Genomic DNA, 55066 nt, shown 5'->3' on the forward strand with positions numbered 1-55066 from the left:
GCCGGCGTCGATCTCGAGGCTCGCGCCGCGCAGGGCGGGCGTCGAGCCGAACGAGAACTCCAGGTCGCGGGCTTCGAGGATGGTCATGGCCGCACCGCCTTGCGCAGGGCGTCGAGCCGGGCGCCGGTCGTCTCGATCCAGCGCAGGTCGGCCTCGAGGTGGAAGAGCCCGTGGTCGGCGAGCAGGCCGTCGACCAGGCTGCTGCTGCGCTTGATCTCGGTGAGCTCGCGCATCCGCTGCAGGTGGGCGGCGCGCTGGGTGTCCAGATATTCCTCGGCCGGCCGGTCGAGCATGAGCGCGAGCACGACCTTGGCGAAGAGGACCGTCTGCAGATGGGGCTCGGGCTCCACCGGCTCGATCAGCCACTGCCCGACCTCGGTCGCGCCGCGCTCGGTGATCAGGTAGCGCTTGCGGTCGGGGCCGTCGCCCGGGCCGACCTCGCTGACGACCACCTTGCCGTCGCGGGCCAGTCGTCCCAGCGTCGAGTAGACCTGGCCGAACGGCAGCGGTTTGCCGCGGCCGAAGAAGGCGTCGTAGTCGCGTTTGAGGTCGTAGCCGTGGCTGGGCTCGCGTTCGAGCAGCCCGAGCAGGGTCAGGGGAACGCTCATGAGGCGACAATACACCCGGTGTATACCTCGGGTATATAGCCGTCGGGGGTCAGGAGCGGCGCGCCTCCTCGAGCAACTGCCGAAGTTGCTCGGCGTCGGACTCGTCGAGCGACGCGGCGAACTGCAGCAGCACGGCCCGCCGGTCGGGCAGCCCGGACAGCGCCGCCTGCATGCGCGACGCGGCCGCGGTGGCGGCGTCCTGCACCGGCCAGTAGGCGTGGCCGCGGCCCACCTTGCGCCGCTCGACGGCCTTCTTCTCGTGCAGCCGGATCAGGATCGTCTGCACCGTGTTGTAGGCCAGTTCGGCACCGAGGGCGGCGTGCACCTCGGTGGTGGTGAGCGGCTCGCCACGGTCCCACAGCAGGGCCATGACCTCGGCCTCGAGCGTGCCCGGGGCGCGTCGCCCGTCCCTCGTCGTCATCAGCAGACCTCCGGGGGAAGGTTAACCCGGACGGCCGCGGAACCTGAGCGTCAGCCCGTTGAGGAAGCCGGCGTCGACCTCCACCCCCGGCACCAGGCTGAGCGGCACGCCGGCCGCGAGCAGCCGGGCGCGCGTCGCGTCGAGGTCGGCCACCTCCATCGTCACCGAGAACAGGCCCGGCCGCTCGTGCGGTTGCCCGGCCGGAACCAGGCGTACGGCCGCACCCGGGCCTTGACTCACCGAAGACGAAACCGAAGACGAAACCGAAGACGAAGACGAAACCGAAGAAGAGAAGGTCCGCCCGATGACCCGCGACCAGAGAGCGACCGACTTGCCGAGGTCGTGGACGCGGACGCCGAACTCGACGATCCCCGACGGCTCCCGGCGGCCGCCGAGCGCGACGTCGAACAGGGCCTTGGTGCCGTCGGGCAGCCGGTCGACCGGCGACAGGTCGTCCTTCACGTCGGGGTGACCGGGATGTTCCTCGACCCATTCGGTGTAGACGTTGTCGAGCGGCCCGGCCTCGGCGAACTGGAAGACCAGGCGGCCGTCGATCCGGAACTCGCCGTCGATGCCGAGCCCGGCCGCGGCCAGTTCGCGGCGGCGGGCCTCGTTGTCGGCCAGCGGCGGGAACGACAGGTGGTGACCGCCCTCGCCCTTGCCGGGGGAGTGCGTGCCGGTGCCGACGAACTCCAGGATCTCGATCGACGGGTTGTCGCCCAGGCAGAACGTGAGCCGGGCGTCGTGCAGGTGGGGCTCGGGGCTGCCGTGGTCGCTCCAGTTCGGCGGCCGATAGCGGCTGATCGGGCTGAACGGGAATCCGGTCGCGCGCGACCAGTGCTCGCGGGCGGATTCGAGGTCGGCCACCAGGATGCCGATGTGCGTGATGGTCATTTCGGGAACGCCCGATCGAGTACGTCGCGGACATAGGAGCGGCGGTCCGGATCGGAGCGGGTCATCGGCGGGCTCACCTGGTCGGTGTCGATCGCCCCGAGCAGGGTGAGGGCGGTCTTGATCGAGCCGAGCTGCGTCGAGTTCAGGCCGGTGCCCGCAGACGTCGGCCGATACAGGTCGGTCAGAGTGGTGATGGTGGGCTGGACCGCGGCGGCGTCGTCGAAGGCCCGGACGAACAACTCGGGCGCGACGTTGGCCAGCCCGGCCACGGCACCGTTGGCGCCGATCGCCAGCGCGGAGGAAAGGCCCCTGTCCGAGCCGGTGAGGAAGAGCCGATCGGACGGCCCGACCTCCTTGATCAGCGCGCCCAGTCGGTCGAGGTCGGGGGAGCTGTCCTTGACCCCGATCACCACCTCGCGCGCGATCAGGTCGGCCAGCACCTCGACCGGCAGCTCGTAGCCGGTGTTGACCGGGATGTTGTAGGCCAGCACGGGCACGCCGGCCCGCGCCGCCACGTACTCGAAATGGCGGACGATCTCGGCCGGGGACGCCGCCGCGTAGAACGGCCCGGTCACCACGGCCGCCGCCACGCCCGGCCCGATCAGCTCGGCCGCCTGGGCGACCACCCGGGCCGCGGTCGTCCCGACCAGCCCGACCAGCAGGGGTCCGGGCCCGCCGGCCAGCGCGTCGACAACCGTCCGGCGGGCCCGGTCGTCCAGATAGGCCGCCTCACCGGTCGAGCCGAGCGCGAACGTCCCGGCGCACCCGGCCCCGATCAGCCGGTCGCGCAGGCGGCGCAGCGAGGCCACGTCGACCTCACCCGCCTCGGTCAGCGGCGTCGCGATGGGCGGCACGACGCCACCCCGGAGATCGATCATGACGGTTGCGCCTTCAGATAGCTCTCGTCCAGCTCGAGCCCGAGGCCCGGCCGGTCGGGGATGGTCAGGAAGCCGCCCACCGGTTCCGGTGCTCCGGCGAAGAGGCGGTGCGTGACCTCCTCGAACATCAGCAATCGTTCCACGAACAGCGCGTTCGGGGCGGCGCTGACCAGGTGCAGGTGCAGGTGTTCCATGGCGTGCGGGGCCAGTTTGAGGTTCCAGGCCTGGGTCAGCGCGGCCACCTTGAGCATCTCGGTGTAGCCGCCGGCCCGTGCCCCGTCGAGCTGCACGACGTCGGCCGCCTCGGCCCGGATCAGGTCGCGGGCGCCGTAGCGGGTGTACTCGTGCTCGCCGGTCGCGAGGGGGATGCCGGTCGAGCGGCGGAACCGGGCCAGGCCGGGGATGTCGTCGGCGATCACCGGCTCCTCGAGAAAGAGAATGTCGAGGTCGCGGATCATCCCGGCGAACTGGATGGCCCGCGCGGCGTCCCAGCAGTTGTTCGCGTCCAGCATGATCTGAACACCGGGACCGGCCATTTCCCGTACGGCGGTCACGCGCCGGACGTCACGACGAAGGTTGGTGCCGCCCTCGACGCCCACCTTGATCTTGACGGCCGTGTAACCCGAACTCAGCATGCCGGTCACCTCGTCGAGCAGCTGCTGGTCCGAGTAGGACGTCCAGCCGCCACTCGCGTACACGGGAACCCGGGTCTGACTGCCCCCGAGCAGGCGGAACAGCGGCAGTCCGGTGATCTTGCCCTTGAGGTCCCACAGCGCGACGTCGACCGCCGACAGCGCCCCGAAGAGCAGCCCCTTGCGGCCGACCCCGCGCAGATAGCCGACCAGGTCGGTCCAGATGTCCTCGGTCGCGAGGGGGTCCCGGCCGATCAGGGCCGGCCCGATCGTGGTGTCGAGCAGCGTGCGGGTGGCCGCGCCGCCGACCTCGTTGTAGGTGAAGCCGATGCCCTCGAGCCCCTCGCTGGTGCGGACGCGCACCACGGTGAACCCGACCGCGCCGACGGCCCGGGTGGCGTCGGCGATGCCCGCGGGCACCGGCTCCGACACCAGGTAGGTCTCGATGGCCGTGATGGTGTGGGTCATGACGTGGCTCCGGCGCGCAGGGACTGCTGCTTGAAGCCGTGGACGACGGCGGTGACCGCGCGCTCGACCGGCAGCCGTTCGATGCTGGACGCGCCGACGAAGCCTTGCGCGTCGGTGTGTTCGTACAGGAAAAGGGTCTGCTCGGGCTCGGCGAAAGGACCGCCGTGGGCCAGCACGATCACGTCGGGTTGGCTCTTCCGGCCGATCTCGAGCATCTCCTGGACGAAGGCCGCGCCCTCCTCCAGGCCGGGTCCGCTGCCCGCCCCGACCAGGCCGCCCGCGGTCCAGCCGGCGTGCGGGACGAGGATGTCGACCCCGGCGTCGCAGAGCAGGCGAGCGTGGTCGGCGCTCAGCGCGTACCCCATGGTCAGCATCTCGCGCTCGCGGGCCAGGGCGACGACCTGGGCCTCGCGCTCCAGGCCGAGCCCGACCGCGCTGCGGCCCTTGACCCAGTGGGGGCGGTCGCCGTTGGTCGGCATGTTGATGATGCCGTTGAAGCCGGTCCGCTCCCACAGGTCGATCAGCCGGGACACCCGCAGGTAGCGCGGGTCGGCCATGTCCATGCCGCCGACGATCGGCGTGTGCCGCACGACGTTGTCGAGCTCGGGCAGCATCGCCACGGTGTGCGTGTTGGAGTCGCCCAGGTCGGTGGTGGGCAGGCCCATCAGCCGGGAGCGGCCGGTGCTGTAGGCGACGATCAGGTCGGTGCCGGCCGCCTCGGCGCACTTGGCGATGATGCCGGCGCTGCAGCCGGCGGCGAGGACCGGCTTGCCCGCGGCGATCTGGGCCCGCAGGTCGGCCAGGATCGAGATCCGGGTTTTCTCAGTACGTTCCATCGGGGTTCCTCAAGGCGAGTAGGCGCTGCGCCGCATGGCGGGCGAACGCGGGATCGTTGATGTCGGCCTCCGCCACCTCGACGGCGATGTCGTCGCGCAGCTTGGCGCGGAGCCGGTCGGTGAAGGCGGCGTCGGCCCCGGGGTCGTTCAGCGGGCCGCCGGGGCCGCTCAGGGCCGAGAAACCCAGCGCCGGTACGAGCACGGCGACCGGGCCCCGGGCCGCGTTGAGCCGGTCGGCCAGCACCTCGGCGATGGCCTGGTTCTCGGCCACGTCGGTGCGCAGCAGGGTGGCGTCGGGGGTGTGGGCATAGGTGCGGCGGCCGCGGAACCGGGCCGGCAGCGTCTCCGGGGCGGCGAAGTTCACCACGTCGAGGCCGCCCGGCACGACCAGCTGGGGCAGGCCGAGCCGCCCGGCCGTGGTCAGCCGGCCCGGACCGGCGGCGCAGACCCCGCCGGCCACGTCGTCGGCGATCTCGGTCGGCGACCAGTCGAGCACGGCGCCGAAGGTGGTCGTCTCGAGCTGGGCCTCCATGGTCGGGCCGCCGACCCCGTTGGCGTGGAAGCTGACCGCGGTCCAGCCCGCCTCGCCCAGTGCCTCGCGGGCGATCGCGGCCCCGGCCGAGGTGATGCCGTAGACGGTCATCGCCACCAGCCGGTCGTTCTGCGCAGCAACGGAACGGGCGCCGGCCAGCCCGTGCACCGCGAGGGCGGCGTTGTCGAGCACCTTGGTCAGCAGCGGGTTGAGCCCGGCGATGTCGGTGATGCTGAAGACGCTGAACATGTCGCTGTAGCGGGTGAACTGGCCGGCGTCGCGCCCGGCCGTGGTGACCAGCAGCCGCGGGAACCCGACGGGCAGCCGGCGGAACGCGTGCGAGGCGATCCAGCTGCCCTGCCCGCCGCCGAGCGCCACCGCGGCCGCGAAACCACCCGAGGAGATTTCCCCGTACGCCCGTTCCGCTGCGTCGGTCATCGCCGCGCCCTTGTCGGTCACCGGGGTGCTGAGCGCGGTGTCGACCAGCACCGGATCGCTACCGGCGGCAGCGATCCGGTCGGCCAGGTACCGCGCCTCGGCGCCCTTGGTGTCCAGGGTGGCCAGGACGGCGATGCGCGGGACGGTCACAGCGCCCGGCTCGGGACGGGGTCGCCGTGCTCGTCGCGGTGCAGGTGGCCCTTGCGCTGGCCGGCGGTCAGCTCGGGTTCGAACGCGACCCCGGTGATGGCCTCGCCCGGCTTGGGCATGCCGTGCTCGTAGCCGCGGGCGGTGGCGATCAGGTCACCCGGGACGAGCTCGTGCCGGTCGCCGTCGGTGAACGCCTCGGTGTGCCCGTGGATGATGAACCAGTACTCGTCGAAGTCGTGGTAGTGCATCTCGAGCGGGGTCTCGGGCCAGGCCCAGAACACGCCGATGTGCGGGGTGCCGTCCCACTGCCCGGTGACGCGCAGGATCTGCACCTGGTCGCCGTGGGCGGTGGCACCGGTCGAGTCCAGATGCACGCCCGACTCGGGGACGTGCAGCCAGCCGGTGCGCTCGAGCTTCTGCAACCCGTTGACGCTGCGGGCGATGACGCCGCCGCCGAGCACGAGCACGAACTGGCGCCTGCCCTCGGCGCCGGGCACGTGCACGTCGATCGGGGCGGCGTCTCCGCGCGGGTCCAGATAGAGGAACTCGAAGTCGTCGAAGGCCACCCAGTCGGGCGCGTTCTTGATGGTGTCGCGGTTGAACACGGGCATGAGGGGTGTGCTCCTTCTACTTGATTTCGATGCCGAGGTCGGCCCGCTGCCAGTGCGTGACGAGCGGGTCGAGCCGGGTCCAGAACTCCTCGGGCAGCTCGGTGTCGCCGGCCGCGGCGTTGGCGATCGCCTCGTTCGCGTTGGCGGCACCGGGGATCGAGGCCGAGACCTGATCCGCCCGGACCAGCCACTGCAGACCGGCGGCGAGGATGCTCACCCCGTACTCGGCGCACAGCTGCTGGATCTCGGTGACCCGGGCCAGGACGGCCGGGCTGAACTTGCGGTCGGCGTACTCGCGGCCGGGCTCGACGCCGACGGCCAGCAGCCCGCGCTCGAGCGGCTCGGCGATGAGCAGGCCGACGTTGTGCTCGCGGGCGGCCGGCAGGATCTTGTCGGCCAGGGTGAGGTTGAGCATGCTCCACGAGGCCGAGCAGACGGCGGTGTCGAACCCGCCGGTGGCGATGTAGCGGGCGTTGAGGTCGGGGTCGTAGCAGGCCGTGCCGACGGCGCCGATCACGCCCTCGTCGCGGAGCTGGGCCAGGCCGCCGTACGCCCCCTTGTCGCTCATGATGAAGTCGGGGTCCTCGTGCACGGCGTCGTGGATGGACACCACGTCGAGGTGGTCCAGGCCGAGCCGCTCGAGGCTGCCCTCGACGTGGCGCAGCACCGCGTCGCGGGAGAAGTCGAACTCGCCGATGCCGGGCCGCCCGGCCTTGGTCATCACGGTCACCGAGGCCCGGTCGACCCCGGACGCCCGTAGCGCCTCGCCGACGATCGGCTCGGTGCGATAGAAGGGCGCCGTGTCGATCAGCGTGACCCCGGCCCGCAGCCCGGCGACGAGCGCCTCCAGGCCCAGTTGATGGTCGATCTCGTACGCCCCGGCGGTGAGCGCGGCGGATTCGGACGGTGGCCGGCCGAGGAACGCCGTGCCCATCCCGATGACGGACACCTCGCGTCCGGTCCGCCCGAGTGGCTTGGTACGCATGGCTTTTCGCCTTTCAGCTCTTGACGGCGCCTTGCAGGATCCCGCCGACGATCTGGCGGCCCAGCGCGGCGAAGACGACGATGACCGGGACGGTGCACAGCAGCGTGCCCGCCAGGATCACCGACTGGTCGTGGACGTAGCCCTGGCCGAGCTGGGAGATGGCGACCTGGGTCGTCGGGTTGTCCCCGTTGAGCACCACGATCGGCCAGAAGAACTCGTTCCAGCTGGTCATGAACGTGAGCATGGCGAGCACGGCCATGCCGGGCCGGGCGATCGGGAAGACGATCGACCAGAAGATGCGCCGGGTCGACGCGCCGTCGACCCGGCCCGCCTCCAGCAGCTCGCCCGGCATCGCGGTCACCAGGTACTGCCGCATGAAGAACACGCAGAAGGCCGAGGCCAGGTAGGGCAGGATCACCGCGATCGGATTGCCGACCAGATCGAGCCGGGCCATCACGATGAACAGCGGGATCACGCCGAGCTGCAGCGGGACCATCATGGTGGCGACGATCCCGGCCATCCACAGCCGTTGCCCGCGGATGTGCAGGTGGCTCAGCGCGAAGCCGGCCAGGGTCGAGGTGACAACCGCCCCGAGCGCGACCGCCAGGCTGACGACCAGGCTGATCACCAGCGCCCGGCCGATGGCGGCCTGCTCGGTGGCGGCCTGGATGTTGCCGAACAGCCGGGCCCCGGGGAACAGCGGCGGGGTGGTCGAGTTGAGCTCGGCGTTGGTCCGTGAGGCCGCCACGAAGATCCAGTAGAGCGGGAACAGCGACAGCACGACGGTGATGGTCAGCAGCGTGTAGACCATCGGGCCGCCGTGCCGGCCGGTGGTGCGGCGTGGCCTGCCGGTCGGCTTGGCCGGGGTGCCGGCGACCGTGGACGGCCGTTGCAGGTGGGTGACGGTCATGCCGCACCTCGCACGGTGCGGGACGCCCGGGCCAGGCCGAAGCCGATGGCCAGGGCCAGCACGATCAGGGCGAGGATGCTGAACGCGATGGCCGACGCGTAGCCGAGGTGCGAGAAGCTGAAGCCCTGCTGGTACAGGTACAGCGTCAGGGTCTGGTACTGCCGGGAGACGCCACCCTGGACGCCGGTGTTGCCGCCCTCGTAGAGCAGGGGCTCGACGAACAGCTGCATCGCGCCGATGGTCGAGACCACCGCGGTGAACAGGATGGTGGGCCGGATGCCGGGGACGGTGATGGTCAGGAACTGCCGCCACCGGGAGGCGCCGTCGATCTCGGCCGCCTCGTACAGGTCGTTGCTGATCGACTGCATCGAGGCCAGGTAGATCAGCGAGTTGTAGCCGACCCAGCGCCAGGTGACGATCGAGGCGATGGCGATCTGCGAGCTCCAGTGGCCGGCCTGCCAGTCCACCGGTGGCAGCCCGATGTGGCCGAGCAGGTTGTTCACGAAGCCGTACTGCTTGCTGTAGAGCTGGGCGAAGATCAGCGTGGACGCGGCGACCGACGTCGCGTACGGAAGGAAGATCGCTACTCGCCAGAACGTGCTGAGCTTGAGCGTGTAGTTGAGCAGGTTGGCCACGCCGAGCGCGATGAACAGCTGCGGCACGATGGCCAGGAAACCCAGGGTCAGGGTGTTGCGCAGGGCGTTCCAGAAGTAGTCGTCCTGCAGGATCTTGCTGTAGTTCTCGCCGCCGACGAAGGTCAGCTGATCCGGGGTGTAGAGGTTGGTGCTGGTCAGCGAGACGTAGCCGGAGTAGATCAGCGGGAACAGGCCGAAGATCACGAAGAGCAGGACGAACGGCCAGAGATAGCTGGTGCCCCGGAGCCGGATGAACATGATGTGCACCTCCTTTCGCGGGGGCGGGGCCGTCTCCGGCCCCGCCCGTCGGATCAGCCGACCGCGGACTTGATGCTCTTGACCGCGCTGTCGTACGCGGTCGTGGGATCGGTGCCCTTCTGTGCCACCTCGTTGGCCGCGTTCATCAGCGCGGTCTCCACGTCGTTGTCGTGCGCCCCGATCACCTGGGTGGGCAGGCTCTTGGCCACGTCGCCGAGGATCTTGCCGGTGGGGGCGTCCGAGAAGTACGGGTCCTTGTAGGACGCGACGGCGTCGATGGCGGCCAGGTTGGTCGGGAAGTTGCCGGCCTTCTCGAACACCGCCTGCTGCGACTCGGCCGAGGTCAGGAACTTGATCAGCTCCCACGCGGCGGCCTTGTTCTTGCTGCTCTCCGGAATGGCCAGGTACGCCCCGCCGACGTTGCCGCTCGACGGAGCGGTGGTGACCGCCCACTGGCCGGATCCCTTGTCGCCGGCCTGGCCCTTGATGTAGGTCAGCATCCAGGCCGGGCAGGCCAGGGTGGCGTACGCGTCGGTGGTGAACGACTGGTTCCACGCGGCGGTGAACTGGGTCAGGGCCGCGGTCTCCTTGCCCTGCGCCGCCTCGGTGGCCTGCTTGTAGGCGGTGGCCACATCCGGGCTGCCGGCGTAGATCAGGTTGCCGCCCGCGTCGGTGTACTTCTGACCGGTGCCGCCCATGGCCGCCCGGAACACGCCGGCCGCGCTGTCCGTCCAGGTCGACTTGCCGCCCGCCTGGGCCACGTACTTCCTGCCCTCGGCGACGTAGGCGTCCCAGCTCGGCCAGAGCTGGGCGACCGCCTCGGGTTCGGTGGGCAGACCGGCCGCCTTGAACAGCGCCGGTTTGTAGCACATGCCCATCGGGCCGATGTCGGTGCCGACCGCGACCTGCTTGCCGTCGGTCGTCCTGGCCAGCTCGAGCTTCCAGGGCAGGAAGTCCTGGTAGTACGTGGCCGAGTCGTCGAACTGGTTGAAGTCGGCGAACTTGCCGGCCAGGTTGGTCTTCACCTGGGCCAGCCGGCCGACCTCGACCGCCTGGATGTCGGCCAGGCCGCTGTTGCCGGCCAGCCGCGTCTGCAGGGCGTTCCAGTAGTCGGTCTCGTTCTGCGGCGAGTTCTCGACGATCGTGACGTCCGGGTGCTGCTTCATGTATTCGTCGTAGAGCCCGGCCTCCTTGAAACCGAAGCTGCCGAACAGGCCGACGTCGAGGGTGACCTTGCCACCGCTCGCGCTGTCGTCCGGCGAGCCGGAGGAACAGGCGGCCGACGAGATCGTCACGAGCCCGGCCAGGGCGGCGGCGACGATCCTCCTTCTGGTGATACGCATCGTGAGGGGTCCTTCCGTGAGGGGTTGTTCCGAGGGGACGGCGACATCGCCGCAGAGGTGCACCTGGACGCCCAGGTGGGTGAAGGTGGCGGCCTTGGCCAGCAGTACCGAGGCATGGAGGGGCCGCCTCTCCTATGTGTTTCGAGAGGCTGGGCGTACGGAAATGGGGTCAGCGGGACTGGCGGGCGAGCGCGATGGCGCCGTGCACCTCACCGTGGCCGGGGTGGGCGCTGGGCATGATCCGGGTCGAGATGGCGATGACCGGAGGAGCGAAGGTGGTCATCTGCTCCCGGACGCCCTGCGCGATCATCTCGTCGGCGCCGCCGAGACCGGTGTCGACGACGACCGCGCCGGGATTGATGACCGTGCAGACGTCCGCGAGGGGACGGCCGATGAGCCGGCCGACGTCGCGCAGGATGCGGGCCGGGCCGATCTCGCCTCCGGCCGCGAGTTCGAGGAGCTCGTCGAAGCTGATCGGACGGTTGTAGGCGGAGCTGACCGAGTCGAGCAGGGCCGGTCCGAGGCGGGTGGAGAGGCAGCCCCGCCCGCCGCAGGCGCAGAGCCGGCCGTTCTCCTCGACCTGCACGTGGGCCAGCTCGCCGGCGTACCCGGTCGCGCCCCGCACCAGCCGGCCGCCGAAGAACAGTCCGCACCCGATGCCGTGCGCGGACAGCTTGAGATAGAGGAAGTCGGGGAACTCGGCGCCCGCCCCGACCGACCGCTCGCCGAGCGCGGCCAGGTTGACGTCGTTCTCGATGAGCACCGGCACCCCGGCCAGCTCGACCAGCGCGCTCGTCGGGTCGGACTCGAAGTAGGTGGGGAAGCGCATCTGCTGCGGTTCGCTGCCGACCCGGTGCCCGGTCGAGCCGACCCCGGCCTGGAACGGCGTCGGCACGCCGACCACGACACAGTTCAGCCGGCCCGCCGCCGCGCGGGCGCCGGCCTGCTGCCGCAGCCACGCGATGCCGGGGGCGATCGCGTCGGGCCCGGCGTCACCCGGGTCGAGCGGCAGGCTGTCCACGGCCAGGATCTCGCCGCCGTACGTGGCGAGCCGGGCCGTGACGTGGCCGGGCCCGGCCACCAGCACGCCGATCAGGTTGGCCGCCCCGGGAACACGGACCACGCGGGGCCGCCGGCCGACACCCCGGCGCCCCTCGGCGTCGGCCGTCTCGGTCAGCACCCCGCGCTTGACGAGGCGGGTGATCGCGCTCATCACCGTCGGCACCGGAAGCTCGAGCACCTCGGCGATCGCCGCCCGGCCGATCCCGTCGGTGTGGGTCACCAGATGGACGATGCGTTCGTCGGTCTCCATCACCCACACCTCCGTTCCCATTAATCTGACTTCATATTTTTGATTGATGTCTGACTTGTATCTCAGCGATGTCGACGCGGTGACTGTAGGCACTCTTGCAGCGCGAATACAAGGGTCTGACGGGGGCGAATAGCGAATGGCGCGAACTCGAAAAAGAATGAGATCAATAAAATGATTTCATATTTTCAGGCCCGACCAGGCGTGCGTCGCCGGTGGCCGTCGATCGGCGGTGAACAGGCCCTTGATCAGGGGCTTGTCGAGGCCCGGGATTTCTGGGACGGTCGAGCGACCGCCTGCCCGCCCGCAATCGGGAGCTGTCATGCCTGCCTATGACCTGCCACAAATGAAAGCCGTCGTCGGCGACGACATCGGCAGACGCGGGACATCGCTCATCGACTCTTCACCCCGAAATCGCCGCCGCCTCACGCGTAGGGCGCATCGACTTCCCTCCATGGCGGTTGGCTTCTCGGCGTCCCGCTCGCGTGGAAGAGGAGTCTCAGCGTGCCTGCCTCACGTCGCACCTTTCTCGCCGGTGGTGCCGCCGCCGGTGTCGGCCTGGCCGTAGCCGGAGCCGTCCCCTCACTCGCCCAGGCCCACCCGGGCCGGCCGCACGGTCCGGCCGGCCGCACACCGTTCCCGCCGCTCGTCGACGACCCGGCCGGCGTCCTGGCCCTGCCCGCGGGCTTCCGTTACGCCGTCGTCACCCGGACCGGCACCACCAAGCTCGACCACGGGCAGGGCGTCACTCCGTCCGATCACGACGGCATGGCCGTGTTCGACGCCGGTCGCGGGCGCTACGTGCTGATCCAGAACCACGAGAACGACCCCGGCGCCGAGTTCGGCGTGCCGCACGTCGAGGGCACCGTCTACGACCCGGGCGCGCTCGACGCCGGCGGCTGCACGGTGATCACCACCGACCGGACCGGGCGCAACCTGGGCGAGTTCGTGGCGATCTCGGGCACCGTCTCCAACTGCGCCGGCGGCCCGACCCCGTGGGGCACCTGGCTGACCTGCGAGGAGACCGAGGACCGGGCCGGCGCCAAGTGGACCGAGGGCGGCCGCACGGGCACCTTCCAGAAGGATCACGGCTACGTGTTCGAGGTCATGGCCGACGGCAGCGCCGACCCACGGCCGATCAAGTGCCTCGGCCGGTACGCGCACGAGGCGCTCGCCATCGACCGGGACCGCACGCACATCTATCTGTCCGAGGACGCCGACCAGCCCAACGGCCTGTTCTATCGGTGGACCGCCCCGCGCGGCGTCAAGGTCGGCCCGAAGATGCTCCCGCGCCTGGCCGCGAACGCCGGTGTGCTGGCCGCGATGCAGATCATCATGGACGACGGGTCGGTGCTGCCCGACGTCGCCTATCTGACCTCGGCCCAGCTCGGGCGGCCGTTCCCGGTCAAGTGGATCGAGGTGCCCGAGCGGGACGCGCGCACCACGCCCGTACGGGAACAATTTGCGAATGACGAGGTGACGCGCGGGCGCAAGTTCGAAGGCGTGTGGGGCACCGACGAGGGTGTCTATGTCGTCAACTCGTATGCGTGGGAAGACGGCGAACTGCCGGCCGACGCGGCCCCGCACGACGGCATGGTCTGGTTCTACCACTACCGGGAGCAGACGATCCAGCTCGTCACGTACTTCCCGCACCAGCCCACGGCCGAGGACGGCGCGCCCGCGAAATACACCGACCTGACCTTCGACGGCCCGGACAACGTGAGCGTGACGCCCTGGGGCAGCCTCGTGCTGGCCGAGGACGGTGCCGGCGCGTCGCACGTGCTGAGCTCGTTCCCGGGCGGGCCCACCTACGCCATCGCCCGCAACCAGCTCAACGATTCGGAGTTCACCGGACCTGCCTTCACCGGCGACGGCCGGGTGCTCTTCGTCAACATCCAGGACCCGGGCCTCACCCTGGCCATCACCGGACCGTGGGAGAAATACCTGGGTTGACCGGGACGGGCCGACGGCGCACGATGGTTGGCAATCGTTTGCCAACCATCGTGCCGGAGGTGCCCGTGCCCCGCATCAGTTACGTCGACCCGCATTCGATCACCGACCCCGAGCTGGCCGGCTACCTCGACGACTCGCGCCGCTACGGCACCCCGCGCCTGGAGAGCCAGGCCATCCGGGCGCATGTGCCGGCCGTGCTGCGCACCTTCAACCAGTCGTGGCAGCAGGTGTTCCGCTCCGGCGTGCTCGACCACAGCGTCAAGGAACTGGCCCGGCTGTTCGTGGCCAAGACGCTCGACTGCGGCTACTGCGCCGGTCAGCGTTCACACCTGGCCGACCTGAGCGAGCGCGAGGTCGATGAGATCATCGAATTCCGGACGTCGGACCGGTTCTCCCCGCGCGAGAAGGCGGCCCTGCTGCTGGCCGAGGCGATCGCCTGGGACCCGCTGATGGCCGACGACGCGGTCTGGGCCCAGCTGCACGAGCACTTCACCGAGCCCGAGATCGTCGAGCTCGGCTACTTCATCGGCCTCACCATGGGCCAGCAGAAGTTCCTCAAGACGCTCGGCATCAAGCACGGCGAACTCGACAGCACCGGCACCGCGGGCCTGGCCCCTGAGGTCGCGGCCACCCTCGGGCGTACGGCATGAGGGTCGTCACCGACACCGACTTCGAGGACGTGCTGACCGGCGGTCCGGTGCTGGTCGACTTCCGCGCCGACTGGTGCGGGCCCTGCCGTCAGCTCGAGCCGGTGCTCGAGTCGCTCGCCACCCGATGGTCCGGGCGGGCCACGATCGTCCAGGTCGACGTCGACACCAACCCCAGAACCGTTTCCCGGTACGCCGTCACGGGGCTGCCCACCCTCATCCTCTTCTCCGGCGGCGAGCCGGTGCATCGGGTCCACGGTCTCCGGCCCGAGGCCGCCCTCAGGGCCGAACTGGACCCGTGGATCGCCTGACCACCAGCTCGGTCGGCAGCGCGACGTCGCCGACCCGGGCCGCCGGATCGGCCAGACGGGCCAGCAGCAGGCGGGCGGCCCGGGCCCCCAGCTCCTCCTGATCGATGGCCACCGTGGTCAGCGACGGCCGCAGCCACTCGGCCAGGGGCATGTTGTTGATGCCGACCAGCGACACGTCTTCCGGGCAGCTCAGCCCGCGGGCCGCGAACGCCGCGTAACAGCCGACGGCGATCATGTCGTTGCCGGCCAGGATCGCCGTCACCTCGCCCCGGTCGAGCAGCGTGCCGCACGCCCGCTCACCGGCCGACGCCGTGTATTGCCCCGCCCGCACCACCCACGAGCGCTCGGGGGTGAGACCGGCCGCGCGCAGCCCGGCCCGCCAGGCCGCCTCGCGGGCCCGCGTCACCGAGATGCCGGACGGCCCGGCCAGATGCCCGATCCGGGTGTGGCCGAGTTCGGCCAGGTGCCGCACCGCCTGCCCGATGCCCCGGGCGTCGTCGCTGGTCACACTGGGCGCGGCGGCCTCGGTGAGGCGGTTGACCAGCACCACCGGCACCCCCTCGGCGATCAGCCGGCCGACCGCGTCGTCGCGGCGGCTCGCCGAGGCGATCACGTAGCCCTCGCAGCGGCGGCCCCGGAACACGTCGAGCAGCGCGCCCGCGCGGCCCGGGTCGTTGTCGGTGCTGGCGATCAGCGCCTCGAACCCGTGCCCGCGCAGCACCTCCTGCACGCCGCGCAGCACCGGCGGATAGAACGGGTTGAGCAGGTCGGGCACCAGCACCCCGACCGTGCCCGAGCGCTGGGTGCGCAGCGAGCGTCCGACCGGGTCGGCCACGTAGCCCAGCTCGGCCGCGGCCCGCGCCACCCGCTCGGTCGTCCCGGCACTGATCCGCCCGGGCAGCAGCGGGTTGAGCGCCCGCGAGGCGGTCGCCGGGTGCACCCCGGCCGCCCGCGCGACGTCCTTGATAGTGAGACGGCCCACGCGGTCACCCTAAGCCCCCGCGTCACCCGGCCGATGGTGACGGTGTGCACGTCGGTGAGGCAGTGGGCGTCCTGGCGCCCTTTGTCGGCGGCACCTACTACGGCACCCTGATCGCCGGGCTGACCGCCGCCGCCCACGAGCACGGCCACCCGGTGATCGCCGTGCAGACCTCGGCCGCGGCCGCCGACCTGGTCGTCTACGGCGGCGACCCGGCCTTCGACGCCCCGGTCGCGTGGGACCACATCGGCGGCTTCGCGGTCTTCGCCGACGCCACCGACCGGACCTACCTGCAGCGGGCCATCCGCTCGGGCCGCCCGGTGGTGCTGGTCGGGCACAGCCTCACCGGCCTCGACAGCCCCACCGTGCTGGCCGACAACCGGCCGGGCATGCGGGCCGCGGTCGACCACCTGGTTCGCGAGCACGGCTGCCGGCGGATCGCCTTCACCGGGTTTCTCGAGGTCACCGACGTGCGGGAGCGCTACGAGGCGTACCGGTCGGCGCTGCGCGACCACGGCCTGGAGCCCGGTCCGTTGCTGGCCGCCACCAACAACGTCGAGTCCGGCATCACCTGGACCGTGGACGACTTCCTGCGGCACGGCCGGCCGGACGCCGTCGTCGCCGCGACCGACCTCAACGCGGTCGGCGTGCAGCGGACGCTGGGCCGGGCCGGGCTCAGCTGCCCCGGTGACTACAGTCTGACCGGGTTCGACAACATCGACATGGCCACCTTCGTCCGGCCCGAGCTGGCCACCGTCGACCAGCCGCTGGACGCCATGAGCCGGGTCGCGGTCGACCTGCTGCTGCGCCAGATGCGCGGCGAGGACGTGCCGGCCGAGCCGCGGCGGCTGTCGGCCCGGTTCGTGCCCCGCACCTCGTGCGGCTGCACCAGCTTCGCCGAGAGCCTGCAGGTTCTCGAGGCCGACGACGAACGGCAACGGCTGTCCCGCCGGCTGGCCACGGTGGTGCCGGTGCGGGCCGGTCAGGGCGGCCGGTGGGCCGGGGCGGTCGAGCGGGCGGCCGCGGCGACCGCCCAGGGCCTGGCCGCCGCCGCGGCGGGCGATACCTCCGCGATGACCGTGGCGATCGAGCGGTTGCGCGTTCTGCTCGACGCGCAGCCGACCCCCGAGACCCTGCGCGTGATCTGCCGCTCGGTGCAGGAGTACGCCGCCACCCTGCCGATCGACGACGTGGAACCGGCCCGCCGGGTCGGGCGGGCTGTGCTCGAGGTCGTGCTGACCCTCGGGCGCGCCAACAACCATGCCCAGCTCGGCAATCAGCTGCACCTGCGGTCCCTGATCAGCGCGAGCTACGCCCTGAGCGCGGCCCTGCTGCACCGCCGGGACGTCGACCCGCGCGACCCGTCCTGGCTGGCCCTCACCCCGGCGGTGGCGGGCTCGATCGCGCTGCGTGGCCCGGACGGCCAGTTGCACCGCACCCCCGGCTGGCGCCGCACCCCGGGACCGGCCGTGCCCGGCGGTCCGACCACGGTCGAGGCGTTCCCGCCGGCCGAGGTGGTCCGCGCGGCCGGGCTCGACCACACCACCTTCGTCGTCCGGGCCAAGGTGGCCGACAGCGACCGCGGGTGGCTGGCCCTGGTCGACCGGGTCGAGAACCGGGTCGAGGACGGCCGCGACCTGGTCAACCAGTGCGCCGCCCTGCTCACCATCGCCCTCGACCGGCGCGACTCCGACGAACAGTTGCGCCGGGCCGCGCACTCCGACCTGCTGACCGGGCTGCCCAACCGGTCCTCGTTCACCCTCTCGCTGCGGGCCGCCATCGAGCTGGGCCGCCCGTTCGTCGTGCTGTTCCTCGACCTGGACGGCTTCAAGCGGGTCAACGACACCCTCGGGCACCACGTCGGCGACGAACTGCTGGCCGCCGTGGCCGACCGGATCCGGCACTGCCTGCGCCACGTGGACATCGCCGCCCGGTTCGGCGGGGACGAGTTCCTCGTGCTGCTCGACGACCTGACCGAGGGGCCCGAGCTGGCCGAACTGGTCGACCGGATCCGGGTCGCCATCTCGCGGCCCTACCGCCTGGGTGGGCGCACCGCGCGGGTCGGGGTCAGCATCGGCTGGGCCTCGGGCGATGCGTCGGCCTCGCTCGAGCGCCTCCTGCAGGAGGCCGACGCGGCCATGTACCGGGCCAAGGCGGCCGGCCGGTCGTCCCCGATCACGGCGGCGTGATCGGCCTCAGCACTCCGGTGGGGCCGTCGGCTCGCCGGCGGTCACCAGGTTCTGATTGAGCTCGGTCGGGGTGGCCAGGCGCTGGAAGTCCGGCCCGAGGACCAGGTTGACGATGTCGTCGCGCCGGTCGGGCTCGAAGACCATGACGCTGTCGCCATGCAGTGCCGCTCGTAGCAGGGTGGCTGCACCGATCGCCGCCGGGCCGTAATGCACCGACACCGGAGCCGGCGGGGTGTCGACGGTGGCCCGGCCGAGCACGGTGAAGCCGCGTGCCTCCAGTTGGGTGACCGTGGTTCCGAGCCGGCCCGCCCCGCCGTCGAGCACGCGGACCTTCACGTCGGCCGGGCTGTCCGGCAGAGCAAGAGCGCAACTCATTCCCGTACGGGAAACCGGGGGTTGCTCTGTCCTTTGTGGTTGTGGCCAGGCGAGGGCGGCACCGGCCGTGGACAGCACGACGGCTCCCGCCACGGAGATCGCGGCCAGTCGGCGGCGACGGCGGCTGCGGCCCCGGGCGCGGATGTCGGCAGCGGGCGCGACCGGCATGTCGTGGATCTCGGCCTCCAGCTCGCGCAGGCGCTCAGGAAGTCCGGACATCAGTGGTCTCCTCGTCGTTCAGCAGGTGGGCGAGGGTCGCGCGGGCCCTCGAGAGCTGCACCTTGACCGTCCCGGCGGGGACTCCGGTGCTCGCGGCGATGTCGTTGACCGCCATGTCCAGCAGGTAGTGCAGGGCGATCACCTGGCGTTGCGCTTTCGGCAGGCGTTGCAGCGCGGCGACGACGGCGACCCGGTCCTCCGACGGGCTGCGGGTGGTCTCGTCCGGCGGCCCCAGACGCGACCGTGCGGCCAGCCATCGCCGCATGCTGCGCCAGCGGTTGAGCATCAGGCGCCACGCCACCGACCGCACCCACCCCTCGGGGTCGTCGTAGCCGGACACCCTCGGCCAGTGCTGCCAGGCCCGTGCGAACGCCTCCTGGGCGACGTCCTGGGCCTCGGCCCGGTCGCCGCAACCGGCGTAGAGATAGAGCACGACGCGCCGGACCGTCGCGGCGTAGAACGTGTCGAAGTCGCCCGCTTGTGCTTGCACACCCTTCAACACACCGCTCCCCGTCCGCCGGTTACATGCCGGGCTCATTTTTGTCGTACGGCCTGGCTATCCTCTGCGCACGATCTCATCGAGAGATCTTGATTGACGGGGGAACACATGACTTCCTGGCGCCTGCGTGCGCTCCTCACGACCGTGGCCACCGCCGCGGTCGTCCTCTCGATCGCCCCGCCGGCCGTCGCGGCGCCGGCGCTCGAGATCAAGTCGATCGCCTTCGACCGGGCGTCGGTCGACGTCAGTCAGGGCGGCGCGACCGTCGATCTGACGTGGACGATCACCAACCGGGCGGCCCGGGCCGCCCGGATCAGTGGCGTGGTCGAGATGCGTCAGTACTCGGGTGATGTGCAGATCGGTCAGCCGCGCGCGATCACGTACGACCTGCGGCCGGGTTCGGATGTCTACGGCTCGGGCACGCCCCAGGAGTCGACCTATGCCTACCGGTTCGAGGTGCCGCGCTATGCGGCCGAGCCCGCGACGGTCTGGCGGGTCACCAAGCTGACCGTCGCCGACGACCTGGCCCACGCGCGGACGGTGAAGGACCCGGGCCCGGCCACGCTGACCGTGACCCAGGCCGTTGACACCAACGGACCGGTCCTCCAGCAGATCTTCCTCGACTACAACCAGAAACGCGCGGTCTACGACGACGGCTCCGGGGTCACGCTGCGCTACCGGATGCATATCAACGACGAGACCGCCTTCAAGCGGGGCAAGCTCACTCTCGCCGGGCCGGGCGGGACGCGTCTGTCCACCACGTTCCAGCTGACCAAGTCCGGGACGCAGACGTTGTGCGGCGACGAGGCCATCTGGAGCACGGCCTTCCCGACCTGCACGGCGGCGGTCGTCGTGCCGGGTGGTTCCGCGTCGGGCGCATGGCAGGTCGCGCGGGTCGACCTGACCGACATGTATGGCAACACCCGGACCGAGACGTCGTTCGGGCTGGCCCCGATCGTGGTCAGCCGCAACGACAAGGTCAGCGCGTCCGGCTTCGCGCTCACCGAGGCGCAGGTCAACAACTGGCGTCAGAATGCGACGACCGAGCTCGTGCTGACCCCGCACGGTGCGGTCGAGGGGCTCGCCACGGTCGACGTCATCGTGCCCTCGTGCACGCAGGTGTCCCGCACACCGGTGGTGCGCGAGGACGGCTCGGTGGCGGTCTCGATCGTCATGCCCGCCGGCTACAACGGCAGCTGTCACATCGAGGGCGTCAAGCTGACCGACGGCGCGGGCAATGTCGCGCTCTACGGCACGGATTACGGCGCCCCCAACCTCAACCTGTTCATCCGGCCGGTGCCGGACAACAAGCCGCCGGTCGTGCTGTCGGCGCGGCTCCCCAAGTCGACCTGGACGCAGCAGGAGACGCAGGACGGGTCGCGCATCGGCTTCGACGTCACGGTCGAACTGGACGAGTTCGCCGAGGTGTCGGGCTACTACGCGACGCTCTACGACATCGCGGGCGAGACGGTCGGCGGAGCGTCGGGCGGACTCCACGACTACGAGGGCAATGGGGTCTACCACCTGGGTGTGTACCCGACCCGCCGACTGGAGGCCGGGGAGTACACGATCGGCTTCTCCCTCTCCGACGACGCCGAGATGTCCAGCCAGTGGGGTGACCGGAACGGCGGTGAGCGACCGATTCCCGGCGGTCCGCTCGTCGTGACCGTCGTGGCCGACTGAGCTAGATCTGGCCGGCCGGCGCGGTCGTCTCGTTCGTGAGGCGGTCGCGCAGGTCGGCCGCGCACATCGGCCGGGCGTAGAGGAAGCCCTGCGCCCGGTCGTAGCCCAGGCCGGTCAGGCGGGCCGCCTGCTCCTCGGTCTCCACGCCCTCGGCCACCGACTGCAGGCCGAACGCGCGGGCCATCTGGGCCACGGCGTCGGCGATCGCGTCGGAACCGCCGTCCGGCACGAACGAGCGGTCCAGCTTGATCTGGTGAACCGGGCAGGTGGCGAGCAGGCTGAGCGTGGACGCGCCGGTGCCGAAGTCGTCCAGCGACAGGCGCACGCCCAGGTCCCGCAGGCCCTGCAGATTCTCGCCGGTCGCGCCGCCGCCGACGGCCACCGACTCGGTGATCTCGACGGTCAGGCGGCGGGCCGGCAGCCCGCTGTCCCGCAGCGCCGCCGCGACCAGCAGCGGGAAGCCGGGCTCGCGCAGCTGGCGGGCCGACACGTTGACCGACACGGTCTGCTCGCCCGGCCAGGTCGCCGCCTCGCGGGTCGCCGCGCGCAGCACGTGGGTGCCGAGCGCGACGATCAGGCCGGACTGCTCGGCGTCCTCGATGAAGGCGCCCGGGCCGAGCAGGCCCTCGGTCGGGTGCTGCCAGCGGACCAGCGCCTCGGCCCCGGTGGTCCGGCCCTCGGGCAGCGTGACCACCGGCTGGTAGAAGACGACCAGCTGCTCCTCGAGGATCGCGGTGCGCAGCGCGGCGAAGCGCTTGCTGCGCTCGGCCCCGCGCGCCTCCATGCCGGGGCGGTAGCGCTCGTAGCCGCCCTCGCCGCGCCCCTTCGCCTCGTACATCGCGATGTCGGCCTGCCGCAGCAGGTCACCGGCGTCGTCGCCGCCGCACCCGTCGACCACGCCGAAGCTGGCCCGCACGGTCATCGGCTCGCCGTCGACGAAGGCCGGCTCCAGCAGGGCGGCCGCGATCCGGGTCAGCGTCAGCTCGACGTCGGTGGGGGAGACACCCTCGAACAGGATGGCGAACTCGTCGCCGCCGAGCCGGGCCACCACGTCGACCGGCCGCACACTGGCCTGCATCCGCTCGGCCACGTGCACCAGCAGGGCGTCGCCGGTGGCATGGCCGAGAGTGTCGTTGACGAGCTTGAAGTCGTCGAGGTCGACGAGCACGATGCTCACCGGCTTGTCCGGTCCGGCCCCGGCCACCGCGGCCGCGACCCGGTCGCCGAACAGGGTCCGGTTGGCCAGCCCGGTCAGCATGTCGTGGCTGGCCTCGTAGCTGAGCCGGGCCTGCACCTGCCGGGTCTCGGTGATGTCCTTGGCGTTGCTGACGATGCCGCCCACGCTGGGCTCACCGGTCAGGTTGGCGCTGATCACGTCGAGCCACCGGTACGACCCGTCGGCGTGCCGCAGGCGGAACTGGTAGGCCGCGGTGTTGCCCGGCCCCGCCGCCACCTCGTTCCAACTCTCGTTCACCGTGGCCACGTCGTCCGGGTGCAGCCAGGGCCCCAGATCGGCGCCGATCAGATCGTCCGGGTCGATGCCGAGCACCGCCTGGGAGGCGGGGCTGATATAGGTCGTGCGGCCGTCGGGTTCGGTGATGGTGATCATGTCGGTCGAGTTCTGGACGAGCAGCCGGAACCGCTTCTCCTGCTTGCCGATCCGGGCCAGCAGGGCGTCGTTCTGCCGGAACGCGATCAGCTGGCGGATCACGACCAGTGCGGTGAGCCCGACCGCGACGCCGTCGATCAGCATGCCGTGCCGGACGTCCCAGATGTTGTGATAGATCACCAGGGCGTCGACCGCGGCGATGCCCACGTACGGCATGAGGCTGTAGCCGCGCTTCTTCCGCGCCGGGCGGCCGCCGGCCGCGGTGTCCACGACCTGCAGGCGGGCGCCGACCGCGGCGGCGAAGGCGGCCAGCGGCAGCACGATGGTGAGCAGGTTGAGACGAGGCTGGTGCGGGTGCAGGAAGGCGATCGCCGAGCCGAGCCCGCCGATCAGGGCCGACGCGCCGATGCCGTAGAGCCCGCGGCGGGCGAACGAGTCGACCCCGGACAGCACGACCTTGGCCGTCAGGTAGACCAGGTTGAGGCCAGCGCCCATGATGACGACGGCCGCGCCCACCCCGTGCAGGGTGACGTGGCCGCCGGGGAACTGCGCGGACGCGACGAAATGCCAGATCAGCAGGCCCGCAGCCGAGGTCAGGGTGCCCAGGTCGAGCCAGACACCGACCATTCTCGTACGGCTGTGGGCGCTGAACGGCAGGCCGAGCAGCGGCCCGGTGAGCACGAAGCCGCCGACGAGATGCAGCACGATCGAGACCTGCACGAGCCAGCCGGTGCCGGTCAGCGCGGACAGAATGCGCAACGCCGCGACCACCGCGAAGATCACGATGCCGATCTCGACCGAGCGCCAGTAGCGGCGTACGGCCGGGGCCGAGCCCGGGTCGGCCTGCACCCGGCGGCAGAGCACCATGGTGGGGACGATGACCGCGATCATCAGCAGCCAGTTGACCGCCGGGGGCAGCAGGTACGCGGTGAACTGCTGGGTCAGGAAGACACCGGCGTTGACGATCGACAGTGCCGTGACGGCCTGGAATGCCCGGTCGGCGAAGAGCGACGGGCGACCTGGAGTCTCGGGCACGCCCTCATATCGACGCCGGCGCGCCCGAGGTGAGTTTTAGGACCGTTCCCAGACGGCCACGGCCTCTTTGCCGTTCTGCGGAACCCAGCCCAGCGCGCCCGGGTCGGCCGGGGTGCCGGCGAAGGTCAGCTTGAGCGAGCCCGTCCCGGTCTCGAACCGGACCGGCTTGGTCTGCACCGGGTCGTTCTCCCAGCCCTCGACGTCGTAGAGCGTGAACATCGCCGGATCGATGGTGAAGGGCCGGGCGGCCGCGACCGAGAGGACGACGGTGCCGGAGTTCTTCGTGTATCGGGCCGAGGCCAGCGTGACCTTGGCGACCGGCTTGCCCTCGCGGGTGATGGTGACGAGCTTGTCGGCCTGCACGTACTTGAGCTTGGGGTCGGAGTCCTTGATCGCCGGGGTCGGTGGCGCCTTCGTGGTCGCCGCCGGAGCCGGCGCCTTGACGGCGACATGATCATCGGCCATGGCTGCTCCGGCGCAGCCGCCCATGGTGACGGCGGCGATGCCGAGAACGGCGATGAACTTCCGCATGCGATGGCCCCTCGGTCGGTGGTGGCGGTTTCGTCGTCCAACGCGCCGACCACCACCCAGGTTGTGCCGACCCGGACATCCTAGTCGCAACTCGCTTGCCCCCGGCCCGGCGGATCGGCCAGGCTCGGTCCCCGTCGCGGCTGGATGCTCACCGCGTCCGCCTACGCCGGCTTCGCGCGGGCCGTTCCGTCGTTGCGCACCACCGCCGAGCAGTACCGCCGAGCAGTACCGCCGAGGCCACGAGCTGCCCGGGTGGTACGACGCCCTGGCCGCCTTCACCCCGTCGTCGGTGTGGACCATCGGCGACGACCGGGACGCGTTCGACCAGGCGCGGGCCGCGCTCGGCGAGGGTGCGGCCGTGCTGCGCGACTACACCAAGTCGATGAAGCACTACTGGCACGAGGCCGCCTACATCCCCGACCTGACCGACGGCGCCGCGGCCTGGCGGGTGGCCGAGCGCATGCGCGAACTGAGGGACGACGACTTCACCGGGGGTTTCGTGCTGCGCCGGTTCGAGCCGTTCACCGGGGCCGAGGCTCGCACGTGGTGGGTCAACGGCACCTGCCGCCTGATCACGGCCCACCCCGACACGCCCGACGACCTGCCGCCGCCCGGCCTGCCCGTGGCCGAACTGGCCGGGGCGGTGGCCGGCCTGGCCCTACCGTTCGTCACCGTCGACGTGGCCCAGCGCGCCGACGGCGTCTGGCGGGTGATCGAGCTGGGCGACGGCCAGGTCAGCGACCGCCCGGCCTCGACTTCCCCGGACGCCTTCGTCGCCGCCCTGCTGGCATAGCCTGGGGGTGTGATCACCGGTGCTGTCATCGTCGAGAGCCTGCGGCCCGGGGCGGTGCTCGACGACTCGCTCATCAGGGTCCGGCGGCTGTCGCGGTTCGAGGTGGACGATGGCTCGCCCGAGCAGCCGCTGCTGTGGACGCTGGTCGAGTTCTCCAGCGACGCCGACCCGGACGACCTGGCCGAGCTGTTCGCCGATGCGCTGACCGGACGGGGCTGGTACGTCAGCTTCGAGACCGGCGACGAGACGTACGTGATCTTCCCGGGCCGGGTCCTGCACTACCCGACGGGGGATCGGCGGGCCCGGGCCGACGTCGAGGTCTACGCCCTGTCGGTGGGGGTGCCGGACAACCAGCTGGACTGGTGAGCCCGGGGATATCCCTGGTTCTGCCCTGGACTCGCGAATTCTGACCGAAGCCGGACAGCTCCGCGGCGGCCCGTCCCCGATTCTTCGACGCATGCGAATGATTCGAGGTCTGGCCGGGGTGGTGGCGGCGGTCGGCGTCGCGGTCGCTCTGGCGCCGGCGCCCGCCTACGCCAAGGACGACGTGACCTGCGTCCGCGAGGACACCCGGCAGACGACCATCCACACCGACGAGGGCTACAACACCATCGTCGTCGGCTACTGCGCCGAGTACCGCTGGAACCCGCCGGTCGCCGGCTCGAGCGACCCGAAGGACCAGCCCGGCGGCGGTGGCGGCAAGGAGGTGCCCGAGTGCGAGGAGCTGAACGACGCGATCGAGGCCATGGGCGACCAGATCGACCTGCTCAACTCGGAGATCGACGCCGCCACCCGGGCCGCCGACGTGCTCGGCCGGGAGGCGCAGGCCGCCCGTGAGCGCAACAGCGAGTCGCTGACCCGGTGGATCGACGGGCAGCGGGAGGCTCAGCGGTTGCTGGCCGAGTACATCCGGACGAACGACATCGAGCCGATCGAGATCACGAGTTACGGGCACACCACCTACCGGGCGATCACCGTGGCCGATGTGGACCCGACGCGGCCGGGCGGGACGGCCGCGATCGACGCCGACCACGAGGCCAAGCAGCTCGGCCGCGAGCACACCGACACCCAGGACGAGTGGCTGGAGCTGCAGCACCGGGCCGACCAGACCAGCGCCTCGCTCTACGACCTGCAGGCTCGCCTGCGCGCCGCGATCGAGGCGATCCGGTCGTTGCAGGCGATAGCGAGTCACTGCCGCTGAGGAGAGAGCCGCCGGCGACCTTCCCCCGGGGTCGCCGGCCCTCACAGCGTGAACAGCAGGGCGGCACTGATCAGGACGGTCACCGCGGTGGCGAAGTGGATGCCGAACGCGGTGGCCCGGGTGCCGCCGTTGCGCAGCACGATCACCGTGTCGCCCAGCGGCGCCAGCGCGACGACCAGCATGAACCAGGCGCCGGCGGTCGCACCGGCGAAGGCCAGCAGAGCCAGACCGACCAGCCCGTACGTGGTGTCGCGCACTCCTTTCACGGTCAGGTAGGCGTTGAACGTCGACGGCACGCCGTAGCCGGCCGCGGCCACGGTCGGCGCCAGCAGGAACCGGGTGCCGATGAAGATGATGAACAGGTTGAGCACGATGGCGAGCCCGTAGGCGGCAATCTCAAGCATTGCTACTCCTTCTAGCGTTGCTAGCATTTAACGTGACGCTAGCACGCGTTCTCTAGCGGCGCTAGGATCGCTGTCATGGCTATTCAGGAACGTCGTGAGCGCGCCCGGCAGGAGCGGGAACGACTGATCGTCGACGCCGCCCGCGAGCTGGCCGAGGCCGAGGGCTGGGACGCGGTGACCACCCGGAGGCTGGCCGAGCGGATCGAATACAGCCAGCCGGTGCTCTACAGCCACTTCAAGGGCAAGGACGCCATCATGGCCGCGGTCGCCGTCGACGGCTTCGCCGAGCTGGCGGCCGAGTTGCGGGCGGCCCGGGGTGCCGCCGCCGATCCGCTGACGGGGGTGGCCACGGCCTATCTGGCGTTCGCCGAGACCCGGCCGGTGCTCTACGAGGCCATGTTCACCCACAGCGTCGACCTGGCCTTCGCGCGGCCGGACACGCCGGCCGCGCTGCAGGCGGGCTTCGGTGAACTGCGCGAGGCGGTGCGGCCCCGGGCCGGCGACGACGATCCGGCCGTACTCACCGAGGTCTTCTGGGCCGCGCTGCACGGGCTGGCCACCCTGACCCGCGGCGGCCGGCTGCCCCGCGAGATCCAGGAGCAGCGTCTGGCCCTGCTGCTGGCCCGGTTCTAACCCAGGTGGACGGCGTGGGCCTCGGTCACGTCGGGTGACTCCCACTTGCCGATCAGGCGGTGGATGACCGCGGGCGGCACCGGCGCGGGACGGCCCCCGTTCTGGCGCAGCAGCGTCTGCGGCGGCACCTCGAGCGCGACGATCTCGACCCGGGCGTGATAGGCCGCGCCCAGCCCGATGCACAGGTCGCGATGCTGGCGCGAGATGTTGGTGGCGTTCCAGACGAAGTCGCGGCGGGCCCGCAGATGCACCCGCGCCTCCTCGTGCGCGGCGGCGGCGACCGCCCGCTGACCGTCGGACGGTTTGACGCCGAGCCGGTCGCGGATGACGTCCAGGCTGATCACCGGTTGGTCTTCGGCGTGCGCGGCCACCCAGGTGTCCTTGCCCGCGCCGGGCAGACCGGAGAGCACGGTCATCGTCAGGCGAGTGTCGTCGTAGGCGGCGTAGCGGGGGTCACGTCCCGGCGTACGGAAATATTGGAACCGGGCGTGGTCGGACGCGAAGGGCCAAGGCCGGTCGAGCACTCCGAGGTCCGCGCAGAACTCGCGGAACAACTCGATGTTGCCCAGCACGTCGTCCCGGTCGCCGCAGATCCGGCCGGTGATGTCGGCGTCGGCCAGCATGGCCAGATCGCGGTTGCTCGCCAGCAGGCTCACCCGCAGCACGATCTGCTCGAGGTCGGGCCGTTCGAGGGCCCAGAACGGCACCTGATGATGCCGGACCAGCGCCGCCACATGCTCCCGCCAGGCCCGGGGCGCACCGAGTTCCCACAGGATCCGGCGTACGGTCAGGTCGCCCCGCCGGGAGTGACCGTGCGCGGTGATCCGGCCGTCGTCGTCGGTGCGGGTGCAGTCCGGTTTGGCCACGTCGTGCAGCAGCACGGCCCCGAACAGCCGCACCCGCTCGGCCGGCGGAAGCGCCCGCCACGCCGGTTGCGTGGCGAGGGCCTCGGCCGCCATCCGGGTATGCGTGGCCACGTCGCCCTCGCCGTGGTGCACCGGGTCTTGCGGAACCCCGCGCAGCCGCCGGATCCACTCGAACTCCTCCTCGACCCGCGCCCACGGCACCGTCCACGACGGACCGTCCGGGCACAGTTCGGCGAAGAGCGTCCAGTCAGATCGCATACATCACCGCCGGGTCGGCCAGCCGGTTGGGCACGATCGGGCGGTCGGCCCAGTGCGAGCCGGAGTCGAGGACGGCCTGGAGAAACCCGGCCCGCACCCACTTGTAGCGCCCGGCCACGCGTCCGCCGGCTTCGTCCTTGAGGTAGAGGCCTTCCATGTCGTCACCCGGGTCGGTCTCGGCGACAGCGCGATCGGGGTCGACACCGGCCCGCGAGGCACTGGCCCGCAACGTGTCGCGCCAGGCGGCCGTGCGCACGGTCGACGGCCCGACCAGTCCGGTCAGCTCCCCGAGCGTGGCCACGGGACCGGTCCGCAGCACCGGAACGCTGACCACCGGCGTGTCCGCCAGCATGGCGTGGCGGGTCGGCGTGTCGAGAAACGTGCCGCTCGACAGGTCGAGAATGTCGAACTCGCAGAAGTAGTGCGGCAGCGCGTCGTAGAACACCGTGTGCTTGGCATAGAGCCACTCGCCGTAGAGCACGAACCGCGCTCCCAGCACCGGCCACAGGATCGGCGCGACCAGGTGGGCCCACGACTTGAACGGCGCGAACTGGCGCTCCCGCGGCCCACCGGTCAGAAAATGCCCCCGCGACTGCAGCCGCAACTCGCCCTCGTCGGTGAAGCTGATCGCCGCGTTGGCGCCGTCCAGCTTCTCCTCGACCACCAGATGCCGCCCCGCGAGCTCGGCGAACGGCGTCTGCGACAGATCCTCGTCCCCCGGCTGCAGGCGCGACCCGGCCAGATGCGGAGTCCGGGGATACTTGGTGATCACCCGACTTTTGTACCCGCCGACGCTCGCCGGAGCGACCGATTTTGGCTCATGGTGGCCGGCTCGAACCGGCTACGGGAGTATGGCCCGCATGGCCTGGTACTGGCAGACGCTGATCAGCGTGGCGGCGGCCCTGGCGCTGCTCTGGATCGTCCTGGTCGTCGCGCTGCTGGTGCTGAAACCCGGCACCGTTCCGCTCAAGGAAGCGCTGCGGCTGCTCCCCGACCTGCTCCGACTTCTGCGCCGTCTGGCGGCCGACCCCACCCTGCCCCGAGGCGTCCGTATCCGCCTCGGCCTGCTGATGGCCTACCTGGCCATGCCGTTCGACCTGATCCCCGACTTCGTCCCCGTCCTGGGCTACGCCGATGACGCGATCGTCGTCATCGCCGCACTGCGTTCCGTGGTGCGCCGGGCCGGCCTCGATTCTGTCCGCCGCCATTGGCCCGGCACCGACGACGGTTTCGCCGTTCTCTGCCGTGTCGCCGGCCTCAACCGCTGATCCCCGGAGGTCAGGCGGCGGGGGTGGTGCTCGGTGTGCGGGCCGCGGTGAATTCGGTGACCAGCCGGGCGAGGACGGCCGGTGCGGTCAGGGGCATCAGGTGGTTGACGTGCTCGACGGTCGCGATCGTCGAGCCGGGGACCAGTCGGGCCAGGTGCGCGATCAGCCGGTGCTCGAGCGGCAGACTCTCGGCGCCCTGCACCAGCAGGAGCGGCTGGGTGACGGCGGCCGGGTCGAAGGTCCATCCGTTCAGCGCCTGCACCTCGCCGGAGAAGAAGTGGCGACTGGACCGGGCGGCGGCGTCGACCACCTCGGTGCCGAGGACGGAGTTCAGCACGTCGCGGTAGCCCGGCCCGCAGACCAGGGACATGAAGGTGTCGAACGCCGCCTCCTCGTCGCCCCGGGCGAGCGCGCCCATCGCCGCGCCCATGACCGGCCCGAACGCGGCGTGCAGCGCGTCGAGGTCGGCCGGGTCGGCCAGGGGGTCGACCAGCGGTGGTTCGAGCAGGGTGAGGGTGCGGACGACGGCCGGGTCGTCGACCGCCAGCTGCAAGGCGATGGCCGAGCCCGACGAGTGCGCGACGACATGCGCCCCGGTCGCGTCCAGCCGCCGCAGCAGGGTGGCGGCGTGCCGGGCGTGATCGGCCACGCTCAGCCCGTCGGCGGCGGTGCCCAGATAGCCCGCGCGAACCATCCGGATCACGCGGAAGCGCTGCAGGGCCGGGGTGGCGGCCAGGATGGTGCACCAGTCGGCCAGGCCACCGCCGTGGATCAGCAGCAGGGGCTCACCGTCCCCGGCCGAATCCGTGTAGGCGATCCCGAAGCCGTCGATCTGTGTGTGAACCATGGTCAGTGTTCCCTTCAGTAATCAGACTGCGTACAGGCGGATCTCGATGCCGTCGGGGTCGTGCAGGCCGATCAGGACCGAGCCGCCCCGGTGGCCGGTCACGACACCGCCGTGGGGTTGCTCCAGGTCGTCCAGGCGGGCCCGCCACGCCTCGACGTCCTCGCGTTTCGGCACCTCGAGCGCGACCGGATCAAAACCGGCCAGGGCCTTTGCCCGTACGGGATCCAGCCGCAACGCCAGGCGCAGGCGACCGGTCGCGTCTTCGAGGGCCAGGCCCATCAGTTCGCCGTCCTCGACGAACTCGATCTCGACCCGCAGGCAGAGCACCGTGGTGTACCAGTCCCGGCTGCGTTGCAGGTCGGCGACCGGGAGTTTGACGTGATGGAAGCCCGCCAGGTCCGGCATGACTCTCCGTTCGTTAGAGTTGGCTCTAGTAATTGACTAAAGTAGGCTCTAGCGAGTGAGCGGAGAAGTCAAGCGAAGAAAGCCGACACGAGCGGAACAGGCACGCTCGACGCGGCGCCGGATCGTCGCGGCGGCGGCGGCGCAGTTCGTGGCGGTCGGCTACGGCGCGACGCGTCTCGATCGGGTGGCCGCGGAGGCCGGCGTGGCCGTGCAGACGGTGTATTTCCACTTCGGAAACAAGCGCACACTGCTCAAGGAGGCCCTCGATGTGGCCGCGGTCGGCGACGACGAGCCGATTCCGCTGATGGAGCGACCGTGGATCGCCGAGATCCGGGCCGAGCCCGACCCGCGGCGTGTGGTCGAGCTCTGGGTGGCGGGCGGTCGCGTCATCATCGACCGGATCGCGCCGCTCATGCGGGTCGTGCGCGGGGCCACCAGCACCGACCCCGAAGTGGCGGCGCAGTGGAACACGAATCAGGAGCAGACGCGTACGGCGCACGGGTTCCTGATCGGTCTGCTCGCCGGCCTCGGCGCGCTCAGGCCGGGCCTCGATCCCGATCGGGCGCGGGACATCGCCTTCGTGCTCGGCAACGCCGAGACCTACCTGCAGTTCGTCGACGCGTGCGGCTGGACGCCCGAGCAGTGGCAGCACCACACCGCCGACTTGCTGATCAAGGCCCTCATCGGGGGCGGGCCAGCGCGGCCTTGATCTTCGGGAGGACCTGCTCGATGCCGTAGCGGACGCTCAGCGCGGACGGGAACCCGATCGCCAGTGCGGCGGGCAGGTCGAGACCGACGTAGGCACCACGGCGTACGGCGGGAATCTGCTGGAACAGCGGCGTCGCCTCGAGCTTGGTGCGGGCGGCCGGCGTGTTGAAGGTCAGCATGAGCACGTCGGCGTCGAGCACGTCGAGCCGCTCGGGGCTGATCACCGCGCGGCCCGGGATGGCCGCGTTGGGCAGGCTGGTCACCGCGGGGGAGAGCGCCAGCCCGAACTGGGCGAGGAACTCGGCCGACGCGTCGCTGGTGCTGTTGATCGTGTTGACCGTGCCGTCGGCGGTGACCGGGCCCAGCGTGAACGTCTTGCCCGCGAACTCGGGGTTGGCCGCCTTGGCCTGGGCGATCGCGTCCTCGGTGGTCTTGATCTGCTGGGCCGCCTCGGCCTCCTTGCCCAGCGCCGCGCCGACCCGGGTCGTGGTCGTGCGCCACTCGTCCTTGTTGTAGCCCTCGTCCCACGACATGGTGGGCGCGATCTGGCTGAGCCGCGCGTACTCCTCCTCCAGGTTGAGCCGGTCGGTGGCCAGGATGAGGTCGGGCTTCAGCGCGGCGATCGCCTCGTACGGCATTTCCTCGACGTCGACCAGGTTGAGCTTGGCCGGGCCGAGCAACGGCTGCACCCACGGCGCGACTCCGCCTTCGAGGAAGAAGCTCAGGTCGGGACTGAGCAGCGGGACGACGCCGAGCGCGATCGCCGCGTCGAGGTCGCGATATTGACCGACCGCCACCACACGCTGCGGACCGGCCGGGACCTCGATGGTGCCGAGTCCTCCGGGGACGGTCCGGGTCGACGCGCTGGTGCCGATGTCGGGGGTCGACGAGCCGGACGAGCAGCCGGCCAGCATGAGGAGTGCACCTGTGAGCAGTGACCGGCGCGTGAGCGAGGCGGTGATCATGAGGGTACCCTAACCTTACTTTTAAGGAGTGTCGATTGTCCAAGACCGCCGGGCTGGTTGCCGCCCTGGTGCTGCTGGTCGTGGTGGTGCTGGCCAGCATCGCGATCGGCGCGCGGGACATCCCGCTGCCGGCCGTTCTGCACCCGACCGACGTCACCGAGCGCCTGATCATCCGGGACCTGCGATTTCCCCGTACGGTCGTGGGCCTGATCGTCGGCATCGCCCTGGGCGTGTCCGGGGCGTTGATCCAGGCGCTGACCCGCAACCCCCTCGCCGACCCGGGCATCCTGGGCGTGGGGCCGGGCGCCGCGTTCTTCGTCGCGCTGGCGGTCGGCGTGTTCGGGATCGGCTCGATCACCGGCTACCTGTGGTTCGCGTTCGCGGGCGCGCTGGTCGTCACCGTGGTCGTCTACGTGATCGGCGCGGCCGGCCGCCGCACGGCCGATCCGGTGCGCCTGGTGCTGGCCGGGGTGGCGCTCGGGGCCGTGCTGGGTGGCATCACCGCCGCCATGACCCTGCTCGATCCGGTGGCGTTCGACGCGATGCGGTTCTGGAGCGCGGGCACGATCGCCGACCGCGGCCTGGCCGTGGTGTGGCCGGTGCTGCCGTTCCTCGCGATCGGACTGATCCTGGCCGCGATCGCCGCCGCCCCGCTGAACGCGATAGCGCTCGGCGACGACGCCGCGTCCGCGCTGGGCGCCCACGTGACCCGTACGCGCGTCGTCGTCGTGGCCGCGGTGACCCTGCTGGCCGGTGGCGCGACCGCGATCGCCGGGCCGATCGGCTTCGTCGGGCTGATGGTGCCGCACGTCGCCCGCTGGATCACCGGGCCCGATCAGCGCTGGATCCTGGCCTACACCACCGTGCTGGCCCCGATCCTGCTGCTCACCGCCGACGTGCTGGGCCGGGTGGTGATGCGCCCGGGCGAGATCCCGGTCGGCATCGTGACCGCGTTCGTCGGGGCGCCGGTGCTGATCGTCCTGATCCGCCGGACGAGGGTGAGCGGACTGTGATCGATTTCGGTCGCCGCACGCTGTGGGCGCGTCTCGGACCGGTGTCCCTGCGACTCGACGTCCGCAGTCTCGCCGTGTGCGCCGTGCTGGCCGCCCTGAGCCTGTCCGTCGCGCTGGTGGCCCTGGCCAGCGGAGACTTCCGGCTCAGCGTCTCCGAAGTGGTGTCGGCCGTCCTGGACCGGCAGAGCTTCGCGCACACCATCGTCGTCGACTGGCGGATGCCGCGGGTGCTGGCGGCACTGGTGTTCGGGGCCGCGCTCGGGGTCAGCGGGGCCATCTTCCAGTCGCTGACCCGCAATCCGCTGGCGAGCCCCGACATCATCGGGTTCTCCACCGGGGCGTACACGGGAGCCCTGCTCGTCATGGTGCTCGCCGGCGGCTCCTATCTGCGGGTGGCCGGCGGAGCACTGGCCGGCGGCCTGGCGACCGCCGCGCTGGTCTATCTGCTGGCCTACCGGCGGGGCGTGCAGGGGTTCCGGCTGATCATCGTGGGCATCGCGGTCGCGGCCACCCTCAACTCGTTCAACACGTGGCTGATGCTGACCGCCGACCTCGAGGTCGCGATGGCCGCCGCCACCTGGGGGATCGGGTCGCTGAACGACACCGGCTGGGCCCAGGCCGGCCTCGGCGGGGTGGTGATCGGCGTGCTGCTGCTGGTCGCCGTGCCGCTGGCCCGGCCGCTGCGTCAGCTCGAACTCGGCGACGACGCGGCCCGGGCCCGGGGTGTGGCGGTCGAACCGGCCCGGCTCGCGCTGGTCGCCCTCGGGGTGGCGCTGACCGCCGCCGTGTCGGCCGCGGCCGGACCGATCGTGTTCGTCGCGCTGGCCGCCGGGCAGATCAGCCGGCGTCTGACCCGGACGGCGGGCGTGGCTCTGGCCCCGGCCGCCTTCCTGGGCGCGCTGATGTTGTGCGCCTGCGACTACGTCGCCCAGCACGTGCTGCCCACCCCGCTGCCGGTCGGGGTGGTCACCGTCGTGCTCGGCGGCGGCTATCTGATCTGGTTGCTCATCCACGAGTCCCGGAGGCGACTGTGACCACGGAATTGCGGGCCGACAACGCCACCATCGGCTACGACCGGCGGGTCATCTCGTCCGGGCTCGACGTCGCCATCCCGCCCGGCTCGTTCACGGTCATCGTCGGGCCCAACGCGTGCGGCAAGTCGACGCTGCTGCGGGCGTTGTCCCGCCTGCTGCGGCCGTCGGCCGGGCACGTGCTGCTCGACGGGAAGGACATCGGGTCATACCGGGCGAAGGAAGTGGCCCGGCGGCTCGGGCTGCTGCCGCAGACGTCGATCGCACCCGACGGCATCCGGGTGGCCGATCTGGTGGCGCGCGGCCGTTATCCGCACCAGAGCCTGATCCGCCAATGGACGGACGCCGACGAGCAGGCCGTACGGGAGGCCATGGTTGCCACCGGCATCGAGGAACTCTCGCCCCGCCTGGTCGACGAACTCTCCGGCGGTCAGCGTCAGCGCGTGTGGGTGGCGATGGCGCTGGCCCAGCGGACGCCGTGGCTGCTGCTCGACGAGCCGACCACGTTCCTCGACATCGCCTACCAGATCGATCTGATGGAGCTGTTCACCGATCTGCACCGCGACGGCACGACGCTGGTCGCCGTGCTGCACGACCTGAACCACGCCGCCCGCTACGCCACCCACCTGATCGCGATGCGTGACGGAGCGGTCGTGGCCGAGGGGGCGCCGGCCGACATCGTCACCACTGATCTCGTGGCCGAGGTGTTCGGGCTGGCCAGCAAGGTGATCCCGGACCCGGTCACCGGTACGCCGATGGTGGTGCCGATCGGACGCGAGCGCTAGGTTCGGCCTCGTGATCGACCACTTCCTCGCCGGTGTGCTGGTCTGCCCGGCCCTGGTGGCGGTCACGATCGGGCTCACCTCGGCCCGCATGCGGCCCGACCGGGCGGTGCCGTTCCTGGCCTGGTCGATGGCCGTCGCCGCGCTGGCGTCGCTGGCCAACCTCGCGGTGTTCGCGCTCAAGGCGGTGGCCGAGATCCCGGCCGTCGGCCGGTGGTTCGGCTGGTCCGCTCAGGCGGTACGCGACGACACCGCAGCCGTTCCCTGGGTGTCCTGGGGGTCGGCGGTGGCGCTGCTCGCCGCTGTGGCCGCCGTCGCGCTGGTGTGGCGGCGGCACCGGCGCGACCGCGCGTTCGCCGAGCAGTACGCCGACCTGCCCACCGGCGCCGACGGCGTGGTGCTGGTCGACGACCCGCGGGCGCTCGCCTTCGCGCTGCCCGTCCGCGGCGGCCGGATCGTCGTGACCACCGCGATGCGGGCCGGGCTGACCGACCGGCAGTACGCCGCCCTGCTCGCCCACGAACGCGCGCATCTCTCGGCCGGGCACCACGGCCTGGTGCGGATCGCGCGCCTGGCCGCGGCGGCCCACCCGGTGTTCCGGTGGCTCGCCCGCCGGGTCGAGTTCCTCGTCGAGCGGGCCGCCGACGAGCAGGCGGCGGCCGCGGTCGGCGACCGGCACGTGGTGGCGCGGGCGATCGGGACGGCCGCGCTGATCGGCGCGCCCCCGGTCGTGGCCGGGCTGCAGATGGCGCCGGCCCGGCCCGGCGTGCTGCCGCAACGGGTGGCCTCGCTGCTGCGCGGGCGGCCCCGCGGTTCGTGGACGCTGACCGCCGCACCGGCCCTGGTGGCCGCGTTCTCGCTGGTCTGGACCGGCGAGTGCCTCTATGACCTAGGCGAGCTCCTCGTCGCCTCGCGTCTCTGACAGCAGGCGGCGCAGCACCGCCTCGTCGCCCGGCCCGAGCCCGGCCACGAAACGCTGCAGCACGGTCTCGTGGTCGGCGTCGGCGTCGAGCAGCCGGCCCATCCGTTGCGCGGTGAGCGAGGGCCCGTCGGTCAGCGGCGCGTAGCGGAACGCGCGACCGTCGCGATAGCGCGCGAGCACCCCCTTGGCGTACATCCGGGTCAGGATCGTCACCACGGTGCTGTACGACAGGGGGTCCTCAGCGGGCAATTTCTCCCGTACGTCCCCGGGGGTCAACGGCCGATCGGCACCGACCAGCACGTCGAGCAGGGCCGACTCGAGCTCGCCGGGCCCTCGGCGCCGCTGATCCTTCCCGGACATCGCGCCAGCTTACCCGCTAGTTGGCGGCGTCCAGGCGGGCCCGCGTTTCGGCGTCCAGCTTCAGGTCGCGGGCGGCCATCACCTCGTCGAGGCGCTCGGGAGTGCTGGCGCCGACGATCGGCCAGACCTGCGGGTCGCCGCCGAGCAGCCAGGCCAGCACGACCTGGTTCCGGGTAACGCCGGCTGATTCAGCCACGTCGGCCAGGGTGGTCAGGCGGCGGGTGGTACCCGGGTGGTCGTACGCCTCCTCGAGCGGGCGGTCGGCCCGGCCGTAGGCGCCGTTGATCAGCGACGAGTACGCCCACAGATCCAGGTCGGGAGTGGAGCGTACGTAATCGAGGGTCTCCGGGAAGACCTGCCGGTGTGACCACGACTCCAGTGCGGCTCCGGGGCGGGGGAGGGCGTACGAGTGCCGCAGTTGCAACGCGTCCCAGCCCGCGCCCAGCGCCCGGGCCTGTTCCACCCGCCAGGCCGGGGTGTTCGAGGCGCCGGTCCGCGCGGCCAGGCCCGCCGTCCGCAGCTCCCCGAAGACGCCCGCCGTCTCGGCCAGGGGCACCGACCGGTCCTCGACGTGCGCCCAGTACATGTCCACGTGGTCGACGCCCAGCCGCTGCAGGCTCGCGGCCGCCGCCCGCCGGACCGTCGCCGCCGACAGGCCCTCCATCGCCTCCAGCCCGCGGGCCGGGTCGGTCGGCTCGGCCCCGCACTTGGTGCTGATCAGCACCCGGTCCCGCATCCCGGGCCGGGCGGCCAGCCAGCGGCCGATCACCCGCTCGCTGTGCCCGCCCAGGCCGGAGGGATGCTCCCAGAACGCGTAGTTGTTCGCCGTGTCGATCCACCGCCCGCCCCGCTCGACGAAACGGTCGAGCAGCTCGAACGACTCCTTCTCGCCGATCCTGGTTCCGAACAGCATTGCGCCCAGCACGATGTCAGCCATGCCGAGCATGCTGGTCCTTCGAGTGCTCTCGAAGTCAACCCACGCGGTGCGCGAAAAGGTCTTCCGCGGGCGCGGGCCGGGCGAAGTGGTAGCCCTGCGCCCGCCGGTACCCCATCGCGGTCAGCAACTCGGCCTGCTCGGCCGTCTCGACCCCCTCGGCCACCGCCTCCACGCCCATCGCCTGGGTCAGCTGCAGCACCGCCCGGGCGATCGCGTCACGACCGGGTCCCGGGACGAACGAGCGGTCGAGTTTCACCTGGTCGACCGGGCAGTCGACGAGCAGGCTGAGAGTGGACGCCCCGGTGCCGAAGTCGTCCAGTGCCACCCGCACCCCGAGCTCGCGCAGCGCGGCCAGGGTGGTCCAGGTGGCGCCCCCGCCGAGCGCGGTCGACTCGGTGATCTCCAGGGTGAGACAGGTGGGCGGCAGTCCGGCCTCGTCCAGCGCGGCCGCGACCTCGGCCGCGAACTCCGGGTTCTGCAACTGCTGCGGGGAGGCGTTGACCGAGACCGTACGGGGTGCTCCGGCGCCCAGCCCGGCCCGCCACGCCGCCGCCTGCCGCACCGCCGCCCGCAGCACCCACCGGCCGAGCGGCACGATCAGGCCGGTGTCCTCGGCCGCCGCGATGAACTCGCCCGGTGCCAGCAGGCCGCGCTCCGGGTGCTGCCAGCGCACCAGCGCCTCGACCCCGGCCAGGTCGCCGCCGGGCAGGGCCACGACCGGCTGGTAGTGCAGCACGAACTGCTCGTCGGCCAGGGCCCGGCGCAGCTCGGCGTCGCGGCGGGTGCGTTCGGCCGAGCGCGACTCCATGCCGGCCACGTACCGCTGCTGACCGCCGTCGCCGCGCGCCTTGGCCTCGTACATCGCGATGTCGGCGTGCCGCAGCAGGTCACCGGCGTCGTCCCCGGCCGTCCCCTCGGTCACCCCGAAACTGGCCCGCACGCTGAGCAGCTGGCCGTCGACCTCGACCGGGATCAGCAGCTGTTCGGCGATGCGGCGCAGCGCCCGGTCGACCGGCTCACCGCTCATCTCGTCGAACAGGATGGCGAACTCGTCGCCGCCGAGCCGGGCCACCAGGTCGACCGGCCGGACACTGGCCCGCATCCGCTCGGCCACCGCCACCAGCAGGCCGTCGCCGACGTGGTGGCCCAGGGTGTCGTTGACGGTCTTGAAGTCGTCCAGGTCGATCAGGACGAGGCTGAAATTCTTTCCCGTACGCAGGTCGGCCGCGATTCGCTCGGCGAACAGGGCCCGGTTGGCCAGTCCGGTGAGGGTGTCGTGGGTGGCGTCGTGGCTGAGCCGGTCCTGCACCGTACGGGTCTCGGTGATGTCCCGCCCGTTGGTGACCACGCCGCCGACGCTGGGTTCGTGGGTGAGGTTGGCCCCGATCGTCTCGAGCCAGCGCCACGACCCGTCCGCGTGCCGGAACCGCGCGTGCATCGTCGCCGAGGCCCCGTGCGCGGAGAGCATCGTCGCGTACGCGTCCCCGACGATCGACAGGTCGTCGGGGTGCACGAACCCGGCCAGCGGCCGTCCGACGACGTCGGCCGGGTCGAGGCCGAGCACGCGGGTCACGGACGGGCTGATGTAGCGCACGGCGGCGTCCGGGCCGGTGATCGTCACGACCTCGGTCGAGTTCTGCACGAGCAGCCGGAACCGTTCCTCGTCGCGCTGGGTGCGCTCGACCAGCCGGTCGTTCTCGCGGATGGCCAGCACCTGCCGCGCGCCGACCAGCACGGTCAGCACCAGCGAGCCGACCGCGATCGACAGCTCGTCGCCCGAGTCGGCCACGATCGTGCTGATCATCAGGGCGCCCACGGCGGCCACGGCGAGATACGGGTAGAGGGTGTGGTGGCGGCGCCGGCCGACCAGCTCGACCGGCTCGACGGCCTGGTAGCGCGCGGCCACCGCGACCACCAGGGCCCCGAACGCGCTGATCAGCACGGTGGGGTCGAGATCGGGCCAGCGGTCGAAGGCGCTGGTGAGCGCGGTGCCGAGCCCGCCGATCAGCGCGCTGGCCCCGATGAACCGGAGCGCGCCGCGGGTCAGGGTGTCGCCCCGGCCGGTGGTCAGCTTCATCACCACGCTGATGCCGACCATGCCGCCGACGAGATAGCCGATCGTCGGGCCGAGCTCGGCCGCGGTGGCGGTGCCCCGGGACAGCGGCAGGCCGACCAGATGCCACAGGAAAAGTCCGCCCGCGGCCAGCACGGTGCTCAGGTCCAGGCACAGCGTGATCACCTCGGTGCGGGTGATCGAGCGCATCGGCAGCAGCACGGCCGCGCCGACCACCAAGAGGACCGCGGCGACGTGGGCCACCTGGCTGACGACGGGGAGGAATTTCGTGAGCAGGGTCAGCGCGAACAGGACCTGAGCGGCGGCGTTGGCCGACCAGAACCGCCGGGCGGCCCGGCCCGGCGCGGGCGCCCGCCGGCACAGGACGGCCGTCACGATGCTCGCCCCGGCCGCCAGCAGCAACGACAGGACCCGGAGCCGTTCGCCGGTCGCGAACGCCGCGGCGGTGCCGAGGGCCAGGATCGCGGTCAGGCGCAGGAGGCGGCTGTCCCACAGCTTCTCCGACACATCTCGAAGATCGGCCCGTTTCCGCCCGACGTGAGCGTTCTCGTCGCCAGGGTCCCGAGCCTTCGATCACCGGCCTGCACACGGGCACCGTCGGCCACTACCGGATCTCGCCGTACGCTCCACGGGTGGCATGGGGACGGGTGCGGACCGGGCTGAGCCTGCTGACGGCGCTGGCCGCGGGCGCGGTCCTGCTGTTCGTGCCGCCGAGTGCCCAGCCGGACACCGGTCCGCTGGTGGCGGGACTCGTCTGGCCGGACGCGCAGCGGGGCAGCTTCACCGCCGACCTGCCCGACGGCAGCACCTTCACGCCGGCGTTGTTCCTCGACGCCAGGACCGCGATCGGGACGGCCCAGAGTCGCGACGGCTCGGGCCTGCGGCTGGTGCTGCGCAAGACCGAGGGAGCCGTACGGGTGTTGCGGCCCGCACCACCCGGCGACGACGCGTCGTTCCCGGCCGTCACCGCCTCGGGCGACGACGTGGTGTGGGCCGAGGGCCACGGTGACGGGCGCCCGCAACTGTGGAAGGTCAATCTCCGCGACGGCCGCCCGCCCCGGCTGATCACCGGCGACACCGGGGACGCCCGCTTCTACCAGTCCGAGTACGACCTGCTCGTCGCGGGCGGCCGGGTGCACTGGGTGGCCGCCGGCGACGACCAGTCGACCGAACTGCGCTCGGTGGCGCTGTCCGGTGGCCCGGTGCGGACGAGCACCCAGCCCGGCACGTGGCAGCAGTCGGTGTGGCCGTGGCTGGTCGACGGGGTGGCCTCGACCGCGGGCGCGACGGTGCTGCGAAACCCTTCGACCGGGCGTGACATGGCGGTGGCGGCGAACCAGCGCGCGGTCACCAACTGCACCCCGAGCTGGTGCCGGGTGGTGTCGCTGGACGACGACGGCATGCCGCGGATCGAGATGATGCGGCCGGACGGGGCTGCGCGTCTCATGGTCGCCGAAGGCGTGGTGCAGACGGCCGTGGCCGACGTCGCGGTCCTCGACCGGTTCGAGGTCTACGCCCAGGGCGGGGGCAACGCCGACCTGACCGGGAACTTCCAGCTGTTCGCGTACGACATCACCGGCCGCCGGGCGGTGCAGATCAGCCCGGACGCGGCCAACGTCGGTTACCGGGCCGGGGTGCTGTGGTGGTCGACCGGCAACCGGGAGCTGTTCCTGTGGCACAGCCTCGACCTCCGCACCGTCTGAGGTCAGCCCGGCTCGAAGCAGGCGTCGACCAGCTCCGGCGGCACCTCGGCCAGCGTCGGCGGTGACCAGCGGGGGCGGCGGTCCTTGTCGATGATCTGGGCCCGGATGCCCTCGGCGAAGTCGGGCCAGTGCAGCATCGCGGTGCCGATCCGGAGTTCCTGCTCGAGGGCGGCGGTCAGGCTGCCGAGCCCGGGTGCCGTGCGCACCGAACGCAGCGTGACCAGCAGCGCCGAGGGGGACTTGGTGGCGATCTCCTTGGCCGCGGCCTGGGCGCTCGCCGCCGGGTGGGCGGCCAGCCGCTCGATGATCCCGGCCACCGTCGGGGCCGAGTAGCACTCGTCGATCCACTCCCGGTCGCCGGCCAGGCTGCCCGGCGGCGGGACGGTGGCGAACGACTCCACCGCTTCGCTCGCCTCCCGGTGAGCGAGCGCGTGGACCAGGTCGGCGAGCCGGGAAGCGGGCACGAAGTGGTCGGCCAGCCCGGCCGTGATGCCGTCCGCCGCCCCGATCGCGCCACCGGTGAGGGCCAGGTGCGTGCCGAGGTGGCCGGGGGCGCGCCCGAGCAGCCAGGAACCGCCCACGTCGGGGTGGAAGCCGATGCCGACCTCGGGCATGGCGAGCCGGGACCGTTCGGTGACCAACCGCAGCGACGCGTGCCCGGAGACGCCGATGCCGCCGCCCATCACCAGGCCGTCCATCCAGGCCACGACCGGTTTGGGGTAGGCGGCGACGGCGGCGTTCAGCCGGTACTCGTCGGCCCAGAAGCCGAGCGATTCCGTACCGCCGGTGACGGCGTCGTGATGGATCGCGCGGATGTCGCCGCCCGCGCACAGCCCGCGCTCGCCGGCGCCGGTGATCAGCACGGTCCGGACCCGGTCGTCGGTGGCCCATTCGTCGAGCGTGCGGTGCAGGATCGTGACCATCTCGGCGGTGAGCGCGTTGATCACCCGCGGCCGGTTCAGGATCAGGTGGCCGAGATGGCCGTCGAGCTGGGCGATCACGGGATTCATAGAGTCAGCAGAGCCTTCCGTACGGCGGGATCGTCCGGCCCCAGACCGTACCGGTACTGATACACGGCCAGCACCTGATCACGGACCGAAGCCTCGTCCGACTCGAGACCGGTCGACGCCGCGAGCAGCCGCAACGGCTCGGGATGCCCACCCGGCTGCGGTGGCTCGTAGTCGGAAACGGGCAGCACCCGGGCGCCCAGCCGCTCGTAGAAGACGATCCGGCGGCGGCGCTCCGACTCCTCGGCGGCGTCGATGCCGGGCTCGTCCGGGTCCTCCACGTCGAGCAGCACCCGTGGGTGACCCGCCGCGGCCCAGTTCGCGCAGGCCAGCCGCCACATCGTGGAGCCGGCGCCGGCACCGCGCCGGAGAACGGCGAAGTAGCGCAGGAACACCCAGCCGGTCGGCCCGAGCGGGCGGGTCACGGCGAAGCCGGCCGGGCCGTCGTCGTCGATCAGCACCAGCACGTCGTCGGCCAGCAGGTCGTCGAACGGAGCCCGCAGCCCGGCCGGGAACCGGGCCAGATAGATGGCCTCGGTGGCCGCGAGCTGCCCGGCGCTGAGCGCGCCGGCCGGGATCAGTTCCATCGCCACACCCCGCCGATCATCGTGCGCAGCACCTCGATGCGGCCGATCGCCTCCGGCGCCACGTCGGCCGGGTCGTCGGAGAGCACGGCCAGGTCGGCCAGTTTGCCCACGCGCAGCGAGCCGGTGCGGTCCTCCTGGTGCGACGCGCAGGCCGAGCCGAGCGTGTACGCCCGCAGTGCCTCCCGTGCGGTGAGCTGCTCGTCCACCGCGAACGGGAATCCCGACGCGGTGACCCGCTCGACCATGGCCTGGATGCCGAGCAGGGGAGCGCCGATCGTCACCGGCCGGTCCGAGCTGCCCGGCAGCACCAGACCGGCGTCGAGCAGGGTCCGCAGCCGGTACGCGTCGGCGATCCGCCCCGGGCCGAGCGCGCGGCGCATGCCGTCGCCGATCTCGGGCACGAACCGGGCCTGCGGCACCGGCACCACGCCGAGCGCCGCGGCCCGGCTCACCTGGTCGGGACGGGCCACGCCGAAATGCTCGATGCGGTGCCGCACGTCTTTTCTCGGCGTCACCTCCTGCGCTTCGGAATACGCATCCAGAACCAGGTCGATGGCCGCGTCCCCGATGGCGTGGGCGGCGACCCGCCAGCCACCACGGTGCGCGGCCACGATCGTCGCGATCAGTTCGTCCCGGTCGCCCTGCAGGTAGCCGGCGTTGCCCGGGGTGTCGGCGAAGTCGTGGCACATCGCCGCCGTGTGCCCGATCAGCGACCCGTCGGTGAACACCTTGACCGGCCCGAGGCGCAGCCAGTCGTCGCCGAACCCGGTCCGGATGCCCAGATCGAGCCCCAGTGGCAGGCCGTCGTCGGCGTGCCCGGCCAGCGGGTGCAGCGCGTCGGCGGCCACCATCAGCTCGGTGCGTACGTGCAGGCGGCCCTGCTCGCGGGCGGTCTGGTAGGCGGCCAGCTCGACCGGGCTCTTGCCGATCCAGCCGCCGCCGATGCCGGCCTCGACCACGCTGGTGATGCCCTCGCGCAGGTAGTGCCGGCCGGCCCGGTCGATCGCGTCGGCCAGCTCGCGCACCGGGTAGGGCAGCACGAGCGGGTTGACCAGGTTCTGCGCCTGTTCCTGGAGCAGGCCGGTCGGGCGCCCGGCGGTGTCGGTGACCACCCGGCCGCCGCTGACGTCGTCGAGGGCGAGGCGGTCGAGCACCGGCGAACTGACCACGCACATGTGGCCGGAGACGTGCTTGAGCCACACGTCGCGGCCGGGGGCGACCCGGTCGAGGTCGTCGCGGGTGGGGTGGCGGCCGACCTTGTTCTCGTCGTAGCCGCTGCCGACCACCCAGCCGCTCGGGGTCGCTTCGGCCTGCCTTTTCACGGCAGCGAGCAGGTCGTCCATCGTGGACACGCGCAGGTCGGCCTCGGCCAGCGACAGCCCGAACCAGGCCATGTGGTTGTGCGCGTCGTGGAAACCGGGCACGACGACCGCGCCGCCGAGATCGATCACCTCGCGGGCGGGCACCTCCTCGAGGGCGACGATACGGTCGCCCAGGATGGCCAGCGCGCTCGCGTCGGGGCCGTCGACGGTGATGACGCGGCAGTTGGTGAGCAGCCGGTCGGCGATGATCATGTGGTCGCTCCGCTCAGCTCCGCGAAGATCGTGCGGTACCAGTCGCTCCACGGCGCCGGGCGGCCGGTGGCCGGGTCGACCTTGACGATGACCCGGTGGCCGCGGGCGTAGATCGTGCCGGTTCCGCAGGTGAATTCATAGGTGGCGCTGGTTCGGCCGATGCTGCGTCCGGTGAGCGTCACCGCGAGCAGGCCCGGCGTGTGCACGGGGGCAAGAAATTCACAATGCAGTTCCCGTACGACGTAGAGCAGGTCCTCGGCCCTGGCGTCAGCGGCGGCCGGGCCGTCGTACTGCTCGAACAGCGCGGTCTGGGCGCGCTCGACATGGACGGCGAAGCGCGCGTTGTGCAGGTGCCCGTTGGGGTCGAACTCGTCGAAGAAGACGGGGCTGTGATAAGTGAAAGTCAAGGCGCACTCCGGTCGAGCAGCTTCTTGGCCACCCGCTCGGACGGCGTCATCGGCAGTTCGTCGGCGAACCGCCAGTAGCGCGGCACCTTGAACGCGGCCAGCCGCTCGGAACACCACTCCCGCAGGTCGTCGGCCGTTGCGCTCCCCACCACGTACGCCAAGACCTCTTCGCCCCTGATCTCGTCGGGCACACCGACCACTGCGGCCAGGCGGACCCCCGGATGCTCCATGATCACCTGCTCGACCTCGACGGCGGCGATGTTCTCGCCGCTGCGGCGGATCATGTCCTTGAGCCGGCCGAGCAGATAGATCCGGCCCTGCTCGTCCATGCGGGCCAGATCGCCGGTCGGGAACCAGCCGTCGCGCCACGGCGGCGGATGGCCGAGGTAGCCGTCGAACATGCCCGGCCCCTTCAGCATCAACTCACCGTCGTCGCTGATCATCACGTCGCGGTGGGTCGCGGGGCGGCCGAGGCAGCCGGTGCCGACCAGTTCGTCGTGCTCGCGCGGGGTGACCCGGATGTCGGCGCCGGTCTCGGTCATGCCGAACGCCTCGTACCAGGGCACGCCCCAGCGCTCCTCGAGCTCGGCGTGCCGGGCCGGTGGGATGGCCGAGCACTGCACCACCCGTACGGAATGGTCGCGGTCCTTCTCGCCGGGCGGCATCGCCAGCAGCAGATTGGGCATGGCGCCCAGGCAGTAGAAATAGGTCACCCGGTGGCGGCGCACCTCGGCCCAGAACGTCGACGGGTGGAAACCGTCGAGCACCACCAGTTCGGCCCCGGAGATCAGGGCGGCCACCACGTTCCACTGCGGGTCGATGTAGCTGAACGGCTGCGCGGTCAGCATCACGTCGGTCGCCTCGAGGTGCGGGAACTCGAAGTGCAGGCTGCCGGCCAGCGTCAGCCAGTAGTTGTGCGACAGCAGGCAGCCCTTGGGGGAGCCGGTGGTGCCCGACGTGTACTGCACGTTGACGATGGCGTGCGGGTCGACCTCGCCCTGCTCGAAGCCGGGCTCGGGGGTCAGGCTTTCCAGCGGCACGATCTCGGGGAAAAGGGGCCGGAACTCCTCGGTGGTGATCACGGCGACCGCGCCCGAGTCGCTGACCACGTGGGCGGCGTCGGCGCTGCGGTACTTCACGTTGATCGGCACCAGGGCCGCGCCGAGGCGGGCCAGGGCCAGCCACAGCAGCGGGAACTCGGCCTGGTTGGGCAGCATCACGGCCACTCGGTCGCCCGCCTTGATGCCCCTTGATCGCAGCGCCTGAGCGTAGCCTTCGGTTCGCTCTTTCACCTGCGCGAAGGTCAGCGTCTGACCCGGATCGAAGCGCCAGGCGACCCGGTCGGGCCAGGTCGTGGCCGCCCTCTCGAGCAGTTCGACGAGGTCAGTCACGGGCGAACTCCGTACGGGGAAGCTCATTTTCCGACGTCAGGCTGGTCAGCAGCGCGTGGTCGACCTCGGCGGCCAGGGCCAGCTCGAGCGACGAGTCGAGGCCCAGCTCGAGCACCCGCTTGGCCAGCTGGAGCGCGACCGGGGGCCGGCTCAGCAGCTTCGCCGCCCACTCGGCGGCCATCTCTTCGTGCTCGCCGGACGGCGCGACCCGGCTGATCAGGCCGATCCGGGCCGCCTCGGCGGCGGGCACCCGCTCGCCGAACAGCAGCAGCTCGCGCGACTTGGCCAGCCCGACCAGATGGGGAAGCAGCCGGGACACCCCGCCGGTGACGCTGAGACCGACGCTCACCTCGGGGAAGCCGAACTGGGCGTCCTCGTCGGCCACCACCAGGTCGCAGGCGAGCGCGAACTCGCAGCCCGCGCCCAGCGCGTAGCCGTGCACGGCGGCGATCACGACGCCCGGATGCGAGCGGATCCGGCGGGTCACGTCCTGGATCTGCTCGAGCCGGGCCCGGGTCTGCGGCACGGTCTCGACCGCGGGCGGCTCCTTGAGGTCGTGGCCCGAGCAGAACGCCCGGCCCCGCCCGGCCAGCACGACGACCTGGGCGCCGTCGGCCCGGGCCCGGTCGAGCGCGGCCAGCAGGTCGTCGACCAGCGGCGGGACCACGGCGTTGAGCCGGGCCGGACGGTTCAGATGGATGCGGGCCAGGCCCTCGGCGAACTCGTAATCAACGACCACGACCTCACCATAGCCGCTCCCGATCGATCGGTCGATCGAGTGCCGTAAGATGCCCTCATGTCCCAGGAACCGGCCGGTCAGCGGGTCCGCGCGGCGGCGCTCGAGCTGTTCGCCGAGCGCGGCTTCCACGGCGTCGGCATCCGCGACCTGGCCCAGCGGGCCGGGCTGTCCACCTCCACGCTCTACCACTACATGGGCACCAAGGAAGACCTGCTCGCCGAGATCATGCGGGAGAGCATGGGCCTGCTGATCCGGGCCGGGGCCCGCGCGGGCGCCGACGGCACGCCGGCCGAGCGGATCAGCCGGCTGGTGCAGATCCACGTCCTCGCCCACGCGATCCGCCCGCTGCACACCCGGGTCGCCGACGACGAACTGCGTGCCCTCTCCCCGCCGCTGCGGGCCGAGATCACCGGCCTGCGCGACGAGTACGAGCAGTTCTGGCAGTCCGCCATCGACGACGGCGTGGCCTCGGGCGAGTTCCGGGTCAGCTCACCCGCGGTGGCCCGGCTGGCGCTGCTCGAGATGTGCAGCGGCGTCGCCCGGTGGTATCGGCCCGACGGTGCGCTGACACTGCAAGAGCTTTCCCTCCGGTACGCCGAGATGGCCGTCGGACTGCTGGGCCTGCGCACCACCCCACCGGCCGTCGCCGCCGACGTGCACCGCTTGTCGGCCGAGTTGTGGCCTTCACAGGTGGAAGCCCGCGAACAACAGGGCGGCGAGCGCTAGCGCCGACACGATGGTGACCGAGCCGGCCGCCCGCTCCACCTTGAACGCGAAGTAGCCGGTCAGTGCCACGGCGACGATGCCGATCAGGGCGTTCCGGGTGACGTTGACAATGGTCGCGATCTTCAACGCGTCCTCGCCGGGGGTCCCGCGCTCGGCGGCCAGGGCGTCGGTCTCGTTGAGCGGGGTTTCGTTCTTGTTGGCCGGGGTGTCGTCTCGTCCGGTCGTCGTCATTGGAGGATGCCCTTGGTGATGACGCGGGATGGGCCGACGACGGTGGCCGCCCAGTCCGCACTGATGCGCGGCCGGGATCCGGGTTCGCTCATGGTGGTTCTGCCTAGGGTCCAAAGTCTATTAAATCTATAGTTGAACAAGAATTAGGCGAGTGGCCGGGATGAATGAATAAGGCGGTCGTCCGGTGGATATAGCAAGAGGCGGTCGACCGCCCGGCCCGGCTGGGCACTAGGGTTATCGGATCAAGGGCGAGGAGGGCTGATGCGCGGCGATTTCCGTGACGAGCTCACTCGTGTCGACAGCTCTCTGGTGACCATGGCCCTGGCCGTCCGTGAGGCGATGCGCCAGGCCAGCGCCGCCCTGCTCGGGGCCGACGCCGCGCTGGCCCAGGTGGTGATCGTCCGGGACACCGAGATCGACGTGCTCCACCAGGTCGTCGAGGACCGCATCTACGAGATCGTCGGCGGCCGGGTCCCGGCGCCGGACGACTTCCGCATGATCATGACGACCCTGCGGGCGGCGGCCGACCTGCAACGGATGGGCGGCCTGTCCGCGCACATCGCCCGGTCGGTGCTGCGCCGGCATCCGACGCCCGCGGCCGCCCCCGAGCTGGCCGTGCTGTTCCGCTCGATGAGCCTGGTGGCCGACGACCTGAGCGAAAAGGTGGTGACCGCCCTGGCCGAGCAGGACGTGGCGGTCGCGGCCCGGCTCGACAGCGACGACGACGCCATGGACGAGCTGCACCGTCAGCTGTTCGCCGTCCTGGTCAGCCCGCAATGGCCGCTCGACGTCGAGGCGGCCGTCGACGGCGCGCTGCTGGGCCGCTTCTACGAGCGGTACGCCGACCACGCGGTCAACATCGGCCACCACGTCCTGTTCCTGGCCACCGGCGACCGTCCGTGATCCTGCCGACGGCCGGGAGGCGCTGCGCCGCGGCCGGTTGACCACTAGAGTCGACCGCAGGTGTGCCGGGAAGTCTGGTCGGCGATTCTTCCGCCGACCCCGAAAGTTGACGCATGCCCCACCTGTTCAGCCGCGGCACCTGGCCCGAGGCCCGCCGCATCGCCGACACCCTGCGCACCGAGACCATCGGTGGGCTGTTGTTGCTCGGCGCCGCCGTCGCCGCGCTCGTCCTGGCCAACTCGCCCTGGTCGGATTTCTACCAGGACCTGTCCGGGTTCACGTTCGGCCCGGCCGCCTGGCATCTCGACCTGAGCCTGTCCGCGTGGGCCGCCGACGGTCTGCTGGCCCTCTTCTTCTTCGTGGCCGGGCTCGAGCTCAAACGCGAGTTCGTCGCCGGTGACCTGCGGGATCCGCGTCGCGCGGCCCTGCCGGTGGCCGCCGCGGTGGGCGGCATGGCGGTGCCCGCCCTGCTCTACTTCGCGGTCAACGTCACCGCGACCGAGGGGGCACCCCGCGGCTGGGCCGTCCCGACGGCCACCGACATCGCGTTCGCGCTGGCCGTGCTGAGCGTGATCAGCACCAGCCTGCCGTCGGCGATGCGCACCTTCCTGCTGACCCTGGCCGTCGTCGACGACCTGCTCGCCATCACCATCATCGCGATCTTCTACACCAGTACGCTGCACCTGGTCCCGCTCGCCCTGGCCCTGCTGCCGCTGGCCGCGTTCGCTCTGCTCGTCCAGCGACAGGTGCGTTCCTGGTTGCTGTTGCTGCCGCTGGCCGCGCTCACCTGGGGGCTGGTGCACGCGTCCGGGGTGCACGCCACCGTGGCCGGGGTGCTGCTCGCGTTCATGGTCCCGGTGCGCACCGGGCTGGCCGAGCACTTCGAGTACCGCCTGCGGCCGCTGTCGGCCGGCTTCGCCGTGCCGGTCTTCGCGTTCTTCGCGGCCGGGGTGGCGGTCAGCGGGTCCGGTGGGTTCGGGGCCGCCCTGGCCGACCCGGTGCTGATCGGCATCGTGCTCGGTCTGGTCGTGGGCAAGGCGGCCGGCATCACCGGGGCGACCTGGCTGGTCCAGCGCTTCACCCGGGCCCGGATGGCCGAGGAGATCGGCTGGTGGGACGTGCTCGGCCTGGCCCTGCTGGGGGGCATCGGGTTCACCGTGTCGCTGCTGATCGGTGAGCTGGCGTTCGGCGCCGGCAGCAACCGCGACGAGCACGCCAAGCTGGGCATCCTGATCGGTTCGCTGATCGCCGCGCTGCTGGCCACGGTGCTGCTGCGCATCCGGGACCGTCACTACCGCCGCATCGCCGCCGAGGAGTCGGTGGACGCCGACGCCGACGGCATCCCCGACGTCTACCAGCGCGAGGCCTGAGCACCTGAGCGTGCCGGGGTAGTGCGCCGCATCATCGAGGGTCGGCAGGGCACGCCTGAGGGCACGGTGCACCCTTTCCGCTGCGCCTTAGACTCGCGCGCACAGAGATCGTGAGGGGCACCGATGCTGCATGTACGGGTGGTCGCGCCGGCGACGATCACCGAGGAAGCCGTGGCGGTGCTCCGCGACGACGAGGCGGTGACGCACCTGGTCGTCCAGCGCGGCGTGGCACTGTCGCCGCCCGGCGATCTGATCGAGTTCGACGTGGTCCGCGAGGGCGCTACCCACGTACTCGACACGTTGCGGGAGCTCGGTCTCTCCGACGAGGGCGGCATCGTGGTCGAACGCGTCGACACCACCCTGTCGGCGTCGGCCGACCGCGCCGAGAAGAAGGTCCCCGGGCTGGGTGTCGACGCCGTGGTGTGGCAGGAGATCGAGCATCAGACCGGCGAGGAGACCGAGCTGTCGGCGTCGTTCCTGGCCTTCATGACCATCGCGATGATCATCGCTGCCGTCGGAGTGCTTCTCGACCAGCCGATCCTCATCGTCGGATCCATGGTCGTCGGACCCGAGTTCGGCCCGCTGGCCGCCCTCTCGGTCGGCCTGGTCCAGCGCAAGGCGTACCTGATCCGCCGGTCGGTGGTGGCGCTCGCCGTCGGCTTCCCGGTCGGGATGGTTCTGACCGTGCTCGCGACCTGGGTACTCACCGGGGCCGACCTGATCAACCGGTCGATGCTGCTCGAGGAACGGCCGCTGACCGACTTCATCTGGCGGCCCGACGCCCTGTCCTGGGTCATCGGCTTCCTCGGCGGCGTGGCCGGCATCCTCTCGCTGACCTCGGCCAAGGCGGGCACACTGGTCGGCGTGCTGATCTCGGTGACCACCATCCCGGCCGCGGCCAACGCGGCGGTCGCCCTCGCCTACGGGGTCAGGCACGAGTTCCTGGGGTCGGCGCTGCAGCTCGTCATCAACCTCGCCGCGATCGTCGTGGCCGGGGTGCTGACGCTGATCGTCCAGCAGGCGGTGTGGCGTCTGACCCGCCGGCGCGTACAGCCGTCGCGGCCTTGATGCCCGCGTTGTCGTGGCGCCGCCGGATCGCCGGGTTCGCCGCCACCGGGGCCGGGTTGCCGCTGCTGACGGCGCTGCTCGCGTGGGGTCCGCCGCTGTCGCTGACCAACCACATCCTGCTGTTCCTGGTCGCCGTGGTCGGGGTCGCGCTGCTCGGCGGGCTGGGGCCGGCGCTGCTGGCCGCGGTGGGCGGCTCGTTGCTGCTCAACTACTTCTTCACCCCGCCGTACGGGCGGTTCGCCGTCGCCCAGAGTGAGAATCTGCTCGCCCTGGCCACCTTCGTGGTCGTCGCCATCGCGGTCAGCTGGGTCGTCGACACCGCGGCCCGCAGGACCCGGCAGGCCGCGGCCGCCGCGGCCGACGCGCAGACGCTGGCCACCATGGCCGGCAGCGTGCTGCGGGGCGGCCGGCCGCTGATGGCCCTGCTGGAGCAGCTGTGCGAGACCTTCACGCTGGAATCGGTGTCGCTGCTCGACCGGGGGACGGTGGTCGCGCACGTGGGGGAGCCGTCCACGACCGTGTGGGACACCGAGGTCGAGGTCGACGACAACGTGACGATGCGGTTGCGCGGCCGTCCGTTGGAGCCGTCCGACCGGCGGATCGTGGCGGCGTTCGGCGCGCAGGCGGCGATCGCGTTGCGGCACGAGGCGCTGAGCGCGGTGGCCGAGGCCGACAAGATGCGGACCGCGCTTCTGGCGGCGGTGAGCCACGATTTGCGTACGCCGTTGGCGTCGGCCAAGGCAGCGGTGGCCGGCCTGCGCAACGAGGAGATCGTCTTCGACCTCGAAGATCGCCGCGAACTGCTGGCCACCGCCGACGAGTCGCTGGACCGCCTGGTGCGGCTGGTGACCAACCTGCTCGACATGAGCCGGCTCCAGGCCGGCGCGCTCGGCGTCAACGCGGTCGACATCGGTGCCGAGGACATCGTCCCGAGCGCGCTGGACGACCTGGGCGCGGAGGGCCGGACGGTGGCGGTGGAGATCCCGGACGATCTGCCGCCGCTGCACGCCGACCCGGGACTGCTGCGGCAGGTGCTGGTCAACCTGGTCGCCAACGCGCTGCGGCACAGTCCGCCCGGCCGGCCGCCGACGGTCACGGCCAGTACATCCGAGCTGCGGGTCGTCGACCACGGGCCGGGCATTCCCGAGGACCGGTGGGACGACGTGTTCCTGCCCTTCCAGCGCCTCGGCGACCGCGACAACCACACCGGTGTCGGTCTCGGGCTGGCCCTCTCGCGCGGTCTGACCGAGGCCATGGGCGGCACTCTCACACCCGCACACACCCCGGGCGGGGGCCTCACGATGATCGTTACCCTGCCATCATGACTTCGTACGCCCGGAAACTCGCCGCCGGTCAGATCTGCACCATTTTCTCGTACGAGGTCAGCAGTGGCCTTTCCACCGAAGTCCACACGAGCGGCGACGTGCTGTTCGAGGCGCCCAATTGGACCCGCGACGGCGACCTGATCCTCAACGGCGACGGCCTGTTGTGGCGACTGCCCGCCTCCGCGCCGCCGCGGCCGATCCCGCTCGAGGGTGTCCCCTCGCTGAACAACGACCACGTCCTGGCGCCCGACGGCGAGACCATCTTCGTGTCGGCCGACGACGGGCACATCTATCGGGCCTCGCTGAGCGGCGGCCCGGCGCGGCGGGTGACGACCGCCGGGAACCGTCTGCACTTCCTGCACGGCGTGAGCCCGGACGGCACCACGCTGGCCTACGTCGGCATCGACGGGCAGGACTGGGGATCGGCCGCGCTGTGGACCATCGGCGCCGAGGACGAACGGCTCACCCGGCCCGGCGGGGTGGACGACGGGCCCGAGTACTCGCCGGACGGCTCGTGGATCTACTTCAACACCGAGACGTTCTCGCCGGGACACGCGCAGATCGCCCGCATCCGGCCCGACGGCAGCGGCCTCGAGCAGCTGACCTTCGACGAGCGGGTCAACTGGTTCCCGCACCTCGCCCCGGACGGCCGACACGCCGTCTATCTGAGCTTCCCGCCCGGCACCCAGGGCCACCCGGCCGACCTGCCGGTCGAGCTGCGCCTGGTCTCGGACGACAATTGGGGCGCGGCACGCACCGTCGTGACGCTGCCCGGTGGTCAGGGCACGATCAACGTCAACAGCTGGTCGCCGGACAGCACCCGGTTCGCCTACGTCACCTATCCGGTCGGCGCCTGAATGGTCGCCTTTCTCCCGCCGGCGCCCTCACCGTGACGGCGCCCTCACCCTGACGGCGCCCTCACCCTGACGGCGCCCTCACCCTGACGGCGCCCTCATCTTGCTGGGCGCTCTCATCCTGCCGGCGCCTGGATTGTCGCGGCCCACGATGCCAGCAGGGTGAGCGCGTGGGCGCTGGGGGAGTCGGGTTCGGCGGCATAGATGGTCAGCGTGAGGTCGGTCTCGGCCCGCAGGTCCATGCTCTCGTACGCGAGGGTCAGGTCACCGACCACATGATGGTGGAACCCCTTCACTCCGGTGCCGTGGATGCGCACGTTGTGGGCACCCCAGCGGCGCCGGAACTCGTCGCTGCGCGTGGACAACTCGCCGACCAGATCGTGCAGGCCCTTGTCGTGCGGGTCCTTGCCGGCCGCGGTGCGCAGGTTGGCGACCAGCATGTCGGCCGCGAGTCCCCAGTCCGGATAGAAGCGGCGGGCGGCGCTGTCGAGAAACGTGAACCGCCCGAAGTTCGGCGCCGGGGTCGCCAGCACGTCGCTGTGCATGGCCCGGCCGAGATGGTTGGCCGCCAGCAGGTCCTGCCGGTTGTTGACCAGGATGGCCGGGTTGGTGATCGAGTCGAGCGACCACTGCAGGCTCGGCCGTACGGTCCACGGCCGGGCTCGCCGGGCCGGGCGCAGCAGCGCACTCGTGCCGTCCGCCTCGTGGGCCAGGCGCAGCAGGTGAGCGCGTTCGGCCTCGTCGAGCTGCAGCGCCCGGGCGATCGCGTCGAGCACCCCGGCCGAGACCCCGCCGAGCTGGCCGCGTTCGAGCTTGGCGTAGTACTCGACGCTCATCCCGGCCAGCGCGGCCACCTCGCTGCGGCGCAGACCCGGCACCCGGCGCTGCCCCGACACGGGGATTCCGGCCCGCTCGGGGCTGATCTTCGCGCGGCGGGTGGTCAGGAAGTCGCGCACCTCGGCTCGGTTGTCCACGGATTCGACGGTACGGCGTGGGCCGTCCCGCAGGGATGTACTGCTGGTACCCCCTTCGCCGTACGGAAAAGGGGTTTGCTTGGGTCATGGAACTTCGACCTGTGCAACCGACCGCCCAAGCCCCCGCCGAGCGCTTCACCGGCGACGTCTACCTGACGCCGATCTACACCGGCACCGGCCCGTCACGGATGACCGTGGCGCTGGTCCGGTTCACGCCCGGCGCCCGCACGAACTGGCACTCGCACGCGGTCGGCCAGACCCTGCACGTCACCGAGGGCGTCGGCCTGGTCGGCACCCGCGACGGCACGGTGCTGCGCATCCACGCCGGCGAGACGGTGGTCTGCCCGCCCGGCGAGGACCACTGGCACGGCGCGACGGCCGGCACGTTCATGAGTCACCTGGCCATGCTGGAGGCCGAGCCGGACGGCGGCGATCCGACGACGTGGCTCGAACCGGTGCCGGACGAGCTCTACGCGTCGGCCTTCCACACGTCGGCCTGACTTGGCAGCTGCACCCCGGTGAGTCGCTCGGACTCGGCCCAGAGGCGGGCGGCGACGTCGCGGTCGAGTGCTTTCGGGGTCGGGCGGGCGGGGCGGGCCGGGCCGATCAGACCCCAGCGCGGGCCGTAATAGCCGCCCTGCACGGCGTCCGGGCTGGTCGCGGCGTAGAGCATGGGCTGCGCGCCGGCGGCCGCGCTGTGGTGCGGAACAACGCGCAACGCAACCCGGAACAGCAGGCTCGGGCGCCCGCCCATCGCCGGCCCGGAGAAGGCGAGATTGGTCGCCGCGCTGCCCGGGTGGGC

General features: G+C 71.6%; 59 protein-coding genes and 1 pseudogene (2 of these 60 only partly in view). 23 read left to right on the forward strand and 37 right to left on the reverse strand.

From position 1 onward, the window contains the following. From KOI35_RS08870 to KOI35_RS08935, 14 genes are all read right to left on the reverse strand, one after another. A protein-coding gene (locus tag KOI35_RS08870; RefSeq protein ID WP_215785603.1) for an ABC transporter ATP-binding protein crosses the window boundary here: on the reverse strand, positions 1 to 87 show its 5' portion. Its footprint begins 591 nt before the window's first position; 87 of the gene's 678 nt are visible here — the first part of the coding sequence; its start codon is at positions 85 to 87; its stop codon lies beyond the left edge, outside the window. Beyond that, positions 84 to 608, reverse strand: a complete 525-nt coding sequence (locus KOI35_RS08875; protein WP_215785604.1) for a PadR family transcriptional regulator — start codon at positions 606 to 608, stop codon at positions 84 to 86. Before KOI35_RS08875 ends, KOI35_RS08870 begins: the two co-directional genes overlap by 4 nt. Before the next feature lie 49 nt (positions 609 to 657). Beyond that, entirely contained in the window at positions 658 to 1029 is a 372-nt protein-coding gene (locus tag KOI35_RS08880) for a BlaI/MecI/CopY family transcriptional regulator (RefSeq protein WP_215785605.1), read from the reverse strand. A 21-nt stretch (positions 1030 to 1050) separates the two neighbouring features. Then, positions 1051 to 1923 (reverse strand): VOC family protein, encoded by an 873-nt coding sequence (locus tag KOI35_RS08885; protein ID WP_215785606.1) that lies wholly within the window; start codon positions 1921 to 1923, stop codon positions 1051 to 1053. Then, complete coding sequence (locus KOI35_RS08890) at positions 1920 to 2801, reverse strand: dihydrodipicolinate synthase family protein (RefSeq protein WP_215785607.1); 882 nt, start codon at positions 2799 to 2801, stop codon at positions 1920 to 1922. Before KOI35_RS08890 ends, KOI35_RS08885 begins: the two co-directional genes overlap by 4 nt. Beyond that, positions 2798 to 3901 (reverse strand): mandelate racemase/muconate lactonizing enzyme family protein, encoded by a 1104-nt coding sequence (locus tag KOI35_RS08895; RefSeq protein ID WP_215785608.1) that lies wholly within the window; start codon positions 3899 to 3901, stop codon positions 2798 to 2800. The genes KOI35_RS08890 and KOI35_RS08895 overlap by 4 nt, the downstream gene beginning before the upstream one ends. Continuing rightward, on the reverse strand, positions 3898 to 4737 hold the full coding sequence (locus KOI35_RS08900) for a phosphoenolpyruvate hydrolase family protein (RefSeq protein WP_215785609.1): 840 nt from the start codon (positions 4735 to 4737) through the stop codon (positions 3898 to 3900). The genes KOI35_RS08895 and KOI35_RS08900 overlap by 4 nt, the downstream gene beginning before the upstream one ends. Next, the gene (locus KOI35_RS08905; protein WP_215785610.1) at positions 4724 to 5857 is read right to left on the reverse strand and encodes a Tm-1-like ATP-binding domain-containing protein; all 1134 of its coding nucleotides are present in this window, start codon (positions 5855 to 5857) and stop codon (positions 4724 to 4726) included. The genes KOI35_RS08900 and KOI35_RS08905 overlap by 14 nt, the downstream gene beginning before the upstream one ends. After that, positions 5854 to 6468, reverse strand: coding sequence for a cupin domain-containing protein (locus tag KOI35_RS08910; protein ID WP_215785611.1), 615 nt, complete (start codon positions 6466 to 6468; stop codon positions 5854 to 5856). The genes KOI35_RS08905 and KOI35_RS08910 overlap by 4 nt, the downstream gene beginning before the upstream one ends. 16 nt (positions 6469 to 6484) lie before the next feature. Further along, complete coding sequence (locus KOI35_RS08915) at positions 6485 to 7453, reverse strand: aldo/keto reductase (protein ID WP_215785612.1); 969 nt, start codon at positions 7451 to 7453, stop codon at positions 6485 to 6487. A 13-nt stretch (positions 7454 to 7466) separates the two neighbouring features. After that, positions 7467 to 8363, reverse strand: a complete 897-nt coding sequence (locus tag KOI35_RS08920; protein WP_246612852.1) for a carbohydrate ABC transporter permease — start codon at positions 8361 to 8363, stop codon at positions 7467 to 7469. Then, the gene (locus KOI35_RS08925) at positions 8360 to 9256 is read right to left on the reverse strand and encodes a carbohydrate ABC transporter permease (RefSeq protein ID WP_215785613.1); all 897 of its coding nucleotides are present in this window, start codon (positions 9254 to 9256) and stop codon (positions 8360 to 8362) included. The genes KOI35_RS08920 and KOI35_RS08925 overlap by 4 nt, the downstream gene beginning before the upstream one ends. A gap of 53 nt (positions 9257 to 9309) precedes the next feature. Beyond that, positions 9310 to 10599 carry an ABC transporter substrate-binding protein gene (locus tag KOI35_RS08930; RefSeq protein WP_215785614.1) on the reverse strand — a complete coding sequence of 430 codons (1290 nt, stop codon included), beginning with the start codon at positions 10597 to 10599 and terminating at the stop codon, positions 9310 to 9312. 169 nt (positions 10600 to 10768) lie between these two features. Continuing rightward, positions 10769 to 11911: an ROK family transcriptional regulator gene (locus KOI35_RS08935; protein WP_215785615.1), complete on the reverse strand. Its 1143-nt coding sequence runs from the start codon at positions 11909 to 11911 to the stop codon at positions 10769 to 10771. Positions 11912 to 12412: 501 nt separating this feature from the next. On the opposite strand from KOI35_RS08935, the gene KOI35_RS08940 reads away from it, so the two are divergent. Genes KOI35_RS08940 through KOI35_RS08950 form a run of 3 tightly spaced genes read left to right on the forward strand, consistent with a single transcriptional unit; the run spans position 12413 to position 14819 of the window. Then, positions 12413 to 13861, forward strand: a complete 1449-nt coding sequence (locus KOI35_RS08940) for an alkaline phosphatase PhoX (RefSeq protein ID WP_215785616.1) — start codon at positions 12413 to 12415, stop codon at positions 13859 to 13861. Positions 13862 to 13920: 59 nt separating this feature from the next. Next, a complete protein-coding gene (locus KOI35_RS08945) occupies positions 13921 to 14511 on the forward strand; it encodes a carboxymuconolactone decarboxylase family protein (RefSeq protein ID WP_215785617.1) in 591 nt (196 codons plus the stop codon). Next, positions 14508 to 14819, forward strand: a complete 312-nt coding sequence (locus KOI35_RS08950) for a thioredoxin family protein (RefSeq protein WP_215785618.1) — start codon at positions 14508 to 14510, stop codon at positions 14817 to 14819. The genes KOI35_RS08945 and KOI35_RS08950 overlap by 4 nt, the downstream gene beginning before the upstream one ends. Here the strand turns inward: KOI35_RS08950 and KOI35_RS08955 are convergent. After that, on the reverse strand, positions 14788 to 15801 hold the full coding sequence (locus KOI35_RS08955; RefSeq protein ID WP_215785619.1) for a LacI family DNA-binding transcriptional regulator: 1014 nt from the start codon (positions 15799 to 15801) through the stop codon (positions 14788 to 14790). The two genes, KOI35_RS08950 and KOI35_RS08955, sit on opposite strands and share 32 nt — an antisense overlap. Before the next feature lie 44 nt (positions 15802 to 15845). On the opposite strand from KOI35_RS08955, the gene KOI35_RS08960 reads away from it, so the two are divergent. Next, positions 15846 to 17987 (forward strand): substrate-binding and GGDEF domain-containing protein, encoded by a 2142-nt coding sequence (locus KOI35_RS08960; RefSeq protein ID WP_215785620.1) that lies wholly within the window; start codon positions 15846 to 15848, stop codon positions 17985 to 17987. 6 nt (positions 17988 to 17993) lie between these two features. Here the strand turns inward: KOI35_RS08960 and KOI35_RS08965 are convergent, their stop codons facing one another. Continuing rightward, a complete protein-coding gene (locus KOI35_RS08965; RefSeq protein ID WP_215785621.1) occupies positions 17994 to 18581 on the reverse strand; it encodes a LytR C-terminal domain-containing protein in 588 nt (195 codons plus the stop codon). Continuing rightward, the gene (locus KOI35_RS08970) at positions 18565 to 19071 is read right to left on the reverse strand and encodes a SigE family RNA polymerase sigma factor (protein ID WP_215785622.1); all 507 of its coding nucleotides are present in this window, start codon (positions 19069 to 19071) and stop codon (positions 18565 to 18567) included. The genes KOI35_RS08965 and KOI35_RS08970 overlap by 17 nt, the downstream gene beginning before the upstream one ends. A 117-nt stretch (positions 19072 to 19188) precedes the next feature. On the opposite strand from KOI35_RS08970, the gene KOI35_RS08975 reads away from it, so the two are divergent. Further along, positions 19189 to 20763: a hypothetical protein gene (locus tag KOI35_RS08975; RefSeq protein ID WP_215785623.1), complete on the forward strand. Its 1575-nt coding sequence runs from the start codon at positions 19189 to 19191 to the stop codon at positions 20761 to 20763. A gap of 1 nt (position 20764) precedes the next feature. Here the strand turns inward: KOI35_RS08975 and KOI35_RS47150 are convergent, their stop codons facing one another. Beyond that, positions 20765 to 23407, reverse strand: coding sequence for a putative bifunctional diguanylate cyclase/phosphodiesterase (locus KOI35_RS47150; RefSeq protein WP_215785624.1), 2643 nt, complete (start codon positions 23405 to 23407; stop codon positions 20765 to 20767). A 36-nt stretch (positions 23408 to 23443) separates the two neighbouring features. Continuing rightward, a complete protein-coding gene (locus tag KOI35_RS08985; protein WP_215785625.1) occupies positions 23444 to 23938 on the reverse strand; it encodes a hypothetical protein in 495 nt (164 codons plus the stop codon). Between the two features lie 289 nt (positions 23939 to 24227). Here KOI35_RS08985 and KOI35_RS08990 point away from each other — a divergent pair, with 289 nt between their 5' ends. The 3 genes from KOI35_RS08990 to KOI35_RS09000 all read left to right on the forward strand — a co-directional run bounded on the left by KOI35_RS08990 (position 24228) and on the right by KOI35_RS09000 (position 25932). Then, positions 24228 to 24731: an ATP-grasp domain-containing protein gene (locus KOI35_RS08990; protein ID WP_215785626.1), complete on the forward strand. Its 504-nt coding sequence runs from the start codon at positions 24228 to 24230 to the stop codon at positions 24729 to 24731. A gap of 9 nt (positions 24732 to 24740) precedes the next feature. Beyond that, positions 24741 to 25097 (forward strand): hypothetical protein, encoded by a 357-nt coding sequence (locus KOI35_RS08995; RefSeq protein WP_215785627.1) that lies wholly within the window; start codon positions 24741 to 24743, stop codon positions 25095 to 25097. Positions 25098 to 25188: 91 nt separating this feature from the next. Further along, positions 25189 to 25932, forward strand: coding sequence for a hypothetical protein (locus KOI35_RS09000; protein ID WP_215785628.1), 744 nt, complete (start codon positions 25189 to 25191; stop codon positions 25930 to 25932). Positions 25933 to 25973: 41 nt separating this feature from the next. Here the strand turns inward: KOI35_RS09000 and KOI35_RS09005 are convergent, their stop codons facing one another. Beyond that, complete coding sequence (locus tag KOI35_RS09005) at positions 25974 to 26336, reverse strand: DUF4267 domain-containing protein (RefSeq protein ID WP_215785629.1); 363 nt, start codon at positions 26334 to 26336, stop codon at positions 25974 to 25976. Between the two features lie 75 nt (positions 26337 to 26411). Here KOI35_RS09005 and KOI35_RS09010 point away from each other — a divergent pair, with 75 nt between their 5' ends. Then, the gene (locus tag KOI35_RS09010) at positions 26412 to 26969 is read left to right on the forward strand and encodes a TetR/AcrR family transcriptional regulator (protein ID WP_215785630.1); all 558 of its coding nucleotides are present in this window, start codon (positions 26412 to 26414) and stop codon (positions 26967 to 26969) included. Here the strand turns inward: KOI35_RS09010 and KOI35_RS09015 are convergent. Continuing rightward, complete coding sequence (locus KOI35_RS09015) at positions 26966 to 28093, reverse strand: AAA family ATPase (RefSeq protein WP_215785631.1); 1128 nt, start codon at positions 28091 to 28093, stop codon at positions 26966 to 26968. The two genes, KOI35_RS09010 and KOI35_RS09015, sit on opposite strands and share 4 nt — an antisense overlap. Then, on the reverse strand, positions 28083 to 28865 hold the full coding sequence (locus tag KOI35_RS09020) for an RNA ligase family protein (protein ID WP_215785632.1): 783 nt from the start codon (positions 28863 to 28865) through the stop codon (positions 28083 to 28085). The genes KOI35_RS09015 and KOI35_RS09020 overlap by 11 nt, the downstream gene beginning before the upstream one ends. An 88-nt stretch (positions 28866 to 28953) precedes the next feature. Here KOI35_RS09020 and KOI35_RS09025 point away from each other — a divergent pair, with 88 nt between their 5' ends. After that, positions 28954 to 29361: a YkvA family protein gene (locus tag KOI35_RS09025; RefSeq protein ID WP_215785633.1), complete on the forward strand. Its 408-nt coding sequence runs from the start codon at positions 28954 to 28956 to the stop codon at positions 29359 to 29361. A 10-nt stretch (positions 29362 to 29371) separates the two neighbouring features. Here KOI35_RS09025 and KOI35_RS09030 read toward each other — a convergent pair whose 3' ends face one another. Both KOI35_RS09030 and KOI35_RS09035 read right to left on the reverse strand, forming a co-directional pair. After that, complete coding sequence (locus tag KOI35_RS09030; protein ID WP_215785634.1) at positions 29372 to 30208, reverse strand: alpha/beta fold hydrolase; 837 nt, start codon at positions 30206 to 30208, stop codon at positions 29372 to 29374. Between the two features lie 21 nt (positions 30209 to 30229). Beyond that, positions 30230 to 30613, reverse strand: a complete 384-nt coding sequence (locus KOI35_RS09035) for a VOC family protein (protein WP_215785635.1) — start codon at positions 30611 to 30613, stop codon at positions 30230 to 30232. A gap of 55 nt (positions 30614 to 30668) precedes the next feature. On the opposite strand from KOI35_RS09035, the gene KOI35_RS09040 reads away from it, so the two are divergent. Continuing rightward, entirely contained in the window at positions 30669 to 31322 is a 654-nt protein-coding gene (locus KOI35_RS09040; RefSeq protein WP_215785636.1) for a TetR/AcrR family transcriptional regulator, read from the forward strand. On the opposite strand, the gene KOI35_RS09045 is transcribed toward KOI35_RS09040, so the two are convergent. Continuing rightward, positions 31294 to 32286 (reverse strand): iron-siderophore ABC transporter substrate-binding protein, encoded by a 993-nt coding sequence (locus tag KOI35_RS09045; RefSeq protein ID WP_215785637.1) that lies wholly within the window; start codon positions 32284 to 32286, stop codon positions 31294 to 31296. The two genes, KOI35_RS09040 and KOI35_RS09045, sit on opposite strands and share 29 nt — an antisense overlap. A 35-nt stretch (positions 32287 to 32321) precedes the next feature. Here KOI35_RS09045 and KOI35_RS09050 point away from each other — a divergent pair, with 35 nt between their 5' ends. From KOI35_RS09050 to KOI35_RS09065, 4 genes are read left to right on the forward strand one after another with little or no spacing between them, the layout of a single operon-like run. Next, a complete protein-coding gene (locus tag KOI35_RS09050) occupies positions 32322 to 33299 on the forward strand; it encodes a FecCD family ABC transporter permease (protein ID WP_246612854.1) in 978 nt (325 codons plus the stop codon). Then, on the forward strand, positions 33296 to 34333 hold the full coding sequence (locus KOI35_RS09055; RefSeq protein ID WP_308120875.1) for a FecCD family ABC transporter permease: 1038 nt from the start codon (positions 33296 to 33298) through the stop codon (positions 34331 to 34333). Before KOI35_RS09050 ends, KOI35_RS09055 begins: the two co-directional genes overlap by 4 nt. Beyond that, complete coding sequence (locus KOI35_RS09060; RefSeq protein ID WP_215785638.1) at positions 34330 to 35115, forward strand: ABC transporter ATP-binding protein; 786 nt, start codon at positions 34330 to 34332, stop codon at positions 35113 to 35115. The genes KOI35_RS09055 and KOI35_RS09060 overlap by 4 nt, the downstream gene beginning before the upstream one ends. 10 nt (positions 35116 to 35125) lie before the next feature. Next, the gene (locus tag KOI35_RS09065; RefSeq protein ID WP_215785639.1) at positions 35126 to 36034 is read left to right on the forward strand and encodes a M56 family metallopeptidase; all 909 of its coding nucleotides are present in this window, start codon (positions 35126 to 35128) and stop codon (positions 36032 to 36034) included. Here KOI35_RS09065 and KOI35_RS09070 read toward each other — a convergent pair. Genes KOI35_RS09070 through KOI35_RS09080 form a run of 3 tightly spaced genes read right to left on the reverse strand, consistent with a single transcriptional unit; the run spans position 36002 to position 39912 of the window. Then, positions 36002 to 36394, reverse strand: a complete 393-nt coding sequence (locus tag KOI35_RS09070; protein ID WP_215785640.1) for a BlaI/MecI/CopY family transcriptional regulator — start codon at positions 36392 to 36394, stop codon at positions 36002 to 36004. The genes KOI35_RS09065 and KOI35_RS09070 overlap by 33 nt on opposite strands. A gap of 16 nt (positions 36395 to 36410) precedes the next feature. Beyond that, entirely contained in the window at positions 36411 to 37331 is a 921-nt protein-coding gene (locus tag KOI35_RS09075) for an aldo/keto reductase (RefSeq protein WP_246612855.1), read from the reverse strand. A 34-nt stretch (positions 37332 to 37365) separates the two neighbouring features. Next, the gene (locus tag KOI35_RS09080; protein WP_215785642.1) at positions 37366 to 39912 is read right to left on the reverse strand and encodes a putative bifunctional diguanylate cyclase/phosphodiesterase; all 2547 of its coding nucleotides are present in this window, start codon (positions 39910 to 39912) and stop codon (positions 37366 to 37368) included. A gap of 125 nt (positions 39913 to 40037) precedes the next feature. On the opposite strand from KOI35_RS09080, the gene KOI35_RS09085 reads away from it, so the two are divergent. Further along, positions 40038 to 41108 (forward strand): hypothetical protein, encoded by a 1071-nt coding sequence (locus KOI35_RS09085; RefSeq protein ID WP_308120876.1) that lies wholly within the window; start codon positions 40038 to 40040, stop codon positions 41106 to 41108. 2 nt (positions 41109 to 41110) lie between these two features. Here KOI35_RS09085 and KOI35_RS09090 read toward each other — a convergent pair whose 3' ends face one another. The 6 genes from KOI35_RS09090 to KOI35_RS09115 are packed head-to-tail and all read right to left on the reverse strand — an operon-like array spanning position 41111 to position 46813. After that, complete coding sequence (locus KOI35_RS09090; RefSeq protein WP_215785643.1) at positions 41111 to 42118, reverse strand: enoyl-CoA hydratase/isomerase family protein; 1008 nt, start codon at positions 42116 to 42118, stop codon at positions 41111 to 41113. Next, the gene (locus tag KOI35_RS09095) at positions 42115 to 42702 is read right to left on the reverse strand and encodes an N-acetyltransferase (RefSeq protein WP_215785644.1); all 588 of its coding nucleotides are present in this window, start codon (positions 42700 to 42702) and stop codon (positions 42115 to 42117) included. Before KOI35_RS09095 ends, KOI35_RS09090 begins: the two co-directional genes overlap by 4 nt. Then, on the reverse strand, positions 42693 to 44276 hold the full coding sequence (locus KOI35_RS09100) for an amidohydrolase (protein ID WP_246612856.1): 1584 nt from the start codon (positions 44274 to 44276) through the stop codon (positions 42693 to 42695). Before KOI35_RS09100 ends, KOI35_RS09095 begins: the two co-directional genes overlap by 10 nt. After that, entirely contained in the window at positions 44273 to 44683 is a 411-nt protein-coding gene (locus KOI35_RS09105) for an acyl-CoA thioesterase (protein WP_215785645.1), read from the reverse strand. The genes KOI35_RS09100 and KOI35_RS09105 overlap by 4 nt, the downstream gene beginning before the upstream one ends. Then, positions 44680 to 46074, reverse strand: coding sequence for an AMP-binding protein (locus KOI35_RS09110; RefSeq protein WP_215785646.1), 1395 nt, complete (start codon positions 46072 to 46074; stop codon positions 44680 to 44682). Before KOI35_RS09110 ends, KOI35_RS09105 begins: the two co-directional genes overlap by 4 nt. After that, positions 46067 to 46813, reverse strand: coding sequence for an enoyl-CoA hydratase/isomerase family protein (locus KOI35_RS09115; RefSeq protein ID WP_215785647.1), 747 nt, complete (start codon positions 46811 to 46813; stop codon positions 46067 to 46069). The genes KOI35_RS09110 and KOI35_RS09115 overlap by 8 nt, the downstream gene beginning before the upstream one ends. Positions 46814 to 46870: 57 nt before the next feature. On the opposite strand from KOI35_RS09115, the gene KOI35_RS09120 reads away from it, so the two are divergent. Continuing rightward, positions 46871 to 47539 (forward strand): TetR/AcrR family transcriptional regulator, encoded by a 669-nt coding sequence (locus tag KOI35_RS09120; protein WP_215785648.1) that lies wholly within the window; start codon positions 46871 to 46873, stop codon positions 47537 to 47539. On the opposite strand, the gene KOI35_RS09125 is transcribed toward KOI35_RS09120, so the two are convergent. Next, complete coding sequence (locus KOI35_RS09125) at positions 47498 to 47770, reverse strand: hypothetical protein (RefSeq protein ID WP_215785649.1); 273 nt, start codon at positions 47768 to 47770, stop codon at positions 47498 to 47500. The genes KOI35_RS09120 and KOI35_RS09125 overlap by 42 nt on opposite strands. Before the next feature lie 261 nt (positions 47771 to 48031). Here KOI35_RS09125 and KOI35_RS09130 point away from each other — a divergent pair, with 261 nt between their 5' ends. From KOI35_RS09130 to KOI35_RS09150, 5 genes and pseudogenes are all read left to right on the forward strand, one after another. After that, complete coding sequence (locus KOI35_RS09130) at positions 48032 to 48673, forward strand: phosphate signaling complex PhoU family protein (protein WP_215785650.1); 642 nt, start codon at positions 48032 to 48034, stop codon at positions 48671 to 48673. 113 nt (positions 48674 to 48786) lie between these two features. Then, positions 48787 to 50043 carry a Na+/H+ antiporter NhaA gene (gene nhaA, locus KOI35_RS09135; protein ID WP_215785651.1) on the forward strand — a complete coding sequence of 419 codons (1257 nt, stop codon included), beginning with the start codon at positions 48787 to 48789 and terminating at the stop codon, positions 50041 to 50043. 123 nt (positions 50044 to 50166) lie between these two features. Continuing rightward, positions 50167 to 51111: a DUF389 domain-containing protein gene (locus KOI35_RS09140; protein WP_215785652.1), complete on the forward strand. Its 945-nt coding sequence runs from the start codon at positions 50167 to 50169 to the stop codon at positions 51109 to 51111. A 2-nt stretch (positions 51112 to 51113) separates the two neighbouring features. Beyond that, positions 51114 to 52436, forward strand: a pseudogene (locus KOI35_RS09145) (sensor histidine kinase); the annotation flags it as partial. Beyond that, positions 52433 to 53293, forward strand: coding sequence for a TolB family protein (locus KOI35_RS09150; protein ID WP_215785653.1), 861 nt, complete (start codon positions 52433 to 52435; stop codon positions 53291 to 53293). The pseudogene KOI35_RS09145 and the gene KOI35_RS09150, both read left to right, overlap by 4 nt. Before the next feature lie 113 nt (positions 53294 to 53406). Here the strand turns inward: KOI35_RS09150 and KOI35_RS09155 are convergent, their stop codons facing one another. Then, positions 53407 to 54264, reverse strand: coding sequence for a helix-turn-helix transcriptional regulator (locus KOI35_RS09155; protein WP_215785654.1), 858 nt, complete (start codon positions 54262 to 54264; stop codon positions 53407 to 53409). An 86-nt stretch (positions 54265 to 54350) separates the two neighbouring features. Here KOI35_RS09155 and KOI35_RS09160 point away from each other — a divergent pair, with 86 nt between their 5' ends. Further along, a complete protein-coding gene (locus tag KOI35_RS09160) occupies positions 54351 to 54764 on the forward strand; it encodes a (R)-mandelonitrile lyase (RefSeq protein WP_215785655.1) in 414 nt (137 codons plus the stop codon). Here KOI35_RS09160 and KOI35_RS09165 read toward each other — a convergent pair. Next, positions 54734 to 55066: the 3' end of an SDR family oxidoreductase gene (locus KOI35_RS09165; protein ID WP_215785656.1), read on the reverse strand. 573 nt of this gene lie beyond the right edge of the window; 333 of the gene's 906 nt are visible here — the last part of the coding sequence; its start codon lies off the right edge, out of view; it ends in the stop codon at positions 54734 to 54736. The two genes, KOI35_RS09160 and KOI35_RS09165, sit on opposite strands and share 31 nt — an antisense overlap.

Origin of the sequence: Paractinoplanes bogorensis, from assembly GCF_018829635.1 — a bacterium.
Classification (GTDB): Bacteria; Actinomycetota; Actinomycetes; order Mycobacteriales; family Micromonosporaceae; genus Actinoplanes; species Actinoplanes bogorensis.

Excerpts from the sequence above, each read along its gene's own strand:
- KOI35_RS08985 (WP_215785625.1), bottom strand. The coding sequence starts at position 23,938 with ATGCGGAAGTTCATCGCCGTTCTCGGCATCGCCGCCGTCACCATGGGC.
- KOI35_RS09005 (WP_215785629.1), bottom strand. The coding sequence starts at position 26,336 with ATGCTTGAGATTGCCGCCTACGGGCTCGCCATCGTGCTCAACCTGTTC.
- KOI35_RS09000 (WP_215785628.1), top strand. The coding sequence starts at position 25,189 with ATGCGAATGATTCGAGGTCTGGCCGGGGTGGTGGCGGCGGTCGGCGTC.
- KOI35_RS09045 (WP_215785637.1), bottom strand. The coding sequence starts at position 32,286 with ATGATCACCGCCTCGCTCACGCGCCGGTCACTGCTCACAGGTGCACTC.
- KOI35_RS08920 (WP_246612852.1), bottom strand. The coding sequence starts at position 8,363 with ATGACCGTCACCCACCTGCAACGGCCGTCCACGGTCGCCGGCACCCCG.
- KOI35_RS09075 (WP_246612855.1), bottom strand. The coding sequence starts at position 37,331 with ATGGCTGACATCGTGCTGGGCGCAATGCTGTTCGGAACCAGGATCGGC.
- KOI35_RS08930 (WP_215785614.1), bottom strand. The coding sequence starts at position 10,599 with ATGCGTATCACCAGAAGGAGGATCGTCGCCGCCGCCCTGGCCGGGCTC.
- KOI35_RS09100 (WP_246612856.1), bottom strand. The coding sequence starts at position 44,276 with ATGATCATCGCCGACCGGCTGCTCACCAACTGCCGCGTCATCACCGTC.
- KOI35_RS09090 (WP_215785643.1), bottom strand. The coding sequence starts at position 42,118 with ATGAATCCCGTGATCGCCCAGCTCGACGGCCATCTCGGCCACCTGATC.
- KOI35_RS09030 (WP_215785634.1), bottom strand. The coding sequence starts at position 30,208 with ATGGTTCACACACAGATCGACGGCTTCGGGATCGCCTACACGGATTCG.
- KOI35_RS08880 (WP_215785605.1), bottom strand. The coding sequence starts at position 1,029 with ATGACGACGAGGGACGGGCGACGCGCCCCGGGCACGCTCGAGGCCGAG.
- KOI35_RS09070 (WP_215785640.1), bottom strand. The coding sequence starts at position 36,394 with ATGTCCGGGAAGGATCAGCGGCGCCGAGGGCCCGGCGAGCTCGAGTCG.
- nhaA (WP_215785651.1), top strand. The coding sequence starts at position 48,787 with ATGCCCCACCTGTTCAGCCGCGGCACCTGGCCCGAGGCCCGCCGCATC.
- KOI35_RS09125 (WP_215785649.1), bottom strand. The coding sequence starts at position 47,770 with ATGACGACGACCGGACGAGACGACACCCCGGCCAACAAGAACGAAACC.
- KOI35_RS09160 (WP_215785655.1), top strand. The coding sequence starts at position 54,351 with ATGGAACTTCGACCTGTGCAACCGACCGCCCAAGCCCCCGCCGAGCGC.
- KOI35_RS09150 (WP_215785653.1), top strand. The coding sequence starts at position 52,433 with ATGACTTCGTACGCCCGGAAACTCGCCGCCGGTCAGATCTGCACCATT.
- KOI35_RS08875 (WP_215785604.1), bottom strand. The coding sequence starts at position 608 with ATGAGCGTTCCCCTGACCCTGCTCGGGCTGCTCGAACGCGAGCCCAGC.
- KOI35_RS08950 (WP_215785618.1), top strand. The coding sequence starts at position 14,508 with ATGAGGGTCGTCACCGACACCGACTTCGAGGACGTGCTGACCGGCGGT.
- KOI35_RS09095 (WP_215785644.1), bottom strand. The coding sequence starts at position 42,702 with ATGGAACTGATCCCGGCCGGCGCGCTCAGCGCCGGGCAGCTCGCGGCC.
- KOI35_RS08915 (WP_215785612.1), bottom strand. The coding sequence starts at position 7,453 with ATGCGTACCAAGCCACTCGGGCGGACCGGACGCGAGGTGTCCGTCATC.
- KOI35_RS08965 (WP_215785621.1), bottom strand. The coding sequence starts at position 18,581 with ATGTCCGGACTTCCTGAGCGCCTGCGCGAGCTGGAGGCCGAGATCCAC.
- KOI35_RS09120 (WP_215785648.1), top strand. The coding sequence starts at position 46,871 with ATGTCCCAGGAACCGGCCGGTCAGCGGGTCCGCGCGGCGGCGCTCGAG.
- KOI35_RS08890 (WP_215785607.1), bottom strand. The coding sequence starts at position 2,801 with ATGATCGATCTCCGGGGTGGCGTCGTGCCGCCCATCGCGACGCCGCTG.
- KOI35_RS08895 (WP_215785608.1), bottom strand. The coding sequence starts at position 3,901 with ATGACCCACACCATCACGGCCATCGAGACCTACCTGGTGTCGGAGCCG.
- KOI35_RS08935 (WP_215785615.1), bottom strand. The coding sequence starts at position 11,911 with ATGGAGACCGACGAACGCATCGTCCATCTGGTGACCCACACCGACGGG.
- KOI35_RS08975 (WP_215785623.1), top strand. The coding sequence starts at position 19,189 with ATGACTTCCTGGCGCCTGCGTGCGCTCCTCACGACCGTGGCCACCGCC.
- KOI35_RS09025 (WP_215785633.1), top strand. The coding sequence starts at position 28,954 with ATGGCCTGGTACTGGCAGACGCTGATCAGCGTGGCGGCGGCCCTGGCG.
- KOI35_RS08885 (WP_215785606.1), bottom strand. The coding sequence starts at position 1,923 with ATGACCATCACGCACATCGGCATCCTGGTGGCCGACCTCGAATCCGCC.
- KOI35_RS09140 (WP_215785652.1), top strand. The coding sequence starts at position 50,167 with ATGCTGCATGTACGGGTGGTCGCGCCGGCGACGATCACCGAGGAAGCC.
- KOI35_RS08910 (WP_215785611.1), bottom strand. The coding sequence starts at position 6,468 with ATGCCCGTGTTCAACCGCGACACCATCAAGAACGCGCCCGACTGGGTG.
- KOI35_RS08900 (WP_215785609.1), bottom strand. The coding sequence starts at position 4,737 with ATGGAACGTACTGAGAAAACCCGGATCTCGATCCTGGCCGACCTGCGG.
- KOI35_RS09015 (WP_215785631.1), bottom strand. The coding sequence starts at position 28,093 with ATGCGATCTGACTGGACGCTCTTCGCCGAACTGTGCCCGGACGGTCCG.
- KOI35_RS08925 (WP_215785613.1), bottom strand. The coding sequence starts at position 9,256 with ATGTTCATCCGGCTCCGGGGCACCAGCTATCTCTGGCCGTTCGTCCTG.
- KOI35_RS09035 (WP_215785635.1), bottom strand. The coding sequence starts at position 30,613 with ATGCCGGACCTGGCGGGCTTCCATCACGTCAAACTCCCGGTCGCCGAC.
- KOI35_RS09010 (WP_215785630.1), top strand. The coding sequence starts at position 26,412 with ATGGCTATTCAGGAACGTCGTGAGCGCGCCCGGCAGGAGCGGGAACGA.
- KOI35_RS09130 (WP_215785650.1), top strand. The coding sequence starts at position 48,032 with ATGCGCGGCGATTTCCGTGACGAGCTCACTCGTGTCGACAGCTCTCTG.